This window comes from Marmoricola sp. RAF53 (assembly GCF_052114005.1).
Taxonomy (GTDB): Bacteria; Actinomycetota; Actinomycetes; order Propionibacteriales; family Nocardioidaceae; genus Marmoricola.
Window position 1 is genome coordinate 1 of the sequence record NZ_JBFRDX010000028.1, and the last position, 45,290, is coordinate 45,290.

General features: G+C 72.9%; 48 protein-coding genes. 30 read left to right on the plus strand and 18 right to left on the minus strand.

Annotated features, from left to right (window positions below):
- Nucleotides 1-206 precede the first annotated feature (206 nt).
- The 4 genes from AB4Y76_RS18710 (at nt 207) to AB4Y76_RS18725 (ending at nt 4,249) form a co-directional block, all read left to right on the plus strand.
- On the plus strand, nt 207-527 hold the full coding sequence (locus AB4Y76_RS18710; RefSeq protein ID WP_441928051.1) for a hypothetical protein: 321 nt from the start codon (nt 207-209) through the stop codon (nt 525-527).
- 87 nt (nt 528-614) lie between these two features.
- On the plus strand, nt 615-1,883 hold the full coding sequence (locus AB4Y76_RS18715; protein WP_441928053.1) for a PucR family transcriptional regulator: 1,269 nt from the start codon (nt 615-617) through the stop codon (nt 1,881-1,883).
- Nucleotides 1,884-1,962: 79 nt separating this feature from the next.
- Nucleotides 1,963-3,972: a fatty acid desaturase gene (locus AB4Y76_RS18720; protein ID WP_441928055.1), complete on the plus strand. Its 2,010-nt coding sequence runs from the start codon at nt 1,963-1,965 to the stop codon at nt 3,970-3,972.
- A gap of 82 nt (nt 3,973-4,054) precedes the next feature.
- Nucleotides 4,055-4,249, plus strand: coding sequence for a hypothetical protein (locus tag AB4Y76_RS18725; RefSeq protein WP_441928057.1), 195 nt, complete (start codon nt 4,055-4,057; stop codon nt 4,247-4,249).
- On the opposite strand, the gene AB4Y76_RS18730 is transcribed toward AB4Y76_RS18725, so the two are convergent.
- Nucleotides 4,246-5,187: an alpha/beta fold hydrolase gene (locus AB4Y76_RS18730; RefSeq protein ID WP_441928059.1), complete on the minus strand. Its 942-nt coding sequence runs from the start codon at nt 5,185-5,187 to the stop codon at nt 4,246-4,248. The genes AB4Y76_RS18725 and AB4Y76_RS18730 overlap by 4 nt on opposite strands.
- A 116-nt stretch (nt 5,188-5,303) precedes the next feature.
- On the opposite strand from AB4Y76_RS18730, the gene ligD reads away from it, so the two are divergent.
- The 5 genes from ligD to treZ all read left to right on the plus strand — a co-directional run bounded on the left by ligD (nt 5,304) and on the right by treZ (nt 11,433).
- Nucleotides 5,304-6,866: a non-homologous end-joining DNA ligase LigD gene (ligD, locus tag AB4Y76_RS18735; RefSeq protein ID WP_441928061.1), complete on the plus strand. Its 1,563-nt coding sequence runs from the start codon at nt 5,304-5,306 to the stop codon at nt 6,864-6,866.
- A 77-nt stretch (nt 6,867-6,943) separates the two neighbouring features.
- A complete protein-coding gene (locus AB4Y76_RS18740) occupies nt 6,944-7,153 on the plus strand; it encodes a hypothetical protein (protein WP_441928063.1) in 210 nt (69 codons plus the stop codon).
- 18 nt (nt 7,154-7,171) lie between these two features.
- Nucleotides 7,172-7,324 (plus strand): hypothetical protein, encoded by a 153-nt coding sequence (locus tag AB4Y76_RS18745; protein ID WP_441928065.1) that lies wholly within the window; start codon nt 7,172-7,174, stop codon nt 7,322-7,324.
- Between the two features lie 72 nt (nt 7,325-7,396).
- A complete protein-coding gene (gene treY / locus AB4Y76_RS18750; RefSeq protein WP_441928067.1) occupies nt 7,397-9,727 on the plus strand; it encodes a malto-oligosyltrehalose synthase in 2,331 nt (776 codons plus the stop codon).
- Nucleotides 9,727-11,433, plus strand: a complete 1,707-nt coding sequence (treZ, locus tag AB4Y76_RS18755; protein WP_441928069.1) for a malto-oligosyltrehalose trehalohydrolase — start codon at nt 9,727-9,729, stop codon at nt 11,431-11,433. Before treY ends, treZ begins: the two co-directional genes overlap by 1 nt.
- Nucleotide 11,434: 1 nt before the next feature.
- Here the strand turns inward: treZ and AB4Y76_RS18760 are convergent, their stop codons facing one another.
- Nucleotides 11,435-12,385, minus strand: a complete 951-nt coding sequence (locus AB4Y76_RS18760; protein ID WP_441928071.1) for a hypothetical protein — start codon at nt 12,383-12,385, stop codon at nt 11,435-11,437.
- 153 nt (nt 12,386-12,538) lie between these two features.
- On the opposite strand from AB4Y76_RS18760, the gene glgX reads away from it, so the two are divergent.
- On the plus strand, nt 12,539-14,704 hold the full coding sequence (glgX, locus tag AB4Y76_RS18765) for a glycogen debranching protein GlgX (RefSeq protein WP_441928139.1): 2,166 nt from the start codon (nt 12,539-12,541) through the stop codon (nt 14,702-14,704).
- A 43-nt stretch (nt 14,705-14,747) separates the two neighbouring features.
- On the opposite strand, the gene AB4Y76_RS18770 is transcribed toward glgX, so the two are convergent.
- Nucleotides 14,748-16,499, minus strand: a complete 1,752-nt coding sequence (locus AB4Y76_RS18770; RefSeq protein ID WP_441928073.1) for a SulP family inorganic anion transporter — start codon at nt 16,497-16,499, stop codon at nt 14,748-14,750.
- Nucleotides 16,500-16,759: 260 nt separating this feature from the next.
- Here AB4Y76_RS18770 and AB4Y76_RS18775 point away from each other — a divergent pair, with 260 nt between their 5' ends.
- Complete coding sequence (locus AB4Y76_RS18775) at nt 16,760-16,957, plus strand: DUF2188 domain-containing protein (RefSeq protein ID WP_441928075.1); 198 nt, start codon at nt 16,760-16,762, stop codon at nt 16,955-16,957.
- Here AB4Y76_RS18775 and AB4Y76_RS18780 read toward each other — a convergent pair.
- Nucleotides 16,948-17,451, minus strand: a complete 504-nt coding sequence (locus tag AB4Y76_RS18780; RefSeq protein ID WP_441928077.1) for a response regulator transcription factor — start codon at nt 17,449-17,451, stop codon at nt 16,948-16,950. The genes AB4Y76_RS18775 and AB4Y76_RS18780 overlap by 10 nt on opposite strands.
- Entirely contained in the window at nt 17,448-18,407 is a 960-nt protein-coding gene (locus tag AB4Y76_RS18785) for a DUF1214 domain-containing protein (protein ID WP_441928078.1), read from the minus strand. The genes AB4Y76_RS18780 and AB4Y76_RS18785 overlap by 4 nt, the downstream gene beginning before the upstream one ends.
- Before the next feature lie 62 nt (nt 18,408-18,469).
- Between AB4Y76_RS18785 and AB4Y76_RS18790 the strand changes: the two genes are divergently transcribed.
- On the plus strand, nt 18,470-19,114 hold the full coding sequence (locus AB4Y76_RS18790; protein ID WP_441928080.1) for a TetR/AcrR family transcriptional regulator: 645 nt from the start codon (nt 18,470-18,472) through the stop codon (nt 19,112-19,114).
- Here the strand turns inward: AB4Y76_RS18790 and AB4Y76_RS18795 are convergent.
- Complete coding sequence (locus AB4Y76_RS18795; RefSeq protein WP_441928082.1) at nt 19,099-19,884, minus strand: alpha/beta hydrolase; 786 nt, start codon at nt 19,882-19,884, stop codon at nt 19,099-19,101. The genes AB4Y76_RS18790 and AB4Y76_RS18795 overlap by 16 nt on opposite strands.
- A 126-nt stretch (nt 19,885-20,010) precedes the next feature.
- On the opposite strand from AB4Y76_RS18795, the gene AB4Y76_RS18800 reads away from it, so the two are divergent.
- Nucleotides 20,011-21,531 (plus strand): flavin-containing monooxygenase, encoded by a 1,521-nt coding sequence (locus tag AB4Y76_RS18800; protein WP_441928084.1) that lies wholly within the window; start codon nt 20,011-20,013, stop codon nt 21,529-21,531.
- Nucleotides 21,532-21,567: 36 nt separating this feature from the next.
- Nucleotides 21,568-22,884, plus strand: coding sequence for a hypothetical protein (locus tag AB4Y76_RS18805; protein WP_441928086.1), 1,317 nt, complete (start codon nt 21,568-21,570; stop codon nt 22,882-22,884).
- Nucleotides 22,885-22,945: 61 nt separating this feature from the next.
- Here AB4Y76_RS18805 and AB4Y76_RS18810 read toward each other — a convergent pair whose 3' ends face one another.
- A complete protein-coding gene (locus AB4Y76_RS18810; protein ID WP_441928088.1) occupies nt 22,946-23,848 on the minus strand; it encodes a DICT sensory domain-containing protein in 903 nt (300 codons plus the stop codon).
- Nucleotides 23,849-23,907: 59 nt separating this feature from the next.
- Here AB4Y76_RS18810 and AB4Y76_RS18815 point away from each other — a divergent pair, with 59 nt between their 5' ends.
- The 7 genes from AB4Y76_RS18815 to AB4Y76_RS18845 are packed head-to-tail and all read left to right on the plus strand — an operon-like array spanning nt 23,908 to nt 28,551.
- On the plus strand, nt 23,908-24,129 hold the full coding sequence (locus AB4Y76_RS18815; protein ID WP_441928089.1) for a hypothetical protein: 222 nt from the start codon (nt 23,908-23,910) through the stop codon (nt 24,127-24,129).
- Nucleotides 24,130-24,134: 5 nt separating this feature from the next.
- Nucleotides 24,135-25,028, plus strand: a complete 894-nt coding sequence (locus AB4Y76_RS18820) for an FHA domain-containing protein (RefSeq protein WP_441928090.1) — start codon at nt 24,135-24,137, stop codon at nt 25,026-25,028.
- Nucleotides 25,025-25,363 carry a hypothetical protein gene (locus tag AB4Y76_RS18825; RefSeq protein WP_441928092.1) on the plus strand — a complete coding sequence of 113 codons (339 nt, stop codon included), beginning with the start codon at nt 25,025-25,027 and terminating at the stop codon, nt 25,361-25,363. Before AB4Y76_RS18820 ends, AB4Y76_RS18825 begins: the two co-directional genes overlap by 4 nt.
- Nucleotides 25,356-26,636 carry an FAD-dependent oxidoreductase gene (locus tag AB4Y76_RS18830; RefSeq protein WP_441928094.1) on the plus strand — a complete coding sequence of 427 codons (1,281 nt, stop codon included), beginning with the start codon at nt 25,356-25,358 and terminating at the stop codon, nt 26,634-26,636. The genes AB4Y76_RS18825 and AB4Y76_RS18830 overlap by 8 nt, the downstream gene beginning before the upstream one ends.
- Entirely contained in the window at nt 26,633-27,562 is a 930-nt protein-coding gene (locus AB4Y76_RS18835) for an NAD-dependent epimerase/dehydratase family protein (RefSeq protein ID WP_441928095.1), read from the plus strand. Before AB4Y76_RS18830 ends, AB4Y76_RS18835 begins: the two co-directional genes overlap by 4 nt.
- Before the next feature lie 56 nt (nt 27,563-27,618).
- Nucleotides 27,619-28,344: a CPBP family intramembrane glutamic endopeptidase gene (locus AB4Y76_RS18840; protein ID WP_441928097.1), complete on the plus strand. Its 726-nt coding sequence runs from the start codon at nt 27,619-27,621 to the stop codon at nt 28,342-28,344.
- 33 nt (nt 28,345-28,377) lie between these two features.
- A complete protein-coding gene (locus tag AB4Y76_RS18845; protein WP_441928099.1) occupies nt 28,378-28,551 on the plus strand; it encodes a hypothetical protein in 174 nt (57 codons plus the stop codon).
- A gap of 10 nt (nt 28,552-28,561) precedes the next feature.
- Here AB4Y76_RS18845 and AB4Y76_RS18850 read toward each other — a convergent pair whose 3' ends face one another.
- Both AB4Y76_RS18850 and AB4Y76_RS18855 read right to left on the minus strand, forming a co-directional pair.
- Nucleotides 28,562-29,389, minus strand: coding sequence for a DUF1206 domain-containing protein (locus AB4Y76_RS18850; protein WP_441928101.1), 828 nt, complete (start codon nt 29,387-29,389; stop codon nt 28,562-28,564).
- Between the two features lie 58 nt (nt 29,390-29,447).
- The gene (locus AB4Y76_RS18855) at nt 29,448-30,017 is read right to left on the minus strand and encodes a DUF6529 family protein (RefSeq protein ID WP_441928102.1); all 570 of its coding nucleotides are present in this window, start codon (nt 30,015-30,017) and stop codon (nt 29,448-29,450) included.
- 107 nt (nt 30,018-30,124) lie between these two features.
- On the opposite strand from AB4Y76_RS18855, the gene AB4Y76_RS18860 reads away from it, so the two are divergent.
- A complete protein-coding gene (locus AB4Y76_RS18860; RefSeq protein WP_441928104.1) occupies nt 30,125-31,174 on the plus strand; it encodes a MaoC family dehydratase in 1,050 nt (349 codons plus the stop codon).
- Nucleotides 31,175-31,180: 6 nt separating this feature from the next.
- Here AB4Y76_RS18860 and AB4Y76_RS18865 read toward each other — a convergent pair whose 3' ends face one another.
- Nucleotides 31,181-31,939 carry an endonuclease/exonuclease/phosphatase family protein gene (locus AB4Y76_RS18865; protein ID WP_441928106.1) on the minus strand — a complete coding sequence of 253 codons (759 nt, stop codon included), beginning with the start codon at nt 31,937-31,939 and terminating at the stop codon, nt 31,181-31,183.
- Nucleotides 31,940-32,039: 100 nt separating this feature from the next.
- Between AB4Y76_RS18865 and AB4Y76_RS18870 the strand changes: the two genes are divergently transcribed.
- On the plus strand, nt 32,040-32,603 hold the full coding sequence (locus tag AB4Y76_RS18870; protein ID WP_441928108.1) for a hypothetical protein: 564 nt from the start codon (nt 32,040-32,042) through the stop codon (nt 32,601-32,603).
- A gap of 75 nt (nt 32,604-32,678) precedes the next feature.
- A complete protein-coding gene (locus AB4Y76_RS18875) occupies nt 32,679-32,897 on the plus strand; it encodes a DUF6458 family protein (RefSeq protein ID WP_441928110.1) in 219 nt (72 codons plus the stop codon).
- 50 nt (nt 32,898-32,947) lie between these two features.
- Here AB4Y76_RS18875 and AB4Y76_RS18880 read toward each other — a convergent pair whose 3' ends face one another.
- The 5 genes from AB4Y76_RS18880 to AB4Y76_RS18900 form a co-directional block, all read right to left on the minus strand.
- Nucleotides 32,948-33,394: an HNH endonuclease gene (locus AB4Y76_RS18880; RefSeq protein WP_441928111.1), complete on the minus strand. Its 447-nt coding sequence runs from the start codon at nt 33,392-33,394 to the stop codon at nt 32,948-32,950.
- 90 nt (nt 33,395-33,484) lie between these two features.
- Nucleotides 33,485-36,253 carry an FAD/NAD(P)-binding protein gene (locus AB4Y76_RS18885; RefSeq protein ID WP_441928113.1) on the minus strand — a complete coding sequence of 923 codons (2,769 nt, stop codon included), beginning with the start codon at nt 36,251-36,253 and terminating at the stop codon, nt 33,485-33,487.
- Nucleotides 36,254-36,382: 129 nt separating this feature from the next.
- The gene (locus AB4Y76_RS18890; protein ID WP_441928115.1) at nt 36,383-37,402 is read right to left on the minus strand and encodes an App1 family protein; all 1,020 of its coding nucleotides are present in this window, start codon (nt 37,400-37,402) and stop codon (nt 36,383-36,385) included.
- Between the two features lie 18 nt (nt 37,403-37,420).
- Nucleotides 37,421-38,233: a hypothetical protein gene (locus tag AB4Y76_RS18895; RefSeq protein ID WP_441928117.1), complete on the minus strand. Its 813-nt coding sequence runs from the start codon at nt 38,231-38,233 to the stop codon at nt 37,421-37,423.
- A 25-nt stretch (nt 38,234-38,258) separates the two neighbouring features.
- A complete protein-coding gene (locus AB4Y76_RS18900) occupies nt 38,259-38,969 on the minus strand; it encodes a hypothetical protein (protein ID WP_441928119.1) in 711 nt (236 codons plus the stop codon).
- A 152-nt stretch (nt 38,970-39,121) separates the two neighbouring features.
- Between AB4Y76_RS18900 and AB4Y76_RS18905 the strand changes: the two genes are divergently transcribed.
- The 3 genes from AB4Y76_RS18905 to ilvA are packed head-to-tail and all read left to right on the plus strand — an operon-like array spanning nt 39,122 to nt 42,137.
- Nucleotides 39,122-40,243 carry a sensor histidine kinase gene (locus AB4Y76_RS18905; RefSeq protein WP_441928121.1) on the plus strand — a complete coding sequence of 374 codons (1,122 nt, stop codon included), beginning with the start codon at nt 39,122-39,124 and terminating at the stop codon, nt 40,241-40,243.
- Nucleotides 40,240-40,884: a response regulator gene (locus AB4Y76_RS18910; RefSeq protein ID WP_441928123.1), complete on the plus strand. Its 645-nt coding sequence runs from the start codon at nt 40,240-40,242 to the stop codon at nt 40,882-40,884. The genes AB4Y76_RS18905 and AB4Y76_RS18910 overlap by 4 nt, the downstream gene beginning before the upstream one ends.
- A gap of 26 nt (nt 40,885-40,910) precedes the next feature.
- On the plus strand, nt 40,911-42,137 hold the full coding sequence (gene ilvA / locus AB4Y76_RS18915; protein WP_441928125.1) for a threonine ammonia-lyase IlvA: 1,227 nt from the start codon (nt 40,911-40,913) through the stop codon (nt 42,135-42,137).
- Here the strand turns inward: ilvA and AB4Y76_RS18920 are convergent.
- Nucleotides 42,121-42,501, minus strand: coding sequence for a hypothetical protein (locus AB4Y76_RS18920; RefSeq protein WP_441928127.1), 381 nt, complete (start codon nt 42,499-42,501; stop codon nt 42,121-42,123). The genes ilvA and AB4Y76_RS18920 overlap by 17 nt on opposite strands.
- Before the next feature lie 132 nt (nt 42,502-42,633).
- On the opposite strand from AB4Y76_RS18920, the gene AB4Y76_RS18925 reads away from it, so the two are divergent.
- Genes AB4Y76_RS18925 through AB4Y76_RS18935 form a run of 3 tightly spaced genes read left to right on the plus strand, consistent with a single transcriptional unit; the run spans nt 42,634 to nt 44,281 of the window.
- On the plus strand, nt 42,634-43,083 hold the full coding sequence (locus AB4Y76_RS18925) for a MerR family transcriptional regulator (RefSeq protein WP_441928129.1): 450 nt from the start codon (nt 42,634-42,636) through the stop codon (nt 43,081-43,083).
- A 42-nt stretch (nt 43,084-43,125) separates the two neighbouring features.
- Nucleotides 43,126-43,791: a nitroreductase family protein gene (locus AB4Y76_RS18930; RefSeq protein ID WP_441928131.1), complete on the plus strand. Its 666-nt coding sequence runs from the start codon at nt 43,126-43,128 to the stop codon at nt 43,789-43,791.
- A complete protein-coding gene (locus AB4Y76_RS18935) occupies nt 43,784-44,281 on the plus strand; it encodes a VOC family protein (RefSeq protein WP_441928133.1) in 498 nt (165 codons plus the stop codon). Before AB4Y76_RS18930 ends, AB4Y76_RS18935 begins: the two co-directional genes overlap by 8 nt.
- A 4-nt stretch (nt 44,282-44,285) precedes the next feature.
- Here AB4Y76_RS18935 and arr read toward each other — a convergent pair whose 3' ends face one another.
- Nucleotides 44,286-44,720 carry an NAD(+)--rifampin ADP-ribosyltransferase gene (gene arr, locus AB4Y76_RS18940; protein WP_441928135.1) on the minus strand — a complete coding sequence of 145 codons (435 nt, stop codon included), beginning with the start codon at nt 44,718-44,720 and terminating at the stop codon, nt 44,286-44,288.
- 34 nt (nt 44,721-44,754) lie between these two features.
- Entirely contained in the window at nt 44,755-45,075 is a 321-nt protein-coding gene (locus AB4Y76_RS18945) for a hypothetical protein (protein ID WP_441928137.1), read from the minus strand.
- Between the last annotated feature and the right edge of the window lie 215 nt (nt 45,076-45,290).

A 45,290-nucleotide genomic window follows, 5' to 3' on the forward strand; every position in this document is an offset into this window, starting at 1 on the left:
TCGTGACCTGGATCGAAAGGACCTACCACCGACGCCGCAGACAAGACGCCCTGGGCCGATTGACCCCCATTGAGTTCGAGACCATCATGACGCCACCAGCTGCTCAGGCAGCCTGACCGAACCTGTCACCTGATCGTGCAGCAGACCCGAATTTCGGCCCCCAGCCTTCTGGCTGGGGGCCGAAGTGCTTCCCGAAGCGCTCTCGCGTGGTGCTGTCACCTCGGACAAGCACTTGGTCAGCGCGCGGCAAGGTCTCGGCCCAGCTGACCGAGGAACTCGTCGGCCATCGCGCGCTGGCGTTCGAGGTTCTCGCGGCGGTCCCGAGCTTCTGCCAGGACTGCGGCGAGCCGCTTCCGGGCCTCAGCGTGGCGGTCGCCGCCATCGGTGTCGGCGTCGGCGTTCTCGTCGCGATGACGCTCTTCGCGCGCCGGGTGGCGCACCTGACCGAGACCGCCCGCGAACTCGTCGAGGACGACCACGGCGCGAAGGTCGTGTACCGGGTCACCGGCGAGCTTCCGTCGCACTAGGCCGGCCCCGGCCACGAGGAACCGGTCTGATCGGCGGGCGGTGCCTCGTAGCACTCGGGTGCGCGGAACGCTCGATAGTCTCCGGTCATGGGCGCGAGAGCGGGGGAGCAGGCTGGCATTCCCGATGCCGTGGTGGTCGAGCTGCACCGCACGGCTGCCGAGCTGCTGCGGCACGTGTCGTCGTACGCCGACGACATGCTCGACTACATCGTCGAGCGGATCCCGGAAGCCAGCGCTGATGACGAGCTCCGCGGTCTGACGCTGGGGTCGTGCTCGTCGAACCTCGAGGCGGCACTGTCGATGGTGCGGGCCGGGATCGACGTGGGTGCTGCGACAGCGCCGGTCACCGCGCTCGAGCATGCGCGCGCGATGGCCGCCCGGGGTTACAGCGTCGATGTGATGCTGCGGTTCTACCGGGTCGGCCACGCGTACTTCAGTGAGCTCGTCCTGGCCGGGATCACCGACCTCGTGAGCGATCCCGCCGTGGCTCTTGACGTGATGGCCAACCTGCAGCGCTACGCCTTCGCCTACACGGACCGCGTCTCCAGCGAGGTCGCGGCCGAGTACGTCGCCGAGCTCGACCGCATCCAGACCCTTGCGCGGGCGGCCCGGACGGATGCGGTCCGGGCGCTGATCTCCGGCGAACGGGTCGACCTCCGCCACGCCGAGCGCACCTTGTCCCACCGGCTCACCGGGTGGCAGACGGCCTTCGTCTGCTGGACCGATCGCGACGATGTCGACCTCGGGCGCCTGGGTGAAGCGGTCGGCGCCTGGCTCGGTTCGTCCCATCCGCTGCTCGTCCCGGATGGCGCCCACGCGCTCTGGGGCTGGGTCTCCACGGCGGCCGCACCCAGCGTCGCCCCCACGGACACCCGCCCCCTGGCAGCGCACGTCCCGGAGACGGTGCGGGTCACTCTGGGCGCACCCGCGCAGGACGCTGCCGGCTTCCGGGACTCCCACGTCCAAGCACAGCGCGGTCGTCGGATCGTCGAGCTCACCGGTCGAGCAGCGCCGGTCACGGCGTACCCGGAGATCGCCCTGGTGGACACGATGAGCGGCGACCTGGACCTGGCGCGCGCCTTCGTCGCCTCCGAGCTGGGTGGGCTGGCGATCACCGGGCGCCGTGAGGAGGAGGAGCGAAGGGCGCTGCTCGCCGTGCTCGACGCACAGGGTGGCCTGGCAGCCGCCGCGGAGGAGCTCGGCGTCCACCGGAACACGGTGCTGCAGCGCCTGCGCCGGGCAGAGGAAAGACGCGGCCGTCCTGCGACCGACCGGGTTGCCGAGCTGCATGCTGCGCTGCGTCTGGCGCACGTGCTCGGTCCGGTGGTGCTGGCGCCGGGGCCGGACGCGGCCTGACCCGGGATGTGCTGGGCGCACACTCGGATGGGCTCGGCAGCCCTCGCGGAGCCAGCTCGGGGTTCGTACGTTGCGAAGCATGTCAGCAATCACCGAGCGGCCTGCGCCTGCAGCGCCACGGCACGCACTCCCTGACCCGGGCGAGCAGGTCCCGACCATCTCGTGGCCGATCGTCGGCATCTTCTGCGGTGCCGTCGTGGTGTTCGCGTTCTCCTCGTGGGCGGCGCTGGCCGACAGGCTCCCGGCCCCGGCGACGGTTCTGCTGAGCGCGACCGCGATCTTCGTGCTGTTCACCGTGCTGCACGACGCTGCGCACTACTCGGTGAGCACGCACCGCTGGGTCAACGCGGCTTTCGGCCGGGTCGCGATGCTCTTCGTCTCGCCGCTGATCTCGTTCAGGTCGTTCGCGTTCATCCACATCGAGCACCACCGCAACACCAATGACGACGCGAACGACCCCGACCACTTCGTCAGCGGCGCTCCGTGGTGGCAGCTTCCGGTTCGGGGCCCGCTGATGGACGTGCCCTACCTGACGTTCCTGGTACGCAACCTCAGGCGCCGACCCCGGGCGGAGGTGCAGGAGACCTTGTTCCTGCTGGGGGCCACCGTCGCGGTGATCGTCGCGTGTGCCTTCACCGGGCACCTGTGGACGCTGGCGGTGCTGTACCTGATCCCCGAGCGGATCGCCGTGTTCGTGCTGGCCTGGTGGTTCGACTGGTTGCCGCACCACGCGCTGGAGGAGACACAGCAGGAGAACCGCTACCGCGCGACCCGCAACCGGGTCGGGTCCGAATGGGTCCTCACGCCGTTGCTGCTCTCGCAGAACTACCACCTCGTCCACCACCTGCACCCCTCGATCCCGTTCCACCGCTACGTCGCGACCTGGCGACGCAACGAGGAGGCCTACCTCGAGCGTGATGCGGCGATCGGCACCGTCTTCGGCCACCAGCTCGATCCCGACGAGTACCGCGACTGGAAGCGCCTCAACGGCAGGCTGGCCCGCCTCCTCCCGGTGCGGATGCCGAAGCGCTCGTCCGCCCGCGCGGCGGAGTTCCACCGCGTCCCGGTCGCCGGCGTCGACCGCCTGACCACCGACAGCGTGCTGATCCGCTTCGACGTGCCCGACGACCTCCGCGAGCAGTTCTCGTTCGAGCCGGGCCAGCACGTCACCGTCCGCGCCGACCTCGGCGGCGAGACCGTACGACGCAGCTACTCGCTCTGCTCCTCGGCCACGTCCGGTGAGCTCGCGATCGCGGTCAAGCACATCCCTGGTGGGGCGTTCTCCACCTTCGCGACGGAGCAGCTCGGTGCCGGCGACGCCCTCGACCTGATGACGCCGACCGGTTCGTTCGGCACCCGGCTCAGCCCGCTTGCCACGAAGAGCTATGTCGCGCTGGTCGCCGGCAGCGGCATCACCCCCGCGCTGTCGATCCTGCGGACGACGTTGGCCGTCGAGACCGAGAGTCGCTTCACCCTGGTCTACGGAAACCGGGACGCGGACAGCACGATGTTCCGCGCGGAGCTGGACGACCTCGAGGCGCGGTACGCCGACCGGCTGCGGATCATCCACGTGCGCTCGCGCGATCCGCGACACCCCGAGCGCCTCCGGGGACGCATCGACCGCCCCAAGGTCGAACAGCTCCTGGCCCCCGAACTCGCAGCGGCAGCGGTCGACGAGTGGTTCCTGTGCGGACCGGTCGAGATGGTGACCGACCTGCGCGAGCTGCTCATCGAGCGCGGCACCGAGCCGGACCGCGTCCACGTGGAGCTCTTCCACGGCTTCCCGAGGGCCGAGGTCGCCGACGACTTCGCCTCGGCGTCGGTCGCGGTCACCCTGCGCGGCCGTCAGCACGAGGTCGCCCTGGCAGCCGGCGACACCGTCCTCGAGGCCTCGCTCCAGGCCGGGCTGGAGGCACCGTACGCCTGTCTCGGCGGGGCTTGCGGCACGTGCCGAGCGAAGGTGCTGCTGGGGTCTGTCGCGATGGAGCTGAATTTCGCCCTGTCGCACGCCGAGGTGGACGCGGGGTACGTGCTCACCTGCCAGTCGCATCCGACCACCCCGTCGGTCGCCGTCGACTACGACGACTGAGCGCCCGAGCGCGAGGAGCTCGCTCACTGGGTCGGCGAGGCGCACCGGGTTTGGGCGGTGCGGGCCGGGGTAGCGACCAGTCATGAGCAAGCACCCGACCACCGGATCCGGCGAGGGTGGATCGCTGGGCACCCCGACCAGCACCGCCAACACGCAGCCACCCTCGGCGGACCAGGACGCCAACGTCGCGGTCAGCGGCGGCGGCATGGTCGACGAGGACGCCGAGACGGACCCGAAGGACACCGCCCGGGAGACCGGTCCTTCGGCCGACGACTAAGCGGCTACGGCTTGGGCCTGCCACTCGTCGAAGATCCGGAGATACGTCTGCGGGTCCTCGAGCATCAGGGCGTGGCGCCGGTCGTCGAGGACGTGTCCTTCCCAGTCAGGACGGGCCTCGGCCACGCAGCGAAGGACCCTGGCCGGGACCAGCGCGTCATGGGTGCCGCCCAGGAGGAGGGTGCGGGTCTGGAGCGTCCGGATGGCCTGCCAGGTCCGTCGCGGGTTGACCCAGAGCGCGCAGATCGATCGTGTCGCCGCCAGCAGCGCGCGCCGTCGGTCCACGCCCTCGACGGGTTCGGCGAAGTCGGCCGCCATGAGGTCCAGCACCTCCGGCTCGATGTCGTCGGGCTCGGAGTAGATCAGGCTGAGCATGACCCGGTTGCGGCGCGCGTCCACGCCCGGACCTGCGAGGCCGACGGCGCCCAGGGCGAGAGCCTCCACAGAGGAGACGGCCAGCGGCACCAGGCCGTCCAGGGTCACCCGGCTCGGCCTCAGGAACTCCAGCGGCGACCGGGGCGGCAGCGCCGGCGAGACCAGGACCAGGAGGTCGAGGCGGTCCGGGTGGTCCGCGGCGAGAAGGGTTCCCACCAGGCCGCCCATCGAGTTGCCGTGCAGGACGAACCGCTCCCAGCCCAGTGCGTCGGCCACGGCCAGGACGAAGTCGACGTAGCCGGGAACCGTGAGGGCGTCGTCCTCGTCGATCGGGGTGCGACCGAAGCCGGGCAGGTCGACGGCGACCACCGGCCCGTGCTCCGCGAGGCCCTCCATGATCTGCACCCAGGTCACCGACGACCCGCCGAGGCCGTGCACGAGCAGCTGCGGTTGACCGCCGCCACCGGGTTGCCTGCTGGCCGCACGGAGGACCCGGACGCGATGGCCACCGACGTCCAGGAAGGTGTCGGTCACGGCGGGCCAGTCGGGAAGTCTCTTGCTCACACCGGAGAAGTGCCCCAAGCGATCACAAATCATTCGGACGACGTCTCTCCGCGGTGTCCTCCGCATGCACCTGTTCGGCTCGGGTACGTCTCCCGGACAAGCCAGGAGGCGATGACGTGGCCGATGCCCTCGCGACGTACCGCCGGATGCGCGACTTCAGCCGCACCCCTGAGCCGGCCGGCAGCGAGGTCACGGACGCCGACGGAGCCCGGTTCGTGGTGCAGCGGCACCGGGCCAGCTCGCTGCACTACGACCTGCGGTTCGAGATCGACGGTGTCCTGGTCAGCTGGGCGGTCCCCAAGGGCCCGACCCTCGACCCGAAGGCGCGTCGGCTGGCGATGCACGTCGAGGACCACCCGATCGAGTACCTGCACTTCGAGGGGGTGATCCCCTCGGGCCAGTACGGCGGCGGCGACGTCATCGTCTGGGACACCGGAACGTGGGAACCCGTGAAGACCGACGATCCGCGCGCGGCTGTCGAGAACGGCGAGCTGCACGCGGAGGTGCACGGTCAGAAGCTGCACGGACGGCTGGTGCTCATCCGGCGGGAGGGTCAGGACGGCGACGCCTGGATGCTGCTGCACAAGCGTGACCAGCACGCGGTCGAGGGCTGGGAACCCGAGGAGCACCCGCACTCGGTCCTCACCGGCCGCACCAACGAGGAGGTGAAGGCCGACCCGGCCCGCCTCTGGCGATCCGACCTCCCGGCTGCCGAGGCCGACATCTCGCTGCTGCCGCAACCGCTGCCCGGCCAGGCCATCGACGAGCTCGACGGGCTCGGGAAGCAGGGCACCTGGGAGGTCTTCGGCCGCAGCGTGAAGGTGACGAACCTCGACAAGGTGCTGTTCCCCGGGGACCCGCCGATCACCAAGCGAGAGCTCCTCGCCTATGCGGCCAGCGTGGCACCTGTCGTCCTGCCCTACCTCGAGGGCCGACCGCTGAACCTGCATCGTTACCCCGACGGTGCCGAGGCCAAGGGGTTCTGGCACAAGCAACGACCCCGCCACGCCCCGGAATGGATCGGCGCCTGGGACAACCCGGACGCCGACCCGGGTGAGACCACGACCTACGTCGTCGCCGACGAGCCGGCCGCACTCGTGTGGGCGGCCAACTTCGGCGGGCTCGAATGGCATCCGTGGACCTCCCGGGCCGAAGCGCCGCACGAGCCCACCTACGCCTTGATCGACCTGGACCCGGGGGAGCGGACCACGTGGGAGGACCTGCTCACTCTCGCGCGGCTGCACCGGACCGCGCTGGAGCACCTCGGCGTCACCGCCCGGGCGAAGGTGACCGGCCGCCGCGGCATCCAGATCTGGGTGCCCGTCGTACCCGGCTACACCTTCGACGACACCCGGGCCTGGGTCGAGAAGCTGTCCGGGACGGTCGGCCTGGTGGCGCCGGATCTGGTGAGCTGGAAATGGGAGGTCAAGCAGCGCGGAGGCTTGGCCCGTCTCGACTACACCCAGAACGCCGTCAACAAGACGCTCGTGGCGCCGTACTCGCCGCGCCCGGCCTTCGGCGCCCCGGTGTCGGTGCCGATCGGCTGGGACGAGCTCGACGACCCCGACCTGCGCCCGGACCGGTGGACCATCCGCACGGTGCTCGACCGGCTCGACCGGCACGGCGACCCGTTCCGGGTGCTGCTCGGGGGCGCACAGCGGTTGCCCGAGATCAGCTGACGACCGGCCCGACGGGTCCGGACCGGAACCGGCCGCTCGTCACAGATGCCTGGCACGGTTCTGGGTACGACGGTGTCATGAACCAGTCCCACGACCGGTCCCGCGAGCAGTCGTCGGCCGGTGAGGTGTCCGAGGTCGCAGCGCTGGACCCCGACGCCGCCGACACGCCCATCTCCGACGGTGACGCCACCGCCGGCTACCCGGACAGCGAGAGCGGGAGCGCCCAGGAGCCGGAACCGGAGGCCGGGCCGAACGCGAACCCGCACCGCGACCGGGACACCCACTGATCCGTCCGAGGAGGAACGATGACGAGCACGCCGCAGGAACCGCTGGAGGACCCGCAGGTGGCCCCGGCCGGTGACCCCGGGCACGGGAACGCCCCGCAGCAGGAGCCGGACACGCTTCCTGATCCCGAGCCGGACCCGGAGCAGACCGTCGGTCCCGGCGTCCACGACTGAGGTCGGGTATTCCAGCAGCCACCTCCCGGCCGTGCCCACGGTCGGCCCACCCCTCGTCAGAAGGCCATCCGGATGCGCTCCGTCCCCAGCAGCACCTACCGGCTCCAGCTCTCCGCGGACTTCACCTTCGAGGACGCGGCCGGGCTGCTTCCCTATCTCCGGGACCTCGGAGTCGGCTGGATCTACCTCTCGCCCGTCCTGCAGGCCACGCCGGGCAGCACCCACGGGTACGACGTCGTGGACCCGACCCGGATCGACGAGGACCGCGGCGGCGAGGCGGCCTTCGACGAGCTCTGCCGGGAGGCGCACCGGAACGGGCTCGGTGTCCTGGTCGACCTCGTGCCCAACCACGTCGGGGTCGCCCGGCCGGAGCTGAACCCGTGGTGGTGGTCGGTCCTGCAGCAGGGCCGGGACTCCCGCTTCGCCTCGGCGTTCGACATCGACTGGCCCGCCGCAGGGGACAAGGTGGTCTTCCCCGTGCTCGGTGAGGACGACGTCCGGGCCGACGGCACCACCGCGAACCTGCGCCTCCAGGACGGCGAGCTGCGCTACCACGACCACCTGTTCCCGGTGGCTCCCGGCAGCGCCGCGCCCGACGACGACCCGAACCAGGTGCTCGACCGTCAGCACTACGCGCTGCGACCCTGGCGCGAGGAGGCCACCCGGCTCAACTACCGCCGGTTCTTCGGGGTGAGCTCGCTGGCGGCGGTCCGCGTCGAGGACCTCGACGTCTTCGAGCTCGCGCACGTGCAGGTCCGCCGATGGATCGCCTCCGGCCTGGTAGACGGTCTCCGGATCGACCACCCGGACGGGCTGCGGCACCCCGGCAGCTACCTGGTGATGGTCGCGGACCTGATCGGTGACGGCTACCTGGTGGTGGAGAAGATCCTGGAACCCGGCGAAGACCTTCCGCGGTCCTGGCCGGTGCACGGCACCACCGGGTACGAGGCGCTCGGCCTGGTCGACCGGGTGCTGGTCGATCCCGTCGGCGTCGAGGCGTTGGCCACCCTGGATCGCCGGCTCCGCGCGCAGCCCGGCGAGTGGCCCGAGCTGCTGCACGACGCCAAGCTGGAGGTCACCCGGGTCATCCTCGGCTCGGAGGTCCGCCGGCTGGCCCGCGAGCTCGCCGAGGACCTCCCCGGCACCGACCGCGGCACGCTGGTGGCGGTGCTGGAGGAGCTGCTGGCCTGCTTCCCGGTCTACCGGTCCTACCTGCCCGACGGGGCTCACCACCTCGAGCACGCCGCAGAGGAGGCGACCCGACGCCGGCCGGACCTCGCCGACGCGGTCGAGCGGGTCTGGCTGCTGCTGCGCAGTCCCACCCACCCGGCCGCACTGCGCTTCCAGCAGACCAGCGGGATGGTGATGGCCAAGGGTGCCGAGGACCGCGCCTTCTACCGGTGGAGTCCGCTCACCTCGCTCGACGAGGTCGGCGGCGACCCGGACACCCTCGCGATCACCGCGGAGGACTTCCACCACGCGATGCGCGAGCGGTGGCTCCGCTGCCCGGACGCGATGACCACCACCTCGACGCACGACACCAAGCGGGGCGAGGACGTCCGGGCCCGGATCGACGCGCTCGCCGAGCTGCCGGACTGGTGGACGGGGATCCTGCGCGACCTGCTGGACGCGGTCCCGGTCCCGGACGCCGGCCTCGGGAACCTGCTCTGGCAGGCGATCGTCGGGTGCTGGCCGGCGTCCGAGCAACGGCTGGCGGCGTACGCGGAGAAGGCGATGCGCGAGGCGGCCCAGCAGACCACCTGGACCGAGCCCGACGAGGGTTTCGAAGCCGTCGTGCATGCCGCGGTCCGCGCCGCGTACGCCGACCCGGCGGTGCACGAGCTGGTCGACGCGGCCGCGACCGAGCTGGCGCCGTACGGGTGGAGCAACGGCCTGGCGGCCAAGCTGCTGGCGCTGACGATGCCCGGGGTCCCGGACGTCTACCAGGGCAGCGAGCTGTGGGAGCAGAGCCTGGTCGATCCCGACAACCGCCGCCCGGTCGACTTCGAGGCGCGGCGCCGGATGCTGCACGACCTGGACGCCGCGGGGGCCCACGCCCCGGCGCGCCCGACCCGCCTCGACGATCCCGGCGCGGCCAAGCTGCACCTTGTCTCGACCGTGCTGCGACTCCGTCGCGACCGGCCCGAGCTGTTCGCCGACTACCAGCCGGTCCGCGCCGAAGGCCCGGCGGCCGAGCACGTGCTGGCGTTCGACCGTGGTGGCCTGATCGCCGTGGTCACCCGGATGCCGGTGGGGCTGGCGCGCCGGGGCGGTTGGGGCGACACCCGGCTGGTGTTGCCGGCCGGCCGCTATCGGGACGTGCTCTCGGGCCGGTGCACTGGTCCCGGCACGGCCGAGCTGCTCGAGTGCCTACCGGTCGCGGTCCTGGTCCGGGAGGCCTGATGGCCTTCGAGGTGTGGGCGCCGAGGCCGGGGCGGGTGCGCCTGCAGGTGGACGGTCGGGTCGTGCCGATGACCCGTGACCCCACCGGCTGGTGGCGGCCCGCGGAGCCGGTCGGGGGCGGCGACTACGGCTACCTGCTCGACGACGACGAGCGGGCGCTGCCGGATCCGCGGTCGCGCTGGCAGCCCGAGGGCGTGCACGGCCTCTCCCGGGCGTACGACCCGGGCTCGTTCGCCTGGACCGACCAGGCCTGGACCGGACGCCAGCTGGCCGGCGCGATCCTCTACGAGGCGCACGTCGGCACCTTCACGCCGGAAGGGACGCTGGACGCCATGATCGAGCGGCTCCCGCACCTCGTCGATCTCGGGGTCGGGTTCCTGGAGCTGCTGCCGGTCAACGCGTTCAACGGCCGCTGGAACTGGGGCTACGACGGCGTCGGCTGGTGGGCGGTCCACCACGAGTACGGCGGCCCGGCGGCGTACCAGCGCCTGGTCGACGCCTGCCACGCGGCCGGGATCGGTGTCGTCCAGGACGTCGTCTACAACCACCTCGGCCCGTCGGGGAACTACCTGCCGCGGTTCGGCCCGTACCTGAAGGACCAGGAGTCCAACACCTGGGGCCAGGCGGTGAACCTGGACGGCGAGGGCAGCGCCGAGGTGCGTCGGGCGATCGTCGAGAACGCGCTGATGTGGCTCGGGGAGATGCACGTCGACGGGTTGCGCCTCGACGCCGTGCACGCCTTGACCGACAGCTCCGACCGTCACCTGCTCGAGGAGCTGGCGACGGAGGTCTCCGCGCTGTCGGCGCACCAGAACCGGCCGCTGAGCCTGATCGCCGAGTCCGATCTCAACGACCCGCGGCTGATCACCCCCCGGGCCGCGCTCGGCTTCGGGCTGGACGCCCAGTGGAGCGACGACTTCCACCACGCGGTGCACGCGAACGTCACCGGCGAGGACGACGGCTACTACGCCGACTTCGCGGACCCGGACGCCCTGGTGAAGGTGCTGAACCGGGGCTTCTTCCACGACGGGACCTTCTCCTCGTTCCGCGGGCGCGCGCACGGGCGACCGATCGAGACCGACCGCACCGAGGCCTGGCGGCTCGTGGTGTGCGCGCAGAACCACGACCAGATCGGCAACCGGGCCCGCGGTGACCGGCTGACCGAGTCGCTGACCGAGGACCAGCTGGCCTGCGTGGCGCTGCTGCTGCTGACCGCGCCGTTCACCCCGATGCTCTTCCAGGGGGAGGAGTGGGCGGCCTCGACCCCCTTCCGGTTCTTCACCAGTCATCCCGAGCCCGACCTCGGCGAGGCCACCGCGCGGGGCCGTCTGGAGGAGTTCGCCCGGATGGGCTGGGATCCCGCCGAGGTCCCGGACCCGCAGGACGAGCAGACCTTCCTGCTCTCCAGGCTCGACTGGTCGGAGCCGGCGAAGGACGGCCACGCGCGGATCCTCGACCTCCACCGCCGGCTGATCGCGCTGCGTCGCGCACGCCCGGAGCTCACCCGGCCCACCTTCGGCGCGGCGTCCGTCGCGGGCCGCCTCCTCACCGTCGAGCGGGGCGACCTGACGATCCGGGCGAACCTCGGTCCGGAGCCCGTCACCCTGGCCTCGACCGACGAGCTCCTCCTCGGCACCCGCCCGGACGCGACCGGCACGCACCTGCCGCCGTGGAGCGGCGTCGTGACCGCTCGCACCACCGGCTAGGTCAGGCCTGGAGCAGGGTGCCGGCGACGCCGGTCTCGGTGCCGCCGCGGAGCAACCCGGCCAGCTCGGCGAGCCCGGGTTCGGGTGCCCACCCCTTCCACAGTCCGCCGTCCAGGTGGCTTGCCTCGCTGAGCAGCGCGTGCCACTCCTCGGCCCGCGGGTACGGCCGGGCGACGACGACGGGCGCCGTGCCGGCGGCGGCCTCGGCCAGGAAGGTCTGCGCCACGGTCGGCCGCTCCGGGAGCACCAGCACGGCGGGCACCTGGAAGGCGGCCAACGCAGCCAACGTGGTGGTGCTCGGCGTGCAGACCGCGACCTCGGCGCCCACCAGGTTCGACCAGACCGGACCCGGCTCGAGGAGCTCGCGCTCGGGTGCGTAGGTCCAGCGCCAGCCCGGGGTCTCCACCGCGATCGACCGGCGTTCGCGGGGTCCCGGCCCGGCGTGGGTGGGCCAGAGGGCGACGCAGTGCCAGCGCCCCCTGGACGGCGCGCCGGCCGTCCGCAGCTGCTCCGCTCGGCGAGCGATCTGGGTCGCCCGCCACCCCAGCGCGCCCAGGTGCAACGTGCGGCGCCGCCACGCGTCGGGCCATCCGCCCGCCGCGGCCCGCGGCCACGGCGCGAGGATCAGGTCGGCGTCGGCGTACGCGCTGCCCTGCTCGGCGTTCTCGCTTCCTCCCGGCACGGAGATCACGACGAGCCTGGCCCCGAGGTCGCGGACCGCGCGGGCGTGCTCCGCGGGCCCCTCCACGATCACGGTGTCGGGGGAGCGGGTGCGGAGCCAGCCGACCCAGGTCTGCAGCTCCGAGTCCGGCAGCAGGGTCCAGTCGGACGACCAGCCCAGGGGCGACGGGTGCGCGCTGACGAGGAGGGCGTCGTCGCCCAGCGCGGCGACCAGCGCCCGCGCCCGGTCGAAGGACTCGGGGCGGGGGTGGTGCAGGTAGATCGCAATCATCGGGAGGGACCACCGGGTGTGAGGTGTGACGATCGCGCCTTTGTGACGATGTCGAACCCCCGGTACCCCGCGAGCGCCTGGTCCATCCCCGGCGCGCCGAGGTGATCTTTGGCCCGGGACGGGTAATGCCCCGCTGTGGTGAGAGCGGGCGAGATCGAGACCTGGCCAGGAGCGGCGTACCCGCTCGGAGCGACGTTCGACGGGAGCGGCACCAACTTCGCGCTGTTCAGCGAGGTCGCCGAGCGCGTCGAGCTGTGCCTGGTCGACGAAGCCGGCGACCGGCGTGCGGAGACCAGGGTCGAGCTGACCGAGGTGGACGGTTTCGTCTGGCACGCCTACCTGCCGCAGGTCCAGCCCGGCCAGCGCTACGGCTACCGGGTGCACGGACCCTGGGCCCCGGCGGAGGGCCTGCGCTGCAACCCGAGCAAGCTGCTGCTGGACCCCTACGCCAAGGCGACGACCGACGGGATCCGCTGGGGCCAGTCGGTGTTCAGCTACGACTTCGACGATCCGGGGACCCGCAACGACGAGGACTCTCTCGAGGACGCCATGCTCGGCGTGGTGATCAATCCGTTCTTCGACTGGGAGGGCGACCGCGCTCCGCGGACGCCGTACGCGGAGTCGGTGATCTACGAGGCCCACGTCAAAGGCCTGACCCAGCTCCACCCGGAGGTTCCCGAATCACTGCGCGGTCGGTACGCCGGGGTCGCGCACGAGGCGGTGATCGAGCACCTGACCCGGCTCGGCGTGACCGCCCTGGAGCTGATGCCGGTGCACCAGTTCGTGCACGACCAGGCACTGCTCGACCGCGGGCTGCGGAACTACTGGGGCTACAACACCATCGGCTTCTTCGCTCCGCACGCCGGGTACGCGAGCACCGGCCTGGGTCTGCAGGTCCAGGAGTTCAAGGCGATGGTGAAGACGCTGCACGCGGCCGGCATCGAGGTGATCCTCGACGTGGTCTACAACCACACCGCCGAGGGCAACCACCTCGGGCCCACGCTGTCGCTGCGCGGCATCGACAACCCGGCGTACTACCGGCTGGTCGAGGACGACCCGCAGTACTACATGGACTACACCGGCACCGGGAACTCGTTGAACGCCGGGCACCCGCACTCCCTGCAGCTGATCATGGACTCGCTGCGCTACTGGGTCACCGAGATGCACGTGGACGGATTCCGGTTCGACCTCGCCTCGACGCTCGCCCGGGAGTTCTACGACGTCGACCGGCTGGCGACCTTCTTCGAGCTGGTCCAGCAGGATCCGGTGGTCAGCCAGGTCAAGCTGATCGCCGAGCCGTGGGACGTCGGGCCGGGCGGGTACCAGGTCGGCAACTTCCCGCCGCAGTGGACGGAGTGGAACGGCGCCTACCGCGACACCGTCCGCGACTTCTGGCGCGGGCGCCCGGACCTGGGTGCGTTCGCCAGCCGGATCGCGGGCAGCTCGGACCTCTACGAGCACTCCGGGCGCCGCCCGGTCGCGAGCATCAACTTCGTCACCGCGCACGACGGCTTCACCTTGCTGGACCTGGTCTCCTTCGAGCAGAAGCACAACGAGGCCAACGGCGAGGAGAACCGCGACGGTCACGACGACAACCGGTCCGACGACCACGGCGTCGAGGGCGCCACCGACGACCCCGCGGTGCTCGCGGCACGCGCACGGGACCAGCGCAACCTGCTGGCCACGCTGATGCTCAGCCAGGGCGTGCCGATGATCTCGCACGGCGACGAGCTCGGTCGCACCCAGCGGGGCAACAACAACGGCTACGCGCAGGACAACGAGCTGACCTGGATCGACTGGAACCGCGTCGACACCCCGCTGCTCGAGTTCGCCTCGTCGCTGACCGCGCTCCGCCGCGAGCACCCGACGTTCCGCCGGCAGCGGTTCTTCACCGGGGACTCGGTGCGCACCTCGGACGGCGCGCGGCTCAACGACATCGTCTGGTTGCACGCCGAGGGCCGGCCGATGGAGGACGAGGACTGGACCGACGGGTCCGTGCTCGGGATGTACCTCAACGGCGAGGGCATCGCCGGCCGCGACCCGCACGGCCGCCCGGTGCGGGACGACCACTTCCTGCTCTACTTCAACGCCGGGGAAGCGGTCGAGGTGCTGGTGCCGCCCGAGGACTACTGCACCGGCTGGGTCGTGGTGATCGACACCACCGACGCCCTTCGTTCCGCGGCGGTGCCGGCGGGCGCGGCCCTGAAGCTGGCCGGGCGCAGCACCGTCGTGCTGCGCCGCGAGCACACCGGCGCGGAGGATCCGGACGACTCGGTGGCCGCCTCGGTCGAGGTGATGTCCGCGCGACCGCTGCCCTGACGGGCGAGCGGACGACGAGACCGACCGGGGGGCTCCGGAGGGATCAGTCCAGGACGTACGGGCTCGGGCCCGGCGTCCAGGCGACGTCGTGGGTGCTCTCGTACGCCTCGGCCGCGGTCCGGATGGTCGGGAAGAACTGGTCCGCGTCCAGGGTCCGGGTGAGCTCGTAGTCCTCGATCTTGTGCCGTACGGCGTCCTTGAGCTCGGCGAAGACCATCCGGGTGCCGCCCTCCTCGAGCTCGACCTCGAGGTCCTCGAGCATGTCCGCGGCGGTGGTGTCGACGTCGGTGATCGGCTCGGCGGCGACGATGATCCACCGCGGCCGGGGCTCGACGGCGGCGATCCGGCGTACCTGGTCGCGGAAGGTGCGGGCGTTCGCGAACAGCAGCGGCGCGTCGAAGCGGTAGATCGCCAGGCCGGGCAGGTGCTCGGAGGTCTGCCGGTAGGCGGTGTCGTGGTAGCCGCGCATCCCGCTGGACCGGCCGAGCATCGCCTGGTGCGGCCACCAGACCCGGCGGAAGACGTTCAGGATGGACAGGCCGACGGCGACGGCGATGCCGGGGAGCACGCCGAGCAGGGCGACGCCGAGGAACGCGGCGAGGGCGAGCACGAAGTCGGAGAGCCGTTGGCGGCGCAGGCGGCGCAGGCCGGCGATGTCGGCGAGGGCGAGCGACGCGGCGATGACGACAGCGGCGAGCGTCGGCTGAGGCAGGTTGCTCAGCAGGGCGGGGGCGAACAGGAGCATCGCGAGGACCGACGCGGCGCCGACGAGCCCGGTCACCTGGGTGCGGGCACCGCTCTGGAAGGCGACCGCGGTCCGGGAGCCGCTGGTGCTGACCGGGAATCCCTGGAACAGGCCGGCCGCGATGCTGGCGGCGCCGACGGCGATCATCTCCCGGTCGCCATCGATCTCCGCGCCGGTCTTCCGCGCGAACACCGACGCGGTCGAGATCGTGTCGGTGAGGGAGACGAGCGCGATGCCGAGCGCGCCGGCGAACAGCATGAGCAGGTCGTCCACCGGGACGCTGGGGATCGTGAAGGGCGGGAACCCGGACGGGAGCTCGCCCACGAGGGAGACGCCCCGCGCGCCGAGGTCGAAGAGGTCGACCGCCACGATCCCGAGGACGACGGCCGCGAGGACGCTCGGGAAGACCGGCCACAGGCGCTGGAGGACGACGATCAGGACGAGGCAGAGCACCCCGACGGCCAGAGCCGCGCCGACCGTCTTCCCGCCCGCCACCGCCTGCACGAACGCCTTGGCCTCGCCGAGGGTGCTGTCGGCGTCGACGGAGAAGCCGAAGAGCTTGGGGAGCTGACCGACGAGGATGGTGAGCGCGAGGCCGTTCATGTAGCCGATCTGGGTCGGCTTGGAGAGCAGGTCGGCGACGAACCCGAGCCGGAACACCCCGAGCAGCACGGTCAGGGTGCCGACCATCAGCGCGAGCACGGAGGCGTACGCGACCGCCGCCCCCGGGCTCCCGTCGGCCGCGACCAGCGGCAGGACGGTCGCGGCGATCATCGGGCCGAGCGAGGAGTCCGGGCCGAGCACGAGCACGCGGGAGGGCCCGAACAGGGCGTACCCGACGAGCGCGAGCACGGTCGTGTAGAGCCCGGTGATGACGGGCAGGCCGGCGAGCTCGGCGTACGCCATGCCTTGCGGGATGAGCAGCGTCGTGATCACCAGGCCGGCGACGAGGTCCTTGCCGAACACCGACGGCCGGTACGCGCGGAGGGTGGCCAGGCCGGGGAGCGCTCGCGTCAGGGCTCCCGCACGCGGATCGACCCGTGCCGTCAACGCCAGCCTCCTGTCCGGTGCCCGCGCCCGGTCGCGGACGGGTCCCCTCGTCGGCCCCGGGACGAGGAGACCACCTCGGCTCGCGGCGCGCACCGCCCGAACTGGGTGAAGGCACGACCCTGGGCACGACCCTGGGGAGCCGTGCGGTGGTGGCGTACTGTCGCGGATGAAGGCGCTGGACAACAGTCCCCCGCCACATCGGCTACCGACCGCGAGCGCCCGACCGGCTCGCGCACGTGTCCCCACGACAGGGCAATCCCGTGCTGGGAAACATCGAGACGGCGTTCGACGGCGACTGCTGGTACAACCGGGTCGTCGGCAGCTACCAGGTCGCGAACTGCCGCGACACGGCGGAGCAGGCCGAGCTCAAGGGCCGGGAGATGGCGCGGGCGCGACACGTCGAGCACGTCGTCCGGAACCAGGACGGCGACGTGGTCAGGCAGACGCGCTACTCGTAGTCCGCGCCGAGCAGATCCAGGTCGCGCGCCCGGGCCAGGGCTTCGGACCGGTTGCCGGCGTCGAGCTTGGCGTACAGGTGCGAGACGTGCGTCTTGACGGTGTTGACACTGATCCAGAGCAGCTCGGCGATGTTCTGGTAGGTCGCGCCGCGGCCGAGCAGGACCAGCACCTCGCGTTCGCGGGTGGTGAGCCGGATCATCGCTTCCGGCGCCGGGGCGGCGGTCGGCCCGGGCTCCGGCTGCGGCCGGCTGGGGTTGAGCAGGACGACGCGCACCCGTTCCGCGGGGTCCGGTTCGCGGCGCTCGAGGAACGCGTGGCTGACGGCGGGCAGACGGTGTGCCTGGTCGATCACCAGCGGCCGCGGGCGCACCCGGTCGCCGCGCGCGAGGTCCAGCGCCTTGCGCAGCACGTCCGGGGTGGTCGCGGGCGAGGCCGTCAACCAGACGGCCTGGGTCAGGGAGCCGGCGAGCTGGTCCGGAGGAGTCGCGGTCACCGGTCGTCGCTCGGTGCGGGTTCCAGGGCCGGCGGCTGCCAGGTGCCGTCGGCGATCTCCGGACGCGGCCGGTAGAGCCGCACCAGGTAGTTCCAGCCCTCGGGGGTGGTGATCGTGTTCGGGGCGTCGTCGGCCGGGTCCGAGCTGAACCGGACGGTCACGGCGCCGTCGGCGTCGCGGATCCCGGTCACGCTGTTGACGGTGTAGCGGCCGAGCTCGTTCGGCTCGAAGAACCCGTCGGCGTTGTAGACGGAGACTGACCAGAACGCGTCCACCGGGACGTCGGCCATCCGCAGCCGGTAGCGGCCCGGTCCGACGCGCGGGTCGACGCCGACGTACGCCGCCTCGCTGTTCGGCAGGCCGCCCCAGCCGGCGGCCGTGGCGATCAGGTGCCGGACCGGCTCGACCTCCTCGGGCGTCCCGAAGGAGCGGCCGAACCCGTCCAGGTTGCGGGCGAGGTCGAGCAGCGCGGTCCGGGTGGCGTCGAAGCTCTCGGTGTCGTAGTCCGGGAGGACGAACGGCTCGGCGGAGCCGGCTGTCAGCACGATCTGGTCCTGGATCGCGGCGACCCGCGCGACGTCCTCGGGGTCCTGCGGGTCGACCAGGGTGCGCACGCCGATCATCACGTACGGCGTGCCGTGGTCCTCGACGGTCAACGCGTGCGTGCCCGCGGTGTGGAAGATCCGGTTCACGTAGTGGTCCTGATTGACCACCATCGCCGACAGGTAGCGGTCACCTGCGTCAGGCAGGGTGAGCTCGGCGCCGGCGCTGATGTCGACGATCGCGAAGCTGTACAGCGTGTCGCGGTTCATCCGGATGACGGTCTGCTCGTCGATCGGGGCCGGCTCGCGATTGTGCCGGAGCTGGTTGATCCCGCCGGTCCCTGCCTGGATGTCGCCGAACATGCGGTCGGTCTCGGCACGGCGGAAGTTGTCGACGTTGACGTGCAAGCTCATCGGGACTCCTCGGGGTAGGTGGTTCCAGTGTGTCGAACGGGGGATCGGTTAGCCTGCGCAGCATGCCGACCGGGACCTGGGAGCGTCTTCCCGCGTCGCGTCGCGCCGCGGTCACGGAGGCGGCCGAGCAGGAGTTCGCCGAGCGCGGCTTCAGCCAGGGCAGCCTGAACACGATCGCGCGCACCGCCGGCGTCTCCAAGGGCAGCCTGTTCCAGTACTTCGACGACAAGGCCGACCTGTTCACCTACCTCGCCGGCCTGGTGAGCGTGCGGATCCGGGCCGCGATGGAGGGGGCCGCCGTGGGCCTCGCCTGGGACACCGACTTCTTCGGGGCGCTGCGGGAGCTCAACCGCTCGTGGGTCGCCTACTTCTACGACCACCCGGTCGACCTCGCGATCACCGCGGCGGCGAACCTCGAGCCCGACCGGGCCGCACGGCAGGCGGTGCTCGCCGCGGCGTCCGCCGAGTACCAGGGCATGATGCGGCCCCTGATCGCGCTGGCGGAGGCCTCCGGCCAGCTCGTCGACGGGGCCGACGTCGACGCGCTGCTCGCGCTGCTCCTGCTGCTTCTGCCCCACATCGCGCTGGCACCGCACGTCGACGGCCTCGACACGGTGCTCGGCCTGGTCGGTACCGGCGTGGAGGACGCGATCCTCGGCACGGACCGGCTCCTCGGGGCGCTCCAGGCCGCTTATGCCCGCACCTGAGCCGAGGCGAGCCAGTCGACCATCAGCCGGAAGGGCCGTTCCCAGCCGCGGTCCTGCATCAGGTTGTGCCCGATGCCGTTGAGCTCGTGGAGGTCGGCGCCGTAGCGGGCCGCGGTGCGGCGGACGTCGGTGATCGGGACCAGCCGGTCGTCGCGGGCACCGAGCACCAGGGTGCGCACCGGCTCCGCGGGCAGCCGGGCCGGTCGGTGCAGGAGCAGCTGGTGCTGCGCGATCGGTGACTCCGGGCCGCACCGGGCGACCAGCGGTGCCGCCTCCTGCGGGGTGAGGCCCTCGAAGAGGTACTCGGTGCGCATCGGCAGCGTGGCGCCGGCGACCATCCGGGCGGCGTCGCCGGGGTGGCGGCGGAGCACGGAGAGGAACGAGCCGATCGCGGGCCGGTGCCCGACCGGTGCGACGAGCACGGCCGCAGGGACGCGGTGCCGCGCCAACAGGCGCTGGACGACGAGCCCGCCCATCGAGTGTCCGACCAGGACCGGTGGCTTCGGCAGGGCGCTCATCACCGACTCGACGTCGCGGACGTAGTCGGAGAGCCGCGCGGTCAGCACGTTGCCGCCGCTGGCGCCGTGGCCGCGCAGCGAGAGCGCGTGCGCGCGGAAGCCGGCGTCGGCGGCGGCGCCGAGCCAGTTCCGCCAGCACCCGGCCTCGTGGCCGAGCCCGTGGACGAAGAGCAGCGGCGGGTGGTCCCGGGGGACCGGTGGTACGGCGCTGAGCACGGCCAGCCCGCGATGGTTCGCGCTGGTGATCGACATGCGGCGGTCTCCCCGTTCCTGGCGTCCTGCTCGGCGGAACCCCTTGTGCCGAGCCGGGGGACAACTTACAGTGACCACCGGTCATATGACCAGTGGTCATAGTCACACCCGGCGAGAGGAACCCCGGTGACGGAGAACGACGCACCGCAGCACGAGCACGTCGACGTGCTCATCGTCGGCGCCGGCCTGTCCGGCATCGGCGCCGCCCACCACCTGGCCACGGCCTTCCCGGGGAAGACCTACCTGATCGCCGAGTCCCGGGACGCGATCGGCGGCACCTGGGACCTGTTCCGGTATCCCGGCATCCGCTCCGACTCCGACATGCACACGCTCGGCTACCGGTTCCGCCCCTGGACCGCGGCGAAATCGATCGCCGACGGGCCGGCGATCCGGGAGTACATCCGGTCCACCGCCCGCGAGCACGGCATCGAGGACCGGGTCCGCTACGGACTGCGGATCACCGAGGCCTCCTGGTCCGACGCCGAGGCACGCTGGACCGTCACCGCCACCACGGCCACCGGCGGCACGACCGTGCTCACCTGCGGACTGCTCTGGTCCTGCGCCGGCTACTACGACTACGCCCAGGGCCACACCCCGGAGCTCCCCGGCCGCGACGACTTCGCCGGCCGGGTGGTGCACCCGCAGTTCTGGCCCGAGGACCTCGACTGGACCGGGAAGCGGGTCGTCGTCATCGGGTCCGGCGCCACTGCGATCACGCTCGTCCCCGCGCTGGCCGAGAAGGCCGCCGAGGTCACGATGCTGCAGAGGTCGCCGTCGTACGTGATGAACCTGCCGGCGGTGGACCGGTTCGCAGTCGCCGCGCACCGCGTGCTCGGCGATCGCACCGGCTACGCCCTGACCCGCTGGAAGAACGTCCTCAAGCAGTGGGCCGTCTACCGGTTCAGCCAGGCGTGGCCCGGCGCGATGCGGCGGCTGATCCGCGCGCTCCAGGTGCGCCAGCTGCCCGACGGGTACGACGTGGACACCCACTTCAACCCGTCGTACGGGCCGTGGGACCAGCGGCTCTGCGCGGTTCCGGACAACGACCTCTTCCGGGCGCTCTCCGGGGACCGGGCCCGGATCGTCACCGACCGGATCGACCGCCTCGACGCCACCGGGATCACGCTGGAGTCCGGCCGGCACCTCGACGCGGACGTCGTCGTCACCGCGACCGGGCTCCGGCTGCTCACCTTCGGAGGGCTCCGGCTGTGGGTCGACGGCGAGGACGTCGACATCCCGAAGCGGGTCGCCTACAAGGGCATGATGCTCAGCGACGTGCCGAACTTCGTCTTCACCGTCGGCTACACGAACTCCTCCTGGACGCTCAAGGCCGACCTGGTCGCCGAGTACGTCGTCCGGCTGCTGCGCCGGATGGACCGGACCGGCTCCGCGATCGCGACCCCGGTCAACGACGACCCGGCCCTGGAGACCCGGCCGATGCTCGACTTCGAGGCCGGCTACGTGCTCCGGTCGCTCGACCAGATCCCGCTCGCCGGCACCCGGCGACCGTGGCGGCTGCGGATGAGCTACCCGGCCGACCTCGTCGCCCTGCGGCACGGACGGCTCGACGACGGCGTCCTGCGGCTGCGCCCGCGCGTCCCGGCCGACACCCGCCCGCACCGCCCCCGGCACGCGGCCGCCCGCTGACCGCACCGAAGAACCGCACAACCCAAGGGAGAAGAGATGAAGAGCAGGACCTGGAGAGCGTTCGTGGCGCTGGGGGTGGTGGCCCTGGGACTGCTGCCCGTGAGCGCCGGAGCGAAGGCGACGGCCACGGCGACGGCGGGCGACTGCCTGTGGGTGCACACCTTTACCGCCGACGACAGCGACGACAACTACGCGTTCCCCGACAGCGGCGCGATGTACTGGGCGGCTTCCTTCACCATCCCTGTGGGGGCGAAGCTCGATCTGGTCGGCCGGTTCGCGCACGCGCGCTACCAGTCCCTGAACTCCTACAACATCGCCGACAACGCGCCGGTGGATGCGCTCAACGACATCAGCACGGTGCCGGACCGGTTCTCCCGGAACCCGTTCCTGCCCGGCGCGCTCCGGGTCGGTGACCGGTTCAGGTCGTACACCGTGCACGTCTCGCCCGACCTGGCTCCGGCGAGTGGCCGCGCCACCAACACCCTGTACGCCGGCGCCCCCGGCCAGACCTCGCAGCTGATGCTCTACCGGGTGTACCTGCCCGACGACGGTCGTGACATCACCGGTGGCGTCGGCGTCCCGCAGCCGCGGCTGACGCTCGCCGACGGCCGGGTGCTCACCGGAACCGCGGCCTGTGCCGCGCTGAACGCGTCGACCGCCAAGCCCGCGGTCGCGATGCTCCCGATGGCGACGTACCTGGCGCTGCGCGACCAGCCCGGGAAGCCGGCCACCTTCCCGGCCCGCGCGACGCCGTTCTGGCTCAGCTACTACAACACCCAGTTCGGGATCGGCTGCACGTACTACGGCCTGTGCACCGGCACGCCCGCCCGGGTGAACCAGCAGTACGCGAACATCGACAACAAGTACGTCAGCGCCCAGGCCAGTCGCGGCTTCGGCGCGGTGCTCACGCTGCGCGGCAAGCTCCCGGTGACGCCGCGAACGCAGCACGGGCAGGCGCTGATGAGCCGCACGGTCGACATGCGCTACTGGTCGCTGTGCACCAACGAGTCGATGGCCACCACCCGGGTCGCGGACTGCGTGTACGACGAGGACGTCGTCACCGACCGCGCCGGTTGGTACACGATCGTGGTCAGCCGGCCCGAGGACCGGCCGGCGAACGCGACCGCCCGCTGCGGCGTCACCTGGGTCGAGGCGCCGGCCCGGGGCGACGGCGCCGGCCACCCCGACGACGACTTCCTCCTGATCCGCAACATGCTGCCGTCGGCCGGCTTCACCCACGCCGTCCAGAACACCCAGGTTCCCGGCGACGAACGGACCGTGATGGGGGACTACCTCCCGACCGGGACCTACTCGTCGAAGGCGGCCTTCGAGACCGGCGGCTGCCGCCGCTGACCCACGTCACCGGGAAACGGCCGGGGCAGCGGGAGGGCTGCCCCGGCCGTGCCCGGGAGTTCTACGCCAGCCGGTCGACGTACGCCACGACGCGGTTGAACAGGGCGGTCACGCCGGTCGGCGTGGTCACCCGCGGAGCCGGTGCGTCCGCGAGCTCGTAGAGCAGGGGCCGGGCGGCCAGGACGCCGGCGGAGGCGGCCAGGTGGGCGGCGACGCGGGCGGCGTCGCGGACCGCGACGGGGTCGACGGTCCAGACGGCCTCGAAGATCCGCTGCCGGTCGGGGAGGCTCGTCTGCCCGGGCAGCTCCCAGGCGGAGAGGCAGGCGGTGGAGTCGACGGCGTCGCAGACGACGGCCCACTCCCGGCGTAGCGGCGCGTCCTCGGCGAGGGTGGCGCGGATCGGCCCGACGGCGTCCGCGGGACTGCCGTCCCAGTGGTCGGCGAAGACGATGGCCGAGCGGGCGACCCGGGCCAGCTCGGTCCAGCGCGGTGCCGAGGGCGCGTAGAAGTCGCCGCGCTGGAAGGCGCCGAAGAGGACCGGGGTCTCCGCGACCGCGCAGCACTCGTCCTCGATCGCCCAGGAGAGTGCGATCAGGGTCGACTTCCGCAGCCGGTGCGTGGCCAGGGTCGGGTGCTTGCGACGGAGCTCGGCGAAGATCGACGGCGCCACCGGGGCCCGGGTCGCGGAGGCTTCCGCGATCGCGATCTCGAGGCGGATGCCGGCCTCCTTGCGGCGCAGCACCTGCCGGACGAGGTCGACGTCGGCCTCGGTGTAGCGCCGGTGTCCGGAGGCGAGGCGACGCGGGACGGGGAAGCCGTGCCGGGTCTCCCACATCCGCAGCACCGCGGGACTGAGGCCGGTCCGTTCGCCCAGGTCCCCGATGGTCAGTTCTCCGGTGCCGGTCTCCGGGACTTCGGCCCGGTCTGCGGCCAGGGGTTGCGCGAGGTCGCCGTCGTGGTCCATGCTCGCACCATAACCTAAACAAAGCGTTTAGGAACTATGTTGAAGTTCTGGAGGTCGCGATGAACAACGTGAGCAAGGTCGAGGACGGGGTGATCGACTGGTCCGACCTCGGCCGGGAGATGTGGTCGTTCCTGACCGGCCGCCAGGCCGAGATCAACTACCGGTTCGTCGACATGACCGTCGAGATCCCGCGGGACACCGGCCCGGACGCGCCGCGGGCGGTCTGGAAGGTCGACGGGACCCTGCAGGTCACCACCAGCGACAACGCGTCGTTGGGCTGAGACCGATGATCGATCCGAATCCCCGGAGCCGGATCTCCGCCGACCTGAGGTTCAGCGTCGAGCTCCCGGGCCGTGACCCGGTGCACGGGACGGTGACCGGGACGGAGAACCGCCTCGAGGTCCGGCTCAGCGACCCCGCCTCCTTCGCCGGTGGGCGGGACGCCGGACACCTGCGCCAGCTCGCCGCCGGCCTGGCCGAACGCGGCATCAAGGTGATCGTCGTCGCCGGCGACGTGGTGCTGCTCGAGGTCGGGGCGACGCACGCGCCGTGGTGGCAGCGCACCTTCACCCGGTCGCCCCACCTCAAGATCGCGAGCATGCGCGGGGCACTGACCGGAGCCGCGGGCCGGGTCCGGAGGTCGGCGGCGGAAGCCGTTCTGCCTGGAGCCGAGCTGCTGCCGCCGACCACCCTCTTCCCGCTCGCGCCGACGTTCGGCCGGTCGGTTCGTCCGGTGACGACGACCCACGACCCGAGGCGCGGCGGGAACCCCCGGCTGGTGCTCACGACGGGCAACTCCCGGCTGCCCGCGGACGGCCGGTACGTGTTCCCGCTCCGCGGTGAGACCACGATGGTCGGCAGCGCGGACGCGAGCGACATCCGGCTCGACGGCCTGGCCGCGACCCACGCGGTGGTGGTGCACGACGAGCGGGACGAGCTGGTGCTCTACGACCGGTCACCGGACGGCACGACGCTGGTGAACGGGGCCCGCGTGCCCGAGGCCGGACGCGTCCTGCGCACCGGCGCACGGGTGTCGGTGGGCGAGTGGACGCTGTCCTACCGCCGCGCCGAGTTCGCCGACCACGGCCGGCCGTTCGGCGGGCGGATCGGCGGCGAGCTGGGGCACCAGCGGCCGCAGCCCGATCCGCGGCACCGCAAGGCCGAGGAGGCGTCGCGGTGAGGTCGCTCGCAGTCGCGCGGTCCGCTCGCGCGGGTTCCCTCGAGGCGCTCCTCGTCGCGGCCTCGTTCGGGGACGTGGACGCATTCATGCGGTTCTACGACGCCACCCACGGGTACGCGTTCGGGCTCGCGCTGACCCGTGCCCGCGCGAGCGGACTGGCGGAGGCCGACGCGCGCGCGGCCGCCGAGAGCGCCACCTCGTCCCGGTTCGTGCGGGCCTGGCAGCACGCGGCCGCCCACCAGGCCTCGGGTCTCTCCCCGCTGGCGTGGCTGCTGACCCTCCCCGATCCCGGTCCCGGCGGGACCGGGCGCACCCCGGAGGTCGCCTGTGCGTGAGCAGCTGCCCGTCGTCGTGGTGGGCGCCGGACTCGCCGGGCTCGCCTGTGCCCACGAGCTCGCGGCGCTCGGTCACCCGGTGCTGGTGCTGGAGTCCACCGACCGGGTGGGTGGTCGCGTCGTCACCGACGTCGTGGACGGGTTCACCGTCGACCGCGGGTTCCAGGTGCTCAGCACGGCGTACCCGGCGCTGGGGACGTTCGCCGACCTCGACGCGCTCGCGCTGCGGCGGTTCCCGCGCGGCGTCCGGGTACGGCGCGCCGGGGCGCTGCACGAGGTCCCGCACCCGCTCGCCTCACCCGCCGCTCCGTACCGGGCCGCCAGGTCCGGCGCCACCGACCTGCGCGGCAAGGCGGCATTGGCCCGGTACGCCGCCGGCCTGCTCGCGAGCAGCCCCGCCGCGGTCAAGCGCCGTACCGACGTCGCCGCGACCCAGGTCTGGGGCGAACGCCTCCCGGAGCAGGTGGTCCGCGACGTGCTGGTCCCGTTCATGTCCGGGGTCGTGCTGGATCCCCGGGTGCGCACCTCCCGGGTCTTCACCGACCTGATGATGCGGATGTTCGTGCGCGGAGCGTCCGCCGTCCCGGCGGCCGGGATGCAGCGGCTGCCGGAGCAGGTCGCCGGCCGCCTCCCCGCCGGTGCGGTGCGGCTGGAGTCGCCGGTGGTCTCGGTCTCCGGGCGGTCCGCCGAGCTGGCCGACGGCACGACGGTCGACGCCGCCGCGGTCGTGGTCGCCGCCGACCCGTGGGCCGCCCAGGTCCTGGTGCCCGATCTCGGTGAGCTGCCCCCGGGGCGAGGCGTGACGACGTACTACTTCGCGGCCGAGCCGTGGTCCGGGGCGGACGCGGCGCTGGCGGTCGACGCGGACGGTTCGGGCGTCGCCAACAGCGTCGTGCTGACCGCGACCGCGCCCGAGTACAGCCGGGACGGCCGTGCGCTGATCGCCACCTCGGTCTTCCACGACGACGAGGTGCCTTACCGCGGCCCGGTCCTCGACGTGCGTGCGGCCGAGGAGGTGGCCCGCGAGCTGCACCGGGCCCCGGCGGCCGCCTGGGAGCCGGTGACGACGCGGCACGTCCCGTACGCGTTGCCCGCGATGCCCGCCCCGCTGACGCTGCGCAAGCCGACCTGGTTCGCCGACCGCGGCGTCTGGGTCGCCGGCGACCACCGCGACACCAGCTCGATCCAGGGCGCGCTGGTCTCGGGAGCGCGGGTCGCGCGCTCGGTGGCGCGGAGCCTGCGCCTCGGGACGTCGTGGGAGGAAGTCCGGTGAACGGCCCGGTGAGCGGCCCGGTGAACGGCCCGGGAAACGGCCCGGTCCTGGTCGCGGGCGGGACGGGCTTCGTCGGTCGCCGCCTGGTCGCGGCGCTCGACGACGCCGGCCACGAGGTGCGGGTGCTGACCCGTGACCCGGGCAGGCACCGGGGTCCGGGATCGCCGGTGCGCGGTGACGTCACCGACGCGGACTCGCTGCGCGAACCGCTGGACGGCTGTGCCGCCGCGTACTACCTGGTGCACTCGCTGGACAGCGACGACTTCGAGTCCCGCGACGCCGCCGCGGCCTCGGCCTTCGGCAAGCAGGCCGCCTCCTCGGGCCTGGGTCAGATCGTCTACCTCGGCGGGCTCGGGGACGACGACGACCAGCTGTCGGCGCACCTGCGCAGCCGTCGCCAGGTCGAGGCGCTGCTCGCCGAGCACGGCGTCCCGGTGACGGTGCTGCGCGCGGGCATCGTCGTCGGTCACGGGGGCATCTCCTGGGAGATCACCCGGCAGCTGGTCGAGCACCTCCCGGCGATGGTCACGCCGCGCTGGGTGCGCACCCGGACCCAGCCCGTCGCGGTCGCCGACGTGGTCCGCTACCTCGTCGGCGTGCTCGACAACCCCGACGCGGTCGGGCGCGTCTTCGAGATCGGCGGCCCCGACGTGCTCGCCTACTCGGAGATGCTCACCCGGGTGGCGGCGATCGAGGGTCGCCGGCTGCCGATCCTCCCGGTGCCGCTGCTGACCCCGGGGCTCTCGTCGCGGTGGCTGGCGTTCGTGACGGACGTCGACACCCGGACCGGTCGCAACCTTATCGACTCGATGACGAACACCGTCGTCGTCACCGACGACAGCATCCGGACCGTCGTACCGTTCGAGCCGCTGGGGTACGACGACGCCGTCCGGATCGCGCTCGCCGAACGCCGGGGCGAGCGGTGAGGCCCCGCGCACGCGCGCGCCGCCGGGCCGCTGCTCGCCTGGAGAGCGTCCTGCCGATGCCGCTGACCCACGTCGTGCGGCTCGACCACGCCGAGACCCCGGGGGTACGCCGCCGCCGGCGGCAGGTCGTCGCGGCGGTCTCCGTGGGCGGTGCGGCGCTCCTCGGCCGGTCGCTCTCGACGCCGCCGGGATCGAAGCAGTTCTACCTCTCGACCGCCGCGGTCGCGGCCACCTGGACCGCCGGCGGCCTGCTCTCCGGGCCGCTGCACCTGGGCTGGATCGAGAGCCGGGACTCGACGCTCCGGCGGCCGGTGCTGACCCCGCTCGCCACCGGCGTGGGCGCGTTCGCGGTCTTCTACGCCGGTGGTCTGGTGGCGCGCCGGGTCCCGGTGCTCGGCGACGCGGTCTTCCGGGTGCTGCGGTTCGCGGAGGAGGGCGACGACCGCCTGGTGATGGCCACGACGCTCGTGAACGGCCTCGCCGAGGAGGTGTTCTTCCGCGGCGCCCTCTACGCCGCGCTGGGCGACGCGAGCCCCGTCCTGGCCTCGACCGGGGTCTACGCGCTGGCGACCACGACGACGCGCAACCCGGCGCTGGTGCTGGCCGCCGGCGTCATGGGCACCCTGTTCGGCCTGCAACGCCGCGCCTCGGGCGGGATCCAGGCCCCGGTCATCACCCACCTGACCTGGTCGGCCCTGATGGTGCGGTTCCTGCCGCCGCTGTTCCGGGCGCCGGCAGGCCACGAGCATGCCGGCCGCCCCGACCTGCAGTCGAAGCCCTGACCTGCAGTCGAAGCCCTGACCTACAGTCGAAGCATGGTGCGTCGACCTGACCCTGGGTGCGTGCCGCTCGAGGTGGAGTCCGTCAGCCTGCACCGCGACCCGGCCGCCGCCCGGGCGCGCCGGGAGGAGCGCAGGCAGAGGCGCCGGACCAAGCGCCGGGAGCGACGGGAGCGACGCGCCGGCAAGCACCGCGATCCCGGGGCCTGACCCTGAGGCCCTAGGCCTCGAAGTGACGCGCCTTGAGGAAGCAGAACCCGCCGAAGCAGGCCAGTCCGGCGGCGATCAGCACGAGGACCGCCGGGCCCAGCGGCGCGTGCAGCAGCCTGCTGAGGGCCGCGTCCAGGCCTCCGGACTTCGCCGGGTCGTGGGTGACCGCGGCCCACACGAAGAGGACGCCGATGGCGCCGAAGGCGACGCCGCGCGCGCAGTACCCGGCGCGGCCGAGCGCACGGGCGAGCGCGAGACGGGTGCCCGACATCTCGCTGAGGTCGAGGTGGTCCTCGAAGCCGTCGGTGAGGCCCTTGACCACGTTGAACACCCCGTACCCGACGATCGCGACCCCGGTGGCACCGACCAGCCAGGGCCCGAGCGGCAGGCCCATCACCCGCGCAGTGTCGCCCTGGGTGTTCGAGCCGCCGGTCCCGGAACCCACGGCGACCTTGACCGCGCTCACGCCGAGCACGGCGAAGACGACGACCCGGAAGAGCGAGCCGAGTCGGAGGAGCAGGCGCTTGCCACCGTCCGCGTCGCGGTGGCCGAACAGAGCCTCGAGGCCCTGCCAGAGGACCAGCGCGGCGAAGCCGGCGGCGAGCACCCACAGCAGCAGGCTGCCGAACGGTTGCTTCGCGAGCTCGTGCAGGGCGCCGGTCTTGGAGACCTGTTCGGTCCGCTGACCGAGGACGAGCTGGAGTGCGAGCCAGGCGAGGAGGAGGTGCACGACGCCGTAGGAGATCTGGCCGAGCCGGACGGCACGGTCGAAGGCCGGGTGCTCCGCGGCCTGCTCGCCGGCGTCCTGGACGGCCTCGGCCGCCGATCGTGTGTTCACCCCCGAGAGGTACCCGCCACGGCACGTCCCAAGCCTGCCGGGCCGGGGAGAGGCGTGCTCAGTAGCCGTTCCCGCTCGGCCAGCCGTGCTGGTCGAGGTACCAGCCGGCCGAGGTGAGCACGAGCGCCACCAGCAGGGCGAAGAGCAGCCCGCCGGCCACCGGCAGGAACCAGCCGGGTGCGTGGTGCGCCCGGACGGCGACGACCTTGACGACGATCGCGCCGATGAACACGCAGCCGAGGACGCCGTGGACGACGGTCCGCGCCGGGACCCCGGACCCCGACTCCAGTCCGAGCGCCCACAGGCAGTTGTAGGCGACGAAGAGGGCGAGCGCGAGCGTGATCACGCCGCTGACACGGTGCGCGGTTCCCAGCCACGGCGGCGCCGCGATGCCGAGCCTCCCGTAGAGCCACAGCGCCCCGAGGACCTGGAGCACGGCGAGCACGCCGACGGCGACGGAGACGACGACCTTCATCTGGATCACGGTGGCGAAGCCGAGGTCGGTGGTCCCGCTGAGCGACGGGTCGTGGGCCTTCGCGAAGACGCCGGCGAGCAGGGCGACCACCGCGCCGGCGGTGAACGCGACCAGCGGGACGGTCATGGTCCGGGGTGCGTCGTTCTCGGCCACCCGCCCAGCATGCGCCGCCGGCGGTGCTTTGGGAATGTGCCCAGGAAGGTGCCCGGCGTCCGGACCGGGTGCGGCGGGCGGGCGTCGTACCGGCAGAATGTCGCCCCATGAGCACGACGCAGGGTTCGAAAACATGGGCGGGCAACTTCTTCGAGGACTTCACCGTCGGCCAGGTGATCGAGCACGCGACGCCGCGCACCGTCACCGAGGGCGACCGGGCGCTGTACGGCGCGCTCTACCCGACCCGGTTCGCGCTGCCGTCCTCGGCCGCGTTCGCCGCGTCGGTGGGGCTGGACCAGCACCCCGTCGAGGAGCTGATCGGGTTCCACATCGCCTTCGGCAAGACGGTCCCGGACATCTCGCTCAACGCGGTCGCCAACCTCGGCTACGCCGAGCTGCGCTTCCACCGTCCGGTCGTTCCCGGCGACACCCTGGCGACCCGCTCGGAGGTGATCGGGCTCAAGGAGAACTCCAACGGCAAGAGCGGCGTCGTGTACGTGCGCTCGACCGCGACCGACCAGCGCGGCGACGTGGCGCTGGACTGGGCCCGCTGGGTGATGGTGCACAAGCGTGACCACGCTGCCGCCGCGCCGGAGACGGTGCTGCCCGAGCTGGCCCCGGCCGTCGCCGCGGCCGACCTGATCGTCCCGGACGGCCTGGACTTCAGCTCCTACGACTTCGCCGCCGCCGGCGAGCCGCACCGCCTCGGCGACTACGCGGTCGGCGAGAAGATCGACCACGTCGACGGCGTCACCCTCAGCGACGCCGAGCACATGATGGCGACGCGGCTGTGGCAGAACACCGCGAAGGTGCACTTCAACACCGAGGCCCGCCCCGACGGCAACCGGCTGATCTACGGCGGCCACATCATCTCGATGGCCCGCGCCCTGTCCTTCAACGGACTCGCGAACGCCCAGCTCATCGCCGCGATCAACGCCGGCGCGCACACCTCGCCGGCCTTCGCGGGCGACACCGTCTACGCCTGGTCCGAGGTGCTGGACAGTGCCGAGACCGCGGCGCCCGGCGTCGGCGCGCTCCGGCTCCGCCTGGTCGCCACCCGCGGCCGGGACACCTCGATGACGCTGCGCAACGAGGACGGCAAGTACGCCGAGGGCGTGCTGCTCGACCTGGACTACTGGGCCCTCGTCCCGCGCTGACCGGTCTCACGCCAGGTCGACGACCAGCGCGCGGTGGTCGGAGACCGGCAGCTCCGGAGCCCCGGTCGACAGGACCCGGCACCCGCCGTCGAGCAGGATGTGGTCCAGCTGCTCGCGAGGTTGCTCGGACGGGAAGGTCGCGGCGGTCACCAGGCCCCGCATCCCGGTGATCCGGGCGGCCCGCCGCGGACCCATGTTCAGGTCGCCGAGCAGGAGCAGGGGCCGAGGCACCTGCGCCAGCGAGGCGGTCAGGTGACGCAGCTGCCGGCCGTTCCACCAGGGCACGAACGACAGGTGCGTGGTCGCCACCGAGACCCGTCCACCGGGGGTGTCGACGACGGCCGCGACCGCGACCCGGGGTTCGTCGCGGACGAGGGTCGGGAGCACGTGCCCCCGGAACCAGAGCGGCGTGGGCGCGTGCAGGACCGGCAGCCGGACCAGGTGCCAGGACGTCACCGGGTGGCGGCTGAGCAGGGCGATCCCGTACGCCGCCGCGTCGGGTTGATCGCGGTCGGTCGCGGCGACCCAGGTCGCGCCCGGGTTCCCGCTGAGGGCCGCGACGAACCGCTGGTCCACCGCGCCCATCGCGTCCGCGGCGATCGCGGTCAGGTCCGCCCCGTGCGACCGGTCCTGGTTGTGGTCGACCTCCTGGAGCGCGAGGACGTCCGCGTCCAGGCACGCCACGGCGGCCCGCAGCCCCGCGAGGTCGACCTGCTCGTCCGACGGCCTGCGCGCATTGAGGATGTTGAAGGTGGCCACCCGCATCACCGCACCCGTACCCCGTCCCCGGCACCTGACGCCCGCGGCCCTGACCCGACGGCCCGGTCATGACGGCCCGGCTGGCGGGTACCCCAGGTCTGTGGCGGTGAACGCGAACCGGTCACCGGAGCCGGACCTCCGGGTGGCCCTCAAGACGGTCGCGTCGCTCCTCAAGGGGAGCGGCGTCCCCTTCGCGCTGGCCGGGAGCTACGCGCTCTGGGCCCGCGGCGGGCCGGAGCCCGACCACGACGTCGACTTCCTGGTGGCCGAGACGGATGCGGCGGCCGCCGCGGAGGCGGTCCGGTCCGGCGGCTTCGAGGTGGTCCGGCCGCCGGAGGACTGGCTCTTCAAGACCTACGTCGACGGCGCCCTGGTGGACGTCCTGTTCCGGGCGAACGCCGTACCGGTGACCCGGGACCTGCTCGCGGACGCCGATCTGGTCGAGGTGTCCTCGGTGCTGATGCCGGTGATGTCGGCGACGGTCCTCCTCGGGCAGCGCCTCAACGCGCTGGAGGAGCACGCCTGCGACTTCGCCCAGGCGCTCCCGGTCGCGCGCGCGGTCCGCGAGCAGGTCGACTGGGCAGAGGTCCGCTGCGTCACGTCGAGGAACCCGTACGCCGCGGCGTTCCTCTTCCTCCTCGAACGGCTCGACGTGATCGCCCCCGCCTGAGGGGTTTGGTCGTACGTCGAGGGGGAACTGGGAGCACAGCACGTGGAACAGCCACGCCTGCAGAATGGAGAGACCATGGCCATCGGACTCGGAGTGGTCCTGCTCGTCGCGGGACTCGTCCTCGCGCTCGACGTCGTCAACGTCGACATCTCGTACATCGACGACCACGCCCTCGGCTGGATCCTCGTCGCCGCGGGAGCGGTGGCGATCGTGCTGTCGCTCATCGTCAACGCCCAGCGCACGAGGCACCACACGGTCGTGGACGAGCGCCCGGTGGACGAGCGGCGCTACTGACGCCGCGCTGACGCTGACGCTGACGTCCTCGGGTCGGGGACGTCAGCGTCTCAGCGTCCGACCAGCTGCGCGCGGGTCGGCACGAACGGCGTCACCCGGAGCGCCATCCCCGCCTCGTCCGGGGTCCGGTCCGCTTTCCGGTGGTTGCAGCGCGGGCAGGCCGCGACCGTGTTCAGCCAGGTCCAGCCGCCGCCGCGGCTGCGGGGGACCAGGTGGTCGACCGTGGTGGCGTGGTCGCCGCAGTAGGCGCACCGGCGGCGGTCGCGGCGGAGGACCGCGTCGCGGGAGTAGCCGGCCGGGCGGTACATCCAGGTGGCGGCGACGTACCGGATCAGCCGGATGACGCGCGGCCACGGGTGCGGGCCGATCCTCCGGTCGTCGTGGCCCTCCTCGACGGTCGCGACCTCGCGGAAGAGCATCCGGACGGCGTGCGGGAACGACACGTTGCCGAGCGGTTCGTACGACGCGTTGAGCAGCATCACGGTCGTCACGGGCACCGTCACCTCCTCGCGTTCTGCCCCCAGTCTTGCGCGCCGGGGCCAGAAATCGCTGCAGAATGCGACCAGACGCGCGGGCTCGAACGCGGGTCAGACGTTGGCGCGGCGCAGCCCGTCGAGCGTCGACTCCCGCCGGTCCAGCCGGGAGGCGAGGATGTCCCGGGCCGGGGCGAGCTGCCCGGAGCGGCGCAGGCAGTAGAGCAGCGTCTCCTCGACGACCTCGCGCTGGGCGGCCGATCCGCCGACCTCGTCCAGCCGGGGCATCACCTCGGCCAGCAGCGCGGCGGCGCCGCCGTGGTCGCCGGCGGTCAGCGCCGCGAACGCCTCGCAGACCGGGGCGACCACCGACGCCATCGTCGGGTCGCCGGTGCCGCGGCAGTGCCCGGCCAGCCGGAGCAGCCGGTCGGCGTCCCCGGCGGTCGCGAGCGCCACCGCGGCGTGCACGGCCGTGAACGGGGTCCCGGGGGCGTCGAGCAGCTCCGGGTCGACGGCCGCCAGCACCGGTTCGACGGGCGGGACCGGATCGCCGTCGAGGCCCCAGCACGCGGCCGTCGCCACCCGCCAGCGCCACAGCAGCGACGCGGCGTCGACCAGGGACCGGACGCCGTTCACCGTCGGCGGCGCCAGCTCGGCGTAGTAGCGGTGCCGGACCGCCTCGGTGTCGCCGAGGGCGAGCTCGTGCAGGGCGGCGTGCCAGGAGAAGTGCGCCCGGTGGTTGGCCGAGCGGCCGTTCTCGGCGATCCAGTGGTCCAGCCAGACCTTCCCGGTCTCGTGCTGGCCGGTCTCGTAGAGCACGTGCGCGAGCGCGTGCGCGGCGTGCCCGGAGGCGGGTTCGCAGGCCAGCGCGCTCTCGGCGAGCAGGCCGGCCTCCTCGAACCGGGACTGGTCCTGGCGGGTGAAGGCGAGCAGGGAGAGGTACCACCAGTGGTCGCCGTACGCCGGCGCCAGGCCCTCGACCAGCTCCCAGGCCTCGCGCCGGGCGTCGGTGACGCCGGAGAAGGCGATCGTCGGGACCGCCGCGGAGACGGCGAGCACGTCGCGCGGGTAGGCGGCCACGTGGGCGAGCAGCGCGGCGTCCCCGTCGCGGCGCGGTTCGTGCACCCGGGTGCGGACGACCTCGACGAGGCTGCGCTCGCGGTCGTCGCCGCGCGCCCGGACCGCGTCCGCGGCGGCGTCGAGCTCGGCGGCCACGTCGGTCGGGGCGTCGGACTCGTGCCCGAGCATCGCGAGCGCGGCGTGCGCGAGGGCGAAGCCGGGGTCCAGCTCGGTGGCCTCGCGGAACTTCTCGTCGGCGCCGTCCTGGAGCCGCATCAGCCGTTCCAGGCCCGCGTTGTAGGCGAGCGCCGCGTCCGCCGAGGTGGACAGCGGCAGGCCGAGCAGGTCGCGCGGCCGGGCGATCGGGTGCCGTCCGCTGACCAGGCGGCCGTCGGCGAGCCGCCGGGGCAGCGGGGCGATGGTGTCGAGCAGGGCCGCGGCCAGCCCGACGGCCTGGGCGCGGATCTCCGGCACCGCCGTGGACTCCCAGAGCTCGCCGCGGCGCAGCGCGCCGAGCGCCCAGACCGGCAGCGCGGTCCGCCCGGTGAAGTCGAGGAGTCGCCCGTCGGCGGTGCGCAGGCCCATCCCGGCGGTGGCGACGACGGCCAGGCTCTGGCCGTGCGAGCGGGTCCGCAGCAGATCGTCGAGCAGCGGGTCGTGCAGCCGCCGGACGTCCTGGCGCGGGCCGGTGCAGTTCACCACCCAGCCGACGTCACGGGTGCTGCCGTCGTCGAGCCGGACCCGGAGGCCGCCCTGGATCAGCGGCTCGACGGCGGTCACCTGACCGGCGGCGACGGTGACCCGGCCGTCCTCGACGAGACGGCCGACCCGGTGGTGGCTGGCCGGGGACATCCGGTGCCGGAGCCGGTTCCAGCCGGCGGCGTCCTCGGTGAGGAAGGTGAGCCGGTCCTCCTCGGAGAGCCGGTTCCACAGGGCGCTCACCTGGAACCGCAGGCCGTCGACCGCCGGGCGCCAGTCGCCGCCGTCCGCGGCCACCTGGGCGAGGTGCTGCCGGGCCCGCTCGCGGATGCTGGCGACGGTGCCGCCCCAGTCCCCGATCTCGGGGATCGCCGGCGGGAGCATCGCGCTCGCGTGCCGGTGCGGGAACCGGCCGGACCGGCTGACCGCGTGCACGACCCGCTCCGGCCGGCTGTCGCGGGTCAGGGTGAGGGCGACGTCGACGCCGGTGAGGCCGGTGCCGACGAGGAGCACGTCCGCGGGACCGACCCGGTCCCGGACGAGGACGTCGAGGGCGCCGGGCGCCCACGGGTCCGGGACGAAGAAGGCGCTGCCGGCGAGCTCGGGCGGGGCCCAGTCCGCGGCCGGACCGGGCAGGCCGGTGCCGAGGACGAGGGCGTCGCCGCGGACGCTCGCGCCGTCGTCGAGGCCGACCCGGACGCCGTCGGCGTCGCGGTCGACCGAGACCGCGGTGCGGGGGAGGTGGGTGAGGGTGACGTCGCCGGCGGACTCGGCCAGGGCGGCGCGCAGGGTCTCGTCCAGGTAGCGGCCGTACTCCCGGCGGGGGACGAACTCGTAGGGCTGGGCGGTGCGCGGGCTGGTGCGACGGCGCCAGGCGACGAAGTGACCGGGGTCCTCGGGCAGCGCGCTCATCCCGGCGGCGGGGACGTTGAGCAGGTGGTCGTCGTCGGTGGTGCCGAAGGCGGTCCCGGTGCCGACCCGGGGCGTCGGGTCGACCACGACCACGTCGAGCCGGGTGGAGCGCCGGCCGGCCGTCCGGACGAGGTGCAGGCTGGTGAGCAGGCCGCTGGCGCCGCCGCCGACGACGATGACGACGGGCCGGCTGGTCTCCGGGGTCGTGTGCATGAGAGCCTCTCTCTCCAGGGTGAGGCTCTTAAGTTTATAGAAATGATCGACAAAGACCAAAAGGCGCCGCGCCCGCGTGTCGGCGGCGTGGGTGGAGCAGGCCGTCGGACCAGCCGTCGGAGCAGGCCGTCAGAGCAGGCCGAGGCCCTCCGCGTGCCGGCGTACGGCGTCGGTGTCGGCGGCGAGCACGAACGGCACCTCCGGCGACCAGCCGGCCGTCACCTGCTCCACCCGGCCGTCACCGGGGTCCAGCCGCACCTCGCGGATGTACACGGCCAGGATCCGGCCGGGATTCGCCGCGACCACGTCGGCGTAGATCTGCGGGTCCTTCTCGCCGGAGTCGCCGATCAGCACGAACGGCAGCCCCGGGTGCAGGTCGAGCACCTCCTGGATCCGGCCGTGCTTCTGCTCGCGACCCTCCGCGGTCCCGAGCAGGTCGCGGAGCAGCACCGGACCCATCGGGAAGTCCCGGTGCGCCAGGAACGCGACCAGGAAGCTGTGCAGGTTCCACGGGCTGGAGGAGACGTAGAAGAACGGGTTCACCCCGGCGGCCAGGTCCCGGTACAGCTCCGGCGCACCCGGGAACGGGGTCCGGGTGATCGCCGAGCCGAGGAACGTCCGCCGGACCATGTGCCCGACCTTCTGCACCCCCGTGCGCAGGATGGTGTCGTCGACGTCGGAGATGACCCCGAACCGGGCCTCGCCGGACGGGACGCACACCTCCAGCGGGGTGGCGTAGCTGTCGGAGAGGCCGCGGTAGTCGCCGGCGCGCTCGACCGTCGCGGTCGTCCACGGGCTGGTGAGCGCGGCCGGGTCGACCTCCAGCCGGACCAGGAAGTAGCCGTCGCGGTCGGTCGTGGTCTCGACCGTCGTACCGCCGACGCTGATCCGCAGCGGGACGTCCGGCAGGTCGTCGGTCAGGAAGTTCCGCACCGTCCTGCGCAGCGCGGCGCCGACGCCCTCGCCGTCGACCGCGTCCGTCGGGGGAGGGTTGTCCAGCACCCGCCCGCGCACCACCACGCCCGCGGCGCCGCCGTGACCGACGTAGGTCTCGATCCGGAAGTCGCTCGGGGGCCGCGAACCCGCCCGGCGCAGGCGCGCGGCGTCCCACGCGTGCTCCAGGCCCAGGATCCAGTTCCGCTCGGTCACGCGGCCACGGTAGTGCGGTCAGACCAAGATGAGGCGGACGTAGCTGCGGTCGTCGAAGGACACGTCGCCGGGCCGGACCCCCTTGGTGCCCGGGTGCGCGCCGATCCGGAGCGGGTCCGCGACGAGGTCGGCGGCCAGCGCCGCCTCGGTCGCGACCAGGGTGAGCAGCACGACCGGGTAGCCGTCGGTCGCCACCACGACCTCGGGGCCAGCGGTCGTCCAGGTCTCGACGTGCCGCTCCGGGACCGGGCGGCCGTCGATCGCGCCGTACGCCAGGTCGCCGTCGCCGGGGTCGTTGCGCAGCCCGGCCTGCGCCCGCAGCCGCGGCAGGATCAGCGCCCGCCCGGGATCGGTGGCGAGCAGCTCCTCGGTGGTGGCGCCCTCCGCGAGCAGGCCGCGCAGGTGCTCGGCGCGCAGCCCGGCGTGCAGGTCGTCGACGGCATTGCGGCCGAGGTGGAGCTCGGTCGCGGTGCGCCAGGACACGTCGCCGACGCGGACCACGGTGCCGCTCGCCTTGTCCACGGCGACGAACGAGCACTCCGGGCGGTCCGGGCCGAGCCGGTCCAGGTCCGTCCCGAAGGCCTGCAGGTAGGCGGTGTTCGCCGCGGCCACCAGGTCCGCCGGCGACGTCCCCGGCGGCAGCGCCGCGACGGCGGCCGCGATCACGCGGGCGGCGACCCGGCCGCCGGTCTCGCCGTCGCGGCGGTAGCCGGACTTGTCGGTGGCGCCGTCGCAGACCGCCAGCCAGTGCGGCCCGTCGGCCACGACGTCCTCGTTCAGCGCCGGGTCACCGGTCTTGGCGACGGTGACCGACTCGGCGACGGTGAACATCCCTCGACCGTAGGGCACGGAGCGGTCAGCGCGAGGTGCGCAGCCAGTGCCAGGCCACGGCGGCGACCCAGAGCTCGTAGCCCAACGTGCCGAGCGCCAGCACCGGGAAGGCGGCCGCGGTCAGGGTGGTCGCGGTGCCGATCAGGCTCAGCGGCAGCAGGGCCACGCCGGTGCGGACCAGCCAGGGCGTCCCGCCCGTCGCCCGCAGTCCAAGCACCACCGCGCCGACGAAGAAGATCCGGGCGAAGGCCGAGAATGCCAATGAGTACGGCGCCACCGCGTCCCACCCGGCGAGGATCCGGATGTCGGTCCCGTCCGCGGCGGTGTCGAGGGCGACGTCGTGCAGCACGGCGGCGAGCGGCCAGATCAGGGCGAGCAGCGTGCCGGCGGCCACCGCGACCGTGGACAGGACGCCGCTGGGATCCACCTTGCGCAGTCGCAGGTGGACGGCGCCGAGGAAGCCGAGCAGGAGCGAGCCGGCGGCCATGAAGACGTAATTGCCGATCCGGTAGGCGTTCTCGGCGTCGAGCACCCCGTGGCCGCGTTCGACGGCGGGGTCGTTCGGCGATCCGCCGTGCGGGAGGACCAGGGTCGCCATCGCGACCATCACGGCGACCTGGCAGACGGTGAAAGCGATTCCGAAGCGCGCGCTGAACCGGGTCAGCGCGGGCTCGGTCAGCGCGACGGCGTCGACGCCGTGCCCGTCCGGTCGGGGGAGGGTGGAGGTGGTGGACATCGTGAGTTCCGTTCTCGTGTCGGGAGGTGGCTCGGACGAGCCGGCTACGAACCTAGGAACGGAGGCCTGCGCGGCACATCGATCCGAGGGCCGGTCCGCGCTCAGCCCCAGGGCTGATGCGCGGGACGTAGCGTCTCGCCTAGCCTCGGCGCGTGGGACTCCTCGACCGGCTCCGGACGACGCGGCTCGATGCCGCGCTGGCCGCGCTGTTCGCCGTCGCCGGTCTGGTGCAGACGCTGTTCGTGCCGATCGCCGAACCGGCCCCGGCGATCCTGTACGTCCTCGGATCGACGCTCCCGCTCGCCTGGCGTCGGACCTTTCCGGTCGAGTCCGCGCTGGTGTCGGCGGTGTTCTGGCTGATCCCGCTGGACGGCTACCCGGTGCTCGGGTTCCTCGCCGTCGTGCTCCAGTTCTACGCGCTCGGCAACCGCGGCGAGCCGGGTCGTGCCGTCACCCTGGTCACCGTCGGCGCGGCGGCCGCGTCGGTCCTCGGGACGCTGCTCGGTCCCGAGGCGCCCGTGGCCGCGATCGGTGGCGCGCTCGTCGTCGTCGCCCCGGTCCTGGCCGGCCGGGCGGTGCGGCACCAGCAGCGGCAGAACCAGGCGCTCGTCGCCCTGACCCGCGAGCTCGCCGAGGAACGCAGCCGCGCCGAGGAGGCCGCGGTCGGGGCCGAGCGCGCACGGATCGCCCAGGAGCTGCACGACGTGGTCGGGCACGAGGTCACGCTGATCGCCATCCAGGCCGAGGCCGCCGCGGCCGCGTTGCGGACCAGTCCGGACCGCGCGGCCGAGCCGGTCGAGGCGATCCGCACGACAGCGCACCGCACCCTGACCGAGATCCGCGCGGTCCTCGGCGTGCTCGCCCCGGACGGGCAGGCGACTGGTCCGGGCACGGAGGACGTCGCCGTCGTCGCCGAGCGCGCGCGGAAGGCCGGAATCGCGAACACGTTGGCGGTGACCGGGACGCCGTCGCCCGTCCAGGCCCCTGTCTCGCTCGCCGTGAACCGGATCGTCCGCGAGTGCCTGACCAACGCCGGCCGGCACGCCCCGGGCCACCCCGTCGCGCTCGAGGTCGACTGGACCCCCGAGGAGGTCCGGATCCGTGCGATCAACCCCGTCACCGTGCGTCGCGGCGACCGGCGCCGGGTCGTCGCCGGCCGCGGGCTTACCGGGATCCGGCACCGGGCGGAGCTCCTCGGCGGGACGTTCGCGCTCGCGACCGACGACGGTTGCTTCGACGTCCGGGTCAGCCTCCCCGCCGGGGGTGGCCGATGACGCGCGTGCTCGTCGTCGACGACCAGGACCTGGTCCGGCACGGGCTGCGGATGATCCTCGAGCTCGGCGGGATCGAGGTGGTCGGGGAGGCGGCCGACGGCGCCGCCGCGGTGTCCGCCGCGGCTGGGCTGTCCCCGGACGTCGTCCTGATGGACCTGCGGATGCCGGTGCTGGACGGCGTCGAGGCGACCCGGCGGATCGTGGCGGCCGGGACCGCGCGCGTGCTGGCGCTCACCACCTTCGACGCCGACCAGCACGTCGCCGACGCGATCCGGGCGGGTGCGGTCGGCTTCCTGCTGAAAGACGTCACCGCCGACGGCCTGGTCGATGCCGTACGACGGGCCGCCGCGGGCGAACCGGTGCTGGCGCCGGCAGTGCTCGCCCGGCTGATGACGCACTTCTCGGACCACCCGCCGGCGACGCTTCGGGTGCCGCCGGGCTTCGCCGAGCTGAGCGACCGGGAGCGGGAGATCCTCGCGCTGATCGGAGCCGGCCGGTCGAACTCCGAGATCGCCGAGGAACTGGTGATCAGCATGGCCACGGTGAAGACCCACGTCCGGCACGTCTTCGCGAAGCTCGACCTCCGCGACCGTGCGCAGGCGGTCGTGGCCGCCCGGGAGGCGGGGCTGGGCGGCGGTTGAGCGCCCGGCTGGGGCAGACTCGTCCCGTGCCTGTGACTCCCGACGACATCGCCGCCGCGGCCGCCCGGACGATCGCGCGGCGCACGCCGCTGGAGCGTTCCGAGCGCCTCTCCGACCGGTACGGCGCCGAGGTGCTGCTCAAGCGCGAGGACCGGCAGCTCGGCCGGTCCTACAAGGTGCGCGGCGCCTTCCACACGATGTCGTCGCTGTCCGACGACGAGCTGGCCGCCGGGGTGGTCGCGGCCAGCGCCGGCAACCACGCCCAGGGCATCGCGATCAGCTGCGCCCGGATGCAGGTGCCCGGGCGGATCTTCGTCCCGACCAACACCCCGAAGCAGAAGCGCGACCGGATCGTCGCCCTCGGCGGCGAGTTCGTCGACCTCACCCTGGTCGGCCGCACGTACGACGAGGCAGCGGCCGCCGCGCTCGAGGCGGCCGCGTCCTCCGGGGCGACGTACATCCACCCCTTCGACGACCCGCGCACGATCACCGGCCAGGGGACCGTCGGCGTCGAGATCACCGCGCAGACCGAGCCGCTCGACCTGCTCGTCGTCCCGGTCGGCGGGGGCGGGCTGATCGCCGGTGTCGCCACCTGGGTGCGCGACGCCTGGCCCTCGACCCGGATCGTCGGCGTCGAGCCGGCCGGTGCCGCCGCCATGCGGGCCGCCCTGGACGCCGGCGGCCCGGTGACCCTGGACGAGCTCGACACCTTCGTCGACGGCGCCTCGGTCGCGACCGCCGGCAGCGTGACCTACCCGGTGGTGCGCGACCTCGTCGACGACGTGGTCACCGTCGAGGTCGGCGCCGTCTGCGCGGAGATGCTCGAGCTCTACCAGGTCGACGGGATCATCGCCGAGCCCGCCGGTGCGCTGGCGACGACGGCGCTGGCCGGCCTGCGCCCGTCCGGCCGGGTCGGCTGCATCGTCAGCGGCGGCAACAACGACGTCTCCCGCTACGCCGACGTGATCGAGCGGGCGCTCGTCCACCAGGGCCTGCGGCACTACTTCCTGGTCTCGTTCCCGCAGGAGCCCGGCGCGCTGCGCGGCTTCCTCGACGAGGTGCTCTCCGACGGCGAGGACATCGTCGTCTTCGAGTACATCAAGAAGTCGAACCGGGAGACCGGGCCCGCGCTGATCGGCATCGACCTCGACCACGCCGACGGCCTGCCGGCGCTGCTCGGCCGGATGCGGGACAGCAACCTGCTGATCGACGCGATCCCCTACGACAGCCCGCTGTTCACCTTCCTGCACTGACGGGCGCGGCACCGTCGAGCCGGTTGATCCCGGGCGTCTCGTCGGCGGCGGTGAACTCGACGAAGCGGGCGTCCTCGTCGATGTGCACGTTGTGCCCCGGCCGCAGGTGGTAGGCCTCGCCGGCGTGCAGCACCTCGGTCGTGCCGTCGGTGTAGCGGACGGTGCAGGTGCCGGCGAGGACGTAGCCGAAGTGGTCCTCCTGGCACGCGCCGCCGGGCAGGTCGGCGAACATCTCGCCGGTGTCGAGTCCCGCCTTCCACTGCTCGAGCGCGATGCTCATCCCGCCCGACTCGGCCCGGTGCTGGCGGCCGAGGCCGTCCAGCTCGACCGCGATCTCGGTGTTCTCGGTGGTGAAGGTTCCCATGGCCCGCTCCTCGGGTCCGGGGCCGGCGGATCCGGCCCTCGACGCGAACCTAGGAGCTGCACCCGGGTGCAAGGTCAAGACCTTGATCCTGCTCTTGACCTGGCACCCGGGTGCAAGGTCTAGCGTGGAGGGATGCGGATCTCCGAGCTGGCCGCATCCGCGGGCGTGCCGACGACGACCGTGCGCTACTACGAGCGCATCGGGCTGCTCGGCGCTGCCGACCGCACCGCCGCCGGCTACCGGGACTACGACGACGAGGCGGCCACCCGGCTGCTCTTCGTGGCCCGCGCCCGGCGGATGGGGCTGAGCTGCGAGCAGATCGCCGACCTGCTGCCCGTCTGGGGCGGAGCCGACTGCGCGGCCGCGCACGACCGCGTCGGCCGCCTGCTCGGCGAGCGGCAGGACGAGGTGGCGGCACGGATCGCCGAGCTCGAGGAGTTCGCCGCCCAGCTCGCCGAGGCCCGCGCCGCGCTGGACGCGACGCCGCCGCTGGACTGCTGCGACGACGACCTCACCTGCTGCGTCCCGGACGCCGGGCCGCAGGTCGTCGCGCTGACCGTGCGCGACCCGGTCCGCGCCTGACAGGATCGGCACCGTCGGACCGTCGACCTGCGAGGAGACGCCATGGACCTGTACGACGTGATGCGGACGACCGCCGCGGTCCGCGAGTTCACCGACGACCCGCTGCCCGACGACGTCCTCGGCACGATCCTCGAGAACGCCCGGTTCGCGCCCAGCGGCGGCAACCGGCAGGGGACCCGGATCCTGGTGATCCGGGACCGGGCGACCCGGGAAGCGCTGGTGCGGCTCACCGAGCCGGGCGCCCGGCGCTACACCGCGCAGCGGATCGCCGGCGAAGGGCCGTGGAACCCGGTGACCCCGACGGCGCTGACCGGGGAGCAGATAGCCGCGACCTTCGTCCCGGACAGCTTCACCGAGCCGCTGCTGAACGCGGCGGTCGTGCTCGTGGTCTGCGTCGACCTGCGGCTGGTGGCGGCGCTGGACCAGGATCTCGACCGGATCGGCCTGGTCAGCGGGGCGTCCGTCTACCCGCTGGTGTGGAACATCCTGCTGGCGGCGCGCAACGAGGGCTTCGGCGGCACCATCACCACGATGGCGGTGGCCGAGGAGCCGGGCGTGAAGGAGCTGCTCGGGATCCCGGACGACGTCGCCGTTGCGTGCGTGGTCCCGATGGGCAAGCCTGTGAAGCAGCTGACCAAGCTGACCCGGGTCGCGGTCGCCGACCTCGCCTTCCGGGAGAACTGGAACGGAGAGCCCTTCGATGCCTGACCTCGACCTGAGTGCCATCGACGCCGAGCGCGAGCGCATCCGGGCGGCGTACCTGCTGCCGGAGACCGAGCGCCCGGCGTCCAACGCCCGCGGCCTGCACCACTTCGCGATCGTCGCGCGCGACGTCGAGGAGACCGTGAACTTCTACCAGGGCGTGCTCGGCTTCCCGCTGACCGACATCTTCGAGAACCGCGACTACCCGGGCTCGAACCACTTCTTCTTCGACATCGGGAACGAGAACCTGATCGCGTTCTTCGACTTCCCGGGCCTCGACGTCGGCCCGTACGCCGAAGTCCTCGGCGGCCTGCACCACGTCGCGATCTCGGTCGAGCCGGAGCGGTGGGAGATGCTCAAGAGCCGGCTCGAGGAAGCCGGCGTCGAGTACCAGAGCGAGAGCGGCACCTCGATCTACTTCCGCGACCCGAACGGCGCGCGCCTCGAGCTGATCGCGGACCCGTTGGGGGAGATGTACGGCACCAAGGTGCTGTGAGGCGTCAGTCCAGGATCTCGGCGGTTCCCTGCGCCTGCATCGCGGCCAGCCCGTCGCGCATCGCCTGCAGCTTCTCCGGTGCGTGCCCGACCCAGTCGACCAGCTCTCCGACGACCCGCAGCGGCTCGCGGCTGCGGAACGACTGCGTCGGGTTGCCCGGGAACTTCTTGTCGGTGACGTTCGGGTCGTCCTCGAACTCACCGGTCGGCTCGACCAGGTAGATCCGCCCGCGGCCCTCGCCGGCGGCCAGCTCGGCGCCCCAGGTCGCGGCGTCGAGGGTGGCGGTGAAGTAGATGTGGTTCATCACCCGGCCGTCCTCGAAGTTCGACCCGCGGCCGGGCACGAGCAGTTCGCCGACCTCGAGGTGGGCTTTCGTGCCGTGCAGGTACACGCCAGGCTCGTAGGTCTCGAACGGGACCGGTTCGCGTGCGGCACTCATGCGCCCGAGCGTACGACGCCCGCCCGCGGAGAGGTCACGCGCTCGCGGCGACCTCGAACAGCTCGGCCACCAACGTGTCCCAGATCCGGGCCGCCTCCGCGGAACTGCACGCGTAGTGCGACGACTCCTTCGCGACCCCGTCGAGGATCTCTGCCTGCATGCTGAACAGCTCGTCGGCGAACATCTCCGGCCCCCTCTCGCGCAACGGCGCTCTCTCGCCGTCTCCTATCGGCACCGAGGCATCCATCGTGAGCGAGCCGGCTTGAGGAAATCTGGGGAACGCGGCCATCCCGAAGAGGTACAGGGAAACGACGCCCGCTGAGTAGGCGAAGAAGACGGCGAGGCGTTTGCGCATGGTGGGAATCATGCATTCCGCGTCGGTCTTGGGGCGGAAATGCCCCACGATCTCGTCTCTGTTTCTAGCCGGGTGGGTCGACGGGTCTCGGGGTGAGTTGTCGGGTGCCGGTCTGGTCGCGGAGGTAGGTGTAGCCGGCTGGTGATCGCCAGCGGTAGGTCCCGGGTCTCTGGATGTCGTAGTGCCAGCCGGCGTGGGTTTTGAGGCGGTGGTGG

Bases quoted from the DNA above. Each gene is read 5' to 3' on its own strand.
- AB4Y76_RS18715 (WP_441928053.1), top strand. From the start codon at position 615: ATGGGCGCGAGAGCGGGGGAGCAGGCTGGCATTCCCGATGCCGTGGTG.
- AB4Y76_RS18720 (WP_441928055.1), top strand. From the start codon at position 1,963: ATGTCAGCAATCACCGAGCGGCCTGCGCCTGCAGCGCCACGGCACGCA.
- AB4Y76_RS18725 (WP_441928057.1), top strand. From the start codon at position 4,055: ATGAGCAAGCACCCGACCACCGGATCCGGCGAGGGTGGATCGCTGGGC.
- AB4Y76_RS18740 (WP_441928063.1), top strand. From the start codon at position 6,944: ATGAACCAGTCCCACGACCGGTCCCGCGAGCAGTCGTCGGCCGGTGAG.
- AB4Y76_RS18745 (WP_441928065.1), top strand. From the start codon at position 7,172: ATGACGAGCACGCCGCAGGAACCGCTGGAGGACCCGCAGGTGGCCCCG.
- treY (WP_441928067.1), top strand. From the start codon at position 7,397: ATGCGCTCCGTCCCCAGCAGCACCTACCGGCTCCAGCTCTCCGCGGAC.
- treZ (WP_441928069.1), top strand. From the start codon at position 9,727: ATGGCCTTCGAGGTGTGGGCGCCGAGGCCGGGGCGGGTGCGCCTGCAG.
- AB4Y76_RS18760 (WP_441928071.1), bottom strand. From the start codon at position 12,385: ATGATTGCGATCTACCTGCACCACCCCCGCCCCGAGTCCTTCGACCGG.
- AB4Y76_RS18785 (WP_441928078.1), bottom strand. From the start codon at position 18,407: ATGAGCTTGCACGTCAACGTCGACAACTTCCGCCGTGCCGAGACCGAC.
- AB4Y76_RS18790 (WP_441928080.1), top strand. From the start codon at position 18,470: ATGCCGACCGGGACCTGGGAGCGTCTTCCCGCGTCGCGTCGCGCCGCG.
- AB4Y76_RS18795 (WP_441928082.1), bottom strand. From the start codon at position 19,884: ATGTCGATCACCAGCGCGAACCATCGCGGGCTGGCCGTGCTCAGCGCC.
- AB4Y76_RS18805 (WP_441928086.1), top strand. From the start codon at position 21,568: ATGAAGAGCAGGACCTGGAGAGCGTTCGTGGCGCTGGGGGTGGTGGCC.
- AB4Y76_RS18810 (WP_441928088.1), bottom strand. From the start codon at position 23,848: ATGGACCACGACGGCGACCTCGCGCAACCCCTGGCCGCAGACCGGGCC.
- AB4Y76_RS18815 (WP_441928089.1), top strand. From the start codon at position 23,908: ATGAACAACGTGAGCAAGGTCGAGGACGGGGTGATCGACTGGTCCGAC.
- AB4Y76_RS18820 (WP_441928090.1), top strand. From the start codon at position 24,135: ATGATCGATCCGAATCCCCGGAGCCGGATCTCCGCCGACCTGAGGTTC.
- AB4Y76_RS18840 (WP_441928097.1), top strand. From the start codon at position 27,619: ATGCCGCTGACCCACGTCGTGCGGCTCGACCACGCCGAGACCCCGGGG.
- AB4Y76_RS18845 (WP_441928099.1), top strand. From the start codon at position 28,378: ATGGTGCGTCGACCTGACCCTGGGTGCGTGCCGCTCGAGGTGGAGTCC.
- AB4Y76_RS18860 (WP_441928104.1), top strand. From the start codon at position 30,125: ATGAGCACGACGCAGGGTTCGAAAACATGGGCGGGCAACTTCTTCGAG.
- AB4Y76_RS18865 (WP_441928106.1), bottom strand. From the start codon at position 31,939: ATGCGGGTGGCCACCTTCAACATCCTCAATGCGCGCAGGCCGTCGGAC.
- AB4Y76_RS18875 (WP_441928110.1), top strand. From the start codon at position 32,679: ATGGCCATCGGACTCGGAGTGGTCCTGCTCGTCGCGGGACTCGTCCTC.
- AB4Y76_RS18885 (WP_441928113.1), bottom strand. From the start codon at position 36,253: ATGCACACGACCCCGGAGACCAGCCGGCCCGTCGTCATCGTCGTCGGC.
- AB4Y76_RS18895 (WP_441928117.1), bottom strand. From the start codon at position 38,233: ATGTTCACCGTCGCCGAGTCGGTCACCGTCGCCAAGACCGGTGACCCG.
- AB4Y76_RS18900 (WP_441928119.1), bottom strand. From the start codon at position 38,969: ATGTCCACCACCTCCACCCTCCCCCGACCGGACGGGCACGGCGTCGAC.
- AB4Y76_RS18910 (WP_441928123.1), top strand. From the start codon at position 40,240: ATGACGCGCGTGCTCGTCGTCGACGACCAGGACCTGGTCCGGCACGGG.
- AB4Y76_RS18920 (WP_441928127.1), bottom strand. From the start codon at position 42,501: ATGGGAACCTTCACCACCGAGAACACCGAGATCGCGGTCGAGCTGGAC.
- AB4Y76_RS18925 (WP_441928129.1), top strand. From the start codon at position 42,634: ATGCGGATCTCCGAGCTGGCCGCATCCGCGGGCGTGCCGACGACGACC.
- AB4Y76_RS18930 (WP_441928131.1), top strand. From the start codon at position 43,126: ATGGACCTGTACGACGTGATGCGGACGACCGCCGCGGTCCGCGAGTTC.
- AB4Y76_RS18935 (WP_441928133.1), top strand. From the start codon at position 43,784: ATGCCTGACCTCGACCTGAGTGCCATCGACGCCGAGCGCGAGCGCATC.
- arr (WP_441928135.1), bottom strand. From the start codon at position 44,720: ATGAGTGCCGCACGCGAACCGGTCCCGTTCGAGACCTACGAGCCTGGC.
- AB4Y76_RS18945 (WP_441928137.1), bottom strand. From the start codon at position 45,075: ATGCGCAAACGCCTCGCCGTCTTCTTCGCCTACTCAGCGGGCGTCGTT.